Raw genomic sequence first — 55,222 nt, 5'->3', positions numbered from 1 at the left:
GCCGCAATTGCTCATGGCCACCGACATGACGCGCCCGCCCGGCGTGACCAGATGGCGGAACGGCGACTGGCGGGTGACATCGGCGACGGCCTTCAGCAGGTCTGCGCCCTCCTCGCGCGCAAAACCGCGCAGCAACACGGCACCGGGCGCCAGCGTTTCACGCGACACCGCCACGGGCAACTCGTCAAAAAGATCAGCGGTCAAGCTTTCTCCTGCGCAAATTCGGCGCTACTGAGCGTCATGAAAAATCACACCCAATGTGTGGCGATGGCCCGAGCGTACCGTGCTGACGCCGTGGCGCATGGTGACCCTGTAAAAACCCTTGCTGCCCTGCACCGGCCGGTGGTGCACGGCAAACACCACGGCATCACCCTGCGAAAGGGAAATCACCTCGGGACGGGACTGCATGCGCGGGCGCTGCTCGGTCAGCACAAACTCGCCGCCGGTGAAATCCTCCCCCGGCCGTGACAGCAACACCGCCACCTGCAACGGAAACACATGCTCACCGTACAAATCCTGGTGCAGGCAGTTGTAGTCGCCTTCGGCATACTGAAGCAGCAGCGGCGTCGGCCGCGTCTGGCCGGCGGCATGGCAGCGCGCCAGAAACTGCGCATGCTCCGGCGGGTAACGCACGGCGATGCCCATGGCTTCGTTCCAGCGGTTGGCCACGTCCACCAGACGGGGATACAGCGTGCTGCGCAACTGCTGCACCAGATCGGGCAGCGGGTCGCTGAAATACTGGTATTCGCCGCGGCCAAAACCGTGCCGCGCCATCACGACGCGGCTGCGAAAGCGGTCTGTCTGTGGGTAGAGTTTGGCGACAGCGTCGCATTCCGCGGTGTCGAGCAGCGCGGGCAGCACCACGCTGCCCTGTGTGAGCAGCGTTTCGGTATCGAGGTGGAGTTCAGCCAGCCGTTGGCTTGCGGGCAGTGCGTGGTTGGCACGGGTTGTTGAAGAAGGCATCGGGCGGAGCTTAGCCCGGCACGAAGCAGCAGGCACGCCGAAACCGGACACCTGCACACTCCCCGCTTCGTTCTGGAGCCTAAGCCAGGTGCGAGCGTGCCCAGCGCACGATGTCGGCCGCACCCATGGCGCCGGGCTGGCGCGCGACCTCGCGGCCGTTCACGAACAGCGCCAGCGTGGGGATGCTGCGGATGTTGAAGCGTGCGCCCAGGTTGCGGGCGGCCTCGGTGTCCACCTTCACCACGCGCACCGCGGGCTCGAGCTGCGCGGCGGCCTGCTCATAGGCTGGCGCCATCTGCAGGCAGGGGCCGCACCAGGGCGCCCAGAAATCGACGAGTACCGGAATCTGGTTGCGGGTGATGTGGCGGTCAAACGCCGCTTCGTCGAGGTTGACCGGGTGCCGGGTGAACAGCGCCTGGTGGCAACTGCCGCAGTCCGGCGCCTTGGCCAGATCCGCGCTGTTGACGCGGTTGGTCGTGTGGCAGTGCGGACACACGATGTGCAGCGAATCCGTCATCTGTACCCCGTCGGCGTTCTGAACCAGCTATTTCAGCTGTTGTTGATTTCGTCCAGCGCCTTGCACGACGGTGCGCACACGGCGTGGGACTTGCCCAGCACCTTGCGTGTGCCCATCTGCGAGCGGGGACGGTGTTTGCCGCACATGAAGCACGACATCGTGGCAGCACCGAAAGAAGCGGACGCGACAAACGGGGAGCCCGACACCTTGGATTTGTAACGCAGTCCGTCGGCAAGGACGGTGGTTTTGGCATCAGCTCTGGCCATGGGTGTTTCCTTGGTTGGGTTGGCGCATTGCGCGCTCTATGGCTTGCTTGGCCTGCCGTTCGGCAGCCAGCGCCGGATCCAGCGGCGAGCGGCACAGGCCCGCATGCTGATAGACCGTATTTTCGTACAATTCGGCCGCGGCCGGGTGGGTGTCCAGCAAAGCCCCCAGTTCAACCCCCGGCCTGACGCTGTCAAACGCCTCGACCAGGTGGGTCACCACAGAGAGGTATTGCTCCGGGCCGACCGGCACGGCACTGTGTTCCAGCCGCTCGAGCAGCTCAGCCAGCACGTGCGTCACGGTCAGGTCGGCACTGAAAGAAGGGGTTTGGGTCGTGTTCATGCCTCTGAAACTTGGGGCTTTTGGCCGAAAAACAAGCCGGAATGCCGCAACCCCGCGAGCCACTATGTTTTTAATAGCTGACAGCGCCCGTCCGACAAGGGCTGAAGGCTTGTTTGGCTTCAAAAACCCGCTCCTGTCCAGATTGCCTGTGACTGCTTGCGTGCCGGGCCGTCTTTGGGGGCCCGGTCAATGCAGGACGCAATGGCAATACACGAAATGCTGCAGGGCGCCGGAAGGCGTGCGGTGGTCTTCCTGCAAGTGCTCCAGCAGTTCAAAAGCGCCGCCAAACTCGGCATGCAGCGCATCGGGCGCATAGCGAACCACCGGCAAGCCGCTGCATTGCAGGGGCCCGTCCGGGGCAAAGGCCGCCACGATGACATGCCCGCCCGGGCGCACGGCGCGGCGCACCTGGGCGACATAAGCGGCGCGGTCCGCCGGTTCGGTGAGGAAATGGAAAACGGCCCGGTCGTGCCAGACATCGATGCTGGCTTTCTCCAGCGGCACGGTCGTGATGTCGCCCTCGATCCAGCGCACCTTCCCTGCCCGCTCACCGAGCCGGCGGCGCGCCACCTCCAGCGCCGCCCCGGAAATATCCAGCACGCTCACATCCGTCATGCCGTGGTCCAGCAGGTCGTCCACCAGGCGGGAAGCCCCGCCCCCCACATCGACAATACGCGCCGACTTGTCGGGGGCGACACGCAGGATCAGTTCCAGCGACAGGGTGGCGTGCGGCTGGTACCAGCTCACGGCTTCTGCAGCATGGGCGGTGTAGACCTGCTCCCAATGCGATTTGGGTTCCATGAAACGGCTCCGGGTGTGTCTTTGATCCGTTCATGATAGTCATGTCAGGGCAACCCGGGCTGACTTGCCGCAAACTCGCAGCGCCCCGGACCGGGGATTCTTACTTGCGGACGTAAATCTGGTCGAAGGAACCGCCGTCCGAAAAGTGTTCCTTGTCAGCCTTGGCCCAGCCGCCGAAAGCCTGGTCGATGGTGAACAGGTTCAGCTTGGGGAACTGCTTGGCGTATTTGGCGATGGCTTTTTGCGAAACCGCAGGGCGGTAAAAGTTCTTGCCGGCGATGTCCTGGCCTTCTTCGGAATACAGGTACTTCAGGTATTCCTCGGCCACGACGCGTGTGCCTTTCCTGTCGACGTTTTTGTCCACCACGGCGACGGCCGGCTCGGCCAGGATGCTGATCGATGGTGCAACCACGTCGAATTTGGCGCCGAATTCCTTTTCAAGCAGGTAGGCCTCGTTCTCCCACGCGATCAGCACATCGCCCTGGGCGCGCTGGGCAAAAGTGATGGTGGAGCCGCGCGCGCCGGTGTCGAGCACCGGCACGTTGCCGTAGAGCTTGGCGACAAATTCTTTCGCCTTGGCATCGCTGCCGTATTTGCGCTTGGCGAACTCCCAGGCCGCCAGGTAGTTCCAGCGCGCGCCACCCGAGGTTTTGGGGTTGGGCGTGATCACGCTGACACCGGGCTTGATCAGGTCGTCCCAGTCCTTGATGCCCTTGGGGTTGCCCTGGCGCACGGCCAGCACGATGGTCGAGGTGTAGGGCGACGAGTTGTGCGGCAGCTTTTTCTGCCAGTCGGGGGCGAGCCATGCACCGTTTTTGACTAGCGCATCGGTGTCGCCGGCCAGCGCCAGCGTGGCCACGTCGGCATCGAGCCCGTCGATGATGGAGCGCGCCTGTTTGCCCGAGCCGCCATGCGACTGCTTGATGGTCACGTCCTGGCCGGCCTTGGCCTTCCAGTATTTGGCAAAGGCGGCGTTGTATTCCACGTAGAACTCGCGAGTCGGATCGTAAGACACGTTGAGCAGGGTCACGGGGGGTTTGGCGGCCGGCGTTTGCGCCAGCGCGGCCCCGGCCGACCCTGCCAGTGCTACGGCTACTGCCAGGCGGGTGGAAACATTCATAAAATGGCGGCGTGTGGTCATGGTCTGCTTTCTGGTCCAGTGCATTTTTTCTATGCGGGTTTGAGTGAGAAGCTGGATTCTGGAAGCGGCAGACCAAAACAGGAACGAATAAGAATTCAGTTCTTAATACCCAAATCATCTATAACCAGATTCCACGAAAGAAGTCCCCATGGCACGTACCGTCAAATGCATCAAACTGGGCCGGGAAGCCGAAGGTCTGGACTTCCCCCCCTACCCCGGCCCACTGGGCAAACGCCTGTGGGAAGAAGTCAGCAAGGAAGCCTGGGCAGAGTGGATGAAGCAGCAGACCATGCTGGTCAATGAAAACCGCCTGAACCTCGCCGATGCCCGTGCCCGCCAGTACCTGGCGCGCCAGATGGAAAACCACTTTTTCGGCAGTGGTTCCGATAAGGTGCAGGGTTACGTCCCTCCTACGGAATAAGGCCCCCACGGTTGCTCACTGCGTGTAGCGCCCTGCCCCCCGAGGGGGCCGCTGCGTCTGCGGACCGGCAAAGCCAGATCCGCGGCCCCGGCTGGTCTGGATCTGGAGAACTCACGCTTGTAGCCTATGGCTGAAGTGATCGAGTGGCTGGCCGACGGCACGCCTTACAGCCCGCGTTTTGGCGACCGCTACCGCAGCGAACTCGGCGGGCTGGCGCAGTCGCGCGAGGTGTTCTTGCACGGCTGTGGCCTGCCTGCCGCCTGGGCAAGCCAGCCGCAGTGGTGCATCCTGGAAACCGGTTTTGGCCTCGGACTGAACTTTCTGGTGACCTGGCAGGCCTGGAAGGCCGACCCCGCGCGGCCGCGGCTGCTGCATTTTGTGGCCACCGAAGCGCACCCGGCCAGCGCCACCGACATCCTGCGTGCGGCCGAGGCGCATCCTGAACTGCTGCCTTTGGCCGAACAACTGCAGGCCCAATGCTGGGGCCTGCTGCCCGGTGCGCACCGGCTGGTGTTCGAGGGCGGCCAGGTGTTGCTCACGCTGTGCATTGGCGACACCAAAGCCGTGCTGCGCGAGCAGGCTTTGGCAGCTGACGCGGTTTACCTCGACGGCTTCAGCCCCGCGAAAAACCCCGGCATCTGGGACCTGCACACGCTGAAGGCGGTGGCGCGCTGCTGCCGCCGCGGCACCCGCATCGCCAGCTGGACGGTGGCGCGCAGCGTGCTCGACGGCCTGACCCAGTGCGGCTTCGTCGTGCAGAAAACCCCGGGCCTGCCGCCCAAACGCGACAACCTGCAGGGCGAATTCGCCCCGCGCTGGGTGCCGCGCAAGGCAGCCGGCGGTGCGCCCTTGGCGCCGGTCCTGCCATCAAGCTGTGTCGTCATCGGCGCCGGCCTGGCCGGTGCAGCCACGGCCGCCAGCCTGGCGCGGCGCGGCTGGCAAGTGCTGGTAATCGATGCGCATGAGACACCGGCCGGCGGTGCCTCGGGCCTGCCGGCCGGCGTGCTGGTGCCGCATGTCTCGCCCGATGACAGCCTGCTGTCGCGCCTGTCCCGCTGCGGCGTGCGCGCCACGCTGCAGCAGGCCCGGGCGCTGTTGCAGGAAGGCCGCGACTGGCAGGCCAGCGGCGTGCTGGAGCGGCGGCTGGAGGGCAGCGGTGGCCTGCCTGCCGACTGGCCCGACGCCGGCCACGACTGGAGTGAGCCGGCCAGCGCGGCGCAACTCGACCAGGCCGGGCTGGACACGGCCTCGGCGGCCACCTGGCACCGCCAGGCGGGCTGGATCAAGCCGGCCCGCTTGGTGCAGGCGCTGCTTGCACAACCCGGCATCACCTGGCGTGGCGGCGTGCAGGCAGCGCGGCTGGAACGCAACGCCGCGGGCCCATGGCAGGTGTTCGACGGCCGGGAGCAGATCATTGCGCAGGCCGATCTTGTGGTGCTGGCCGCGGCCCATGCCAGCGGGCTGCTGGTGGACGGCGGGCTGCCGCTGCAGGCGATTCGCGGCCAGGTCTCCTGGGGCCTGCGGCGCAGCGCCGACGACGCCGTCTTTCCCGCCTTCCCGGTCAACGGCCATGGCAGCTTGTTGCCTGCCGTACCCGTCGATGAGGGCATCGCATGGATGGCTGGCGCCGGTTTTCAGCGCGACCGGGACGACAGTCGGCCCGACCCGGCCGACCAGCTGGCCAACCTGGAGCGCCTGCAGACCCTGCTGCCGCACACGGCACGCCAACTGGCAGTGGCTTTTCGGGAAGGAACCGCCAGGGCCTGGGCCGGCGTGCGATGCGCCTCACCGGACCGCTTGCCGCTGGTGGGCCCGCTCCAGCCCTTGCGGCAGCCGGGGCTCTGGGTGAACACGGCCATGGGTTCGCGCGGGCTGACCTTTGCCGTGCTAGGCGGCGAACTGCTCGCCGCCCGGCTGCATGGCGAACCCCTGCCGGTGGACCAGCGGCTGGCGCAGGCACTGTCGCCGCAGCGTGCCAGCCTGCTCAAACAACGGGTGGCGCCGGTGGACCCGGTGATTTGAAGCCTTTTATGATCCCAGCCCTTGATGGGCGGGCACATACAGCTATATATTTCGTAGCATTTTCTTGAGCTGCCCGGGGTGCAGGGGTTTTCGCAGGTAGACCTGCGCACCGGAAAAACGGGCCCGCAGCCCCTGCTGCCAGGCCGGCGCCGTGCCGGTGACAAACAGGTGGGCAATGGCTGGCCGGGTGTTGTCCACCGCCTTGATCAGCAGCCAGGGGTCCATGTCGGTCAGCGCGAGGTCCGCCGTGACCAGCAGGTAGGCATGGGTGTTCAGCAGAATCAAGGCTTCCGTGCCGGTGGCCGCCTCGTCCACTTCATGCAGGCCGGCGGCGGCCAGCTTGGCACGCAGGTAGAGGCGGTCGTCGCGCCCGGGGTCCACCACCAGCACCCGCCGCCCCACCAGCGGCAGGGTGCCCGGCTCCAGCGGCAAGGGTTCGGTGGCGTCGCCGTCGTCGAGCACCACATCGAGATCCTCGTCATGCGCAAGGTCCAGATCGATCGGCAGCGCAGCCTGGGGTTCCGGCAAAGAAGGCTGTGACCGGGGCAGGAGCCCGAAGGCCTCGTCCATTGCTTCGAGCACGGCCGACCATTTGACCGGCGCCTCAAACACCCGCCAGGCCTGGGCAGGTGCGTCATCGCCGATCCAGATGAGTTTGAGGCCGTCGTGGGCGGGGTTGGCCAATGCCAGCACGGCCTCCCAGCTGTCACCGTCGATGATCAGGACATCGGGCGCTTCGATCGCCTCCGCGGTTTGAGCCGTCCAGCCCGAATAAACGACGTCGCGCGACTCGGACAGACGGAACACCAGATCCAGTGCCTGGCGCTCGGCGCTGCTGAAACCGAAAAACTTGACGAATATCCGCTTCACTCCCGCCCCCTTGTTGTTATTGGCGTGGATGATACGGGGCTTGTGTCCAAATGTTGCTGACGGCGTTGTCCCGATGACACGAAATTCAGTGCTCCAGCCCGGAGACCCGCATGAACACTCGCGAATAAGCTTATTCGCATAAGCGAACAACGAATCTGTAGTTTGTTTTCATAAGCCCTCGCCCTAAAGTCGGCGGCTTATGCATGATTTTGCTTTTGTTTTCGCGGGTTTTGCCGTCGGTCTCGTGGTGGGGCTGACGGGTGTGGGCGGCGGTTCGCTCATGACGCCCTTGCTGATCTTCTTTTTCGGCGTCAAACCGCACCTGGCCATCGGTACCGACCTGCTGTTTGCCGCCTTCACCAAGCTGGGCGGCACCATCGGCCTGGCCCGGTCCCGGCTGGTGGACTGGAAAATTGTCGGCCAGACGGCGGCCGGCAGCATTCCGGCCTCGCTGGCCACGCTGTATGTGCTGCATCTTGTCGGACCGGCCAACCCGGCGGCCCAGGCCGTGATGACCACCACGCTGGGCGTGGCGTTGCTGCTCACGGCGTGCGCCACCTTCTACAAAGCCGTTTATGGCAAGGCTGCGCCGCGCCACATTGAACCGGCCGCCCTGGCCGCGGCGACACAGGCGCGCCACTGGGCCCTGCCGATGCTGTTCGGCGCGGTGATCGGTGTGCTGGTGACGCTGACCTCGGTGGGCGCCGGCGCCATCGGGGTGATTGTGCTGATGCTGCTTTACCCGGCCCTGCCGCTACCGCGCATCGTGGCCGCCGACATCGCCCACGCCGTTCCGCTGACGCTGGTGGCCGGCTTCGGCCATGCATCCATCGGCTCGGTGGACTGGCTGCTGCTGGTCAAACTGCTGGCCGGCTCGCTGCCCGGCATCTGGCTCGGCTCGCGCCTGGTCAACAGCACGCCCGACCGCTGGATACGCTCCCTGCTTTCCGTGCTGCTGGCTTATGCCGGCGCCAAACTCATCGCCATCTGACCCCCTGAATCATCGGATCCCTGACCGCCATGTACCAATACACCGAATTTGACCGCCAGTTTGTGAAAGCCCGCGCCAGCCAGTACCGCGACCAGCTGACCCGCTGGCAGGCCGGCCAGCTGGCCGAAGACGACTTCCGCCCGCTGCGCCTGCAAAACGGCTGGTACGTCCAGCGTTACGCGCCCATGCTGCGCGTCGCCGTGCCTTACGGCGAACTCTCGAGCGCGCAAGTGCGTGTGCTGGCGAAAATCGCACGTGAATATGATCAACCGAATGCCGCGCTGTTCCATGATGCGCAGGCGGCCCAGGACAAGCTCGGCCCCGTCAACCTGAAAAACGGCCTGTCGGTGGCTTCCAAGCTGACTGCCGGTTATGCGCACTTCACGACGCGCCAGAACATCCAGTACAACTGGATTCCGCTGGACAAGTCGGCCGACGTGATGGACCTGCTGGCCAGCGTCAATATGCACGGCATTCAGACCAGCGGCAATTGCATCCGCAACATCACCAGCGACGAACGGGCCGGCATTGCGGTGGACGAAATCGCCGACCCGCGCCCCTTTGGCGAGATCCTGCGCCAGTGGAGCACGCTGCACCCCGAGTTCGCCTTCCTGCCGCGCAAGTTCAAGATCGCCATCAGCGGCGCCCGGGAAGACCGCGCCGCCACGGCATGGCACGACGTCGGCCTGCACCTGATCCGCAACGCCGAAGGCGAGCTGGGCTTCAAGGTGCTGGTCGGTGGCGGCATGGGTCGCACACCCATCATTGCCAGCGTGATCCGCGAGTTCCTGCCGTGGCACCAGGTCATGAATTACATCGAAGCCATCGTGCGCGTCTACAACCGCTACGGCCGGCGCGACAACATGTACAAGGCGCGCATCAAGATCCTGGTGAAAGCCGAAGGCCAGAAGTACATCGACGACGTCGAGGCCGAGTACCTGCAGATCATGGAACACGACGGCGGCCCCCACACCATCACACAGGCCGAGCTGGACCGCGTCACCGCGTCGTTTGTGCCGCCCACGCTCCAGTGCGACCGCAAAAGTGCCGACGCCAAGATCGCCAACATCCTGCGCGCTGCCGCCGAGGACGACATCGAGTTCGGCCGCTGGCTCAAGCAGAACGTGGCGCCGCACCAGAACCCGGATTTGCGCGCCGTGACGCTGTCATTCAAGCGCCTGGGCCAGGCGCCTGGCGACGCGACCGCCGACCAGCTCGACACGGCGGCCGACCTGGCCGACCGCTTCAGTGCCGGCGAAGTGCGTGTCACGCACGACCAGAACCTGCTGCTGCCCTGGGTGCGCTGCGACGAGCTGCCCGAACTGTGGCGCGCCGCGCGCAAGTCCGGTTTTGCGCGCCCCAACATCCGCCTGCTGACCGACATGATCGCCTGCCCCGGCGGCGACTTCTGCTCGCTGGCCAATGCGCGCTCCATCCCGATCGCCGAGGCCATCACCGAGCGTTACCAGGACATGGACGAGTTGCACGACCTCGGCGAGATCGACCTGCACATCAGCGGCTGCATCAACTCCTGCGGCCACCACCACAGCGGCCACATCGGCATCCTGGGCGTGGACAAGGACGGCAAGGAGTGGTACCAGGTCACGCTGGGCGGCTCCGACGGCTCCACGCTGAGCGGCGCGCCGGTGCCCGGCAAGGTCGTCGGCCCCTCGTTTTCCGCCGCCGAAGTGCCGGAAGTGATTGAAGCCGTGCTCGACACCTACCGCCGCGAGCGCGAGGCCGGCGAGACCTTTATCGCCACCTTGCGCCGTGTCGGCATGGATCCTTTCAAGGAGGCCGCCAAGGGTGCGCGTTTTGCCGCTGCTGCCTTGGCCGCCTGAGGAGAACCCCATGAAACTTTTTCCTTTTTCCGATCACGTTGCCGCCGAGAACACTTCCGTTCTGGTGCTCGCCAACGACGCCGACCCGCTGCAGGCCCCGCTGGAGGGCGTGACCCGCATCGACCTGCACTTCCCGAAGTTCACCGACGGCCGTGCCTTCAGCCAGGCCTTTCTGCTGCGCCGCCGGCGCGGCTTCGAGGGCGAGATACGCGCCACGGGCGACGTGCTGGCCGACCAGCTCGCGCAGATGGAGCGCAGCGGCTTTGACGTCGCCGTGCTGCGTGCCGACCAGGACCTGGCCACGGCCCAGCGTGTGCTGGCAAGTTACCCCGGCTACGGCGTGGGCCGCTACCAGGGCGACGCGGTGCATGTCGCGCCCCACTTTGCAGAGGCGGCCTGACCATGGGTGCCATATCGCTTTACGCCAAGGCCTCGCCCGACTTCGCGCAGAAACTCGCGCGCAGCATCGCGCTGCTTCAATCGTCGGCCCAAAAACACTCGCCGCTGACCCAGGCCTCCAGCCTGGGTGCCGAGGACATGGTGGTCACGCACCTGCTCGAGGAAGCCGGCATCAACAGCCGCATCTTTGTGCTCGAGACCGGCATGCTGCATGCCGAAACCGTCGCGCTGATCCCGCGCATCGAAGAACGCTACCTGCGCCATGTCGATGTGTACCGCCCTGACCCCGATACCGCCAGCGCGTTCGTGGAGGACAACGGCCCGAATGCCATGTACAAAAGCCTCGCGCTGCGCAAGGCCTGCTGCCACATCCGCAAGATGGAGCCGCTGGAGCGTGCCCTGGCCGGCAAAAAGGGCTGGATCACCGGCCTGCGCCGCGAACAGTCCAGCGCCCGCGCCGAAGTGCACGACATCGAGGAGCAGGATGGCCGCGTCAAGATCAACCCCCTGGCCGACTGGACCTGGGGCGACGTCTGGCATTACATCGCGCTGCACAACATTCCGTTCAACCCGCTGCACGACCAGTTTTTCCCCAGCATCGGCTGCGCGCCCTGCACCCGCGCCGTGACCCTGGGCGAAGACTTCCGCTCCGGCCGCTGGTGGTGGGAAAACGAAAGCGCCAAGGAATGCGGCTTGCACGTTACGGCCGACGGCACGCACGAAGCCGAAGAACCGGCTGCTTTTGAACCTTTGTCCAGCCCGCTTTCCGGTCGTACTTCCAGCATCATCCCCATCCGAGAGATCCCCGAATGAACGCACGCGCCGAACCCCAACTGCTCAGCAAGCTGAGCAACTCGCACCTCGACGCGCTCGAGGAAGAAACGATTTTCATCCTGCGCGAAGTAGCCGCGGCCTTCGAGCGCCCGGCCCTGCTGTTCTCGGGCGGCAAGGACTCGCTGGTCATGCTCAAGTGCGCCGAGAAGGCCTTTGGCGTGGGACGCATCCCCTACCCGCTGCTGATGATCGATACCGGCCACAACTTCCACGAGGTAACCGACTTCCGCGACCTGCGCGCGAAGGAACTCGGCGCCGAGCTGATCGTGCGCAACGTGGAAGACTCGATGAAACGCGGCACGGTGCGCCTGGCGCATCCCGGCGAGTCGCGCAATGTGCACCAGTCGGTGACCTTGCTCGAAGCCATCGACGAGTTCCGCTTCGACGCGCTGATCGGCGGCGCGCGCCGCGACGAGGAGAAAGCCCGCGCCAAGGAGCGCATCTTCTCGCACCGCGACAGTTTCGGCCAGTGGCAACCCAAGGCCCAGCGGCCCGAGCTCTGGACGCTGTTCAACACCCGGCTGCAGCCCGGAGAACACTTCCGCGTGTTCCCGATCTCCAACTGGACCGAACTCGACGTGTGGCAATACATCGAACGCGAAGCCATCGCCCTGCCCTCGCTCTATTACGCGCACCAGCGCAAGGTTGTCGAACGCAAGGGCCTCTTGGTCCCGGTGACCGAGCTGACACCGGCGCGCGAGGGCGAGGAAGTGGTCGAGAAAACCGTGCGTTTCCGCACCGTGGGCGACATCACCTGCACCTGCCCGGTGGACAGTCCGGCCGCCACCGCCGCCGAGATCGTGATCGAGACCCTGGCCGCCGACGTGAGCGAGCGCGGCGCCACACGCATGGACGACAAGACCTCCGATGCATCCATGGAAAAGCGCAAGAAAGACGGGTACTTCTGATGAGCACTACTGATTTGATAGCTGGCGGCGCACAACTGACGGGCGCTACAGGCCAAAATGACCTGAAATCCGCGCTAAAGTTCATCACCTGCGGTTCCGTCGATGACGGCAAAAGCACCTTGATCGGCCGCCTGCTGGTGGACAGCAAGGCCGTATTGCAGGACCACCTGGCCGGCGTGCAGCGCGGCGGCGAGACCGACCTGGCCCTGCTGACCGACGGCCTGTCGGCCGAACGCGAGCAGGGCATCACCATCGACGTGGCCTACCGCTACTTCGCCACCGAAAACCGCAAGTTCATCATTGGCGACGCGCCCGGCCACGAGCAGTACACCCGCAACATGGTCACGGCCGCGTCGAGCGCCGACGCCGCCGTGGTGCTGGTTGATGCGACCAAGCTGGACTGGAAAACCCCGTCCATGGAGCTGCTGCCACAGACCCGCCGCCACTCGCTGCTGGTCAACCTGCTGCGTGTGCCATCCATTGTGTTCACGGTCAACAAACTCGACGCGGTGGAAGATCCTGCGCTGGCCTTCAAAAACATCAGCACGGCGCTGAAGGCCTTCGCCGGGGCGGCCCGGATACCGGTCAGGGCCATCGTGCCAATCTCCGCACTCAAGGGCCACAACGTGGTGGACGCCCAGCCCGGCTGGTGCGGCTACGAAGGCCTGTCGCTGCTGCAATTGCTCGAACAGCTACCCGCCACCCCGGCCGAAAGCACCGAGGCTTTTGCCTTCCCGGTGCAATGGGTGGAAAAATTTTCGTCATCCTCGGACACCTCCCAGGGCCGCCGCGTGTTCTGGGGCCGTGTCGCCACCGGCGGTGTACAGCCTGGCCAGAGCGTCACCGTGCTGCCCAGCGGGCAGACAGCCGTCGTGGCACAGGTCCTCGACCACGCCCGCCAGCCCAAGTCCATTCTGGCCGGCCACAGCGCCGGCATCGTGCTGGACCGGGAAGTCGACGTGTCGCGCGGCGACTGGCTGCTGGCCACCGATACTTTTGAGCCGACGCGCGAACTGTCGGTCACCATTGCCTGGATGGACGACGAGCCGCTGGTCGCCGGACGTGTCTACTGGGCACTGCACGGCCACCGCTGGGTCAAGGCCAAGGTCAAACGCATCGTGCACAAGCTCGATGTCAACACCCTGGCCGAGGAAGACGCCAGCGAGCTGCCGCCCAACGCCATCGGCCACATCGAGCTGAGCCTGCAGGCCCCGCTCGCCACCCTGCCTTATGCCCGCTCGCGGGTGCTGGGTTCGCTGGTGCTGGTGGACACGGCATCGAACAAGACCTCGGGCGCCGCGCTGATCCTTTGATCAGGATCAGCCCCGATCTGGCACCCGACTTAACCCTGCTCACGGAATCCTCTTAAAATTGAGGGTTTCCACCGATCCCGCAAGAACAACATGACTCACATCGTTACCGAATCCTGCATCCGCTGCAAATACACCGACTGTGTGGATGTCTGTCCCGTGGACTGCTTCCGCGAAGGCCCCAACATGCTGGTGATCGATCCGGACGAGTGCATCGATTGCGCGGTCTGCATCCCCGAGTGTCCGGTCAATGCGATTTACGCCGAAGAAGACGTACCGGCCGACCAGGTCGCCTTCATCAAGCTCAATGTCGAGCTGAGTAACGCGCCGGGCTGGAAAAGCATCACCAAGCGCAAGGAAGCCTTGCCCGATGCCGAAGAGTGGAAAGACGTCACCAGCAAACTGGACCAGCTCGTTCGCTGAGGCGCTTCCGATCGCAGGGCTTTGCGTCTGCCCGCCCTCTCCAAACTGCAACCCGAAAAACCCCCATGGAACCTCAACTGAACCAGGAAGTGATCAACACGGCTGCCGCGCACGATGGCCCGATAGAGACCGATGCGGTCATCGTCGGCGCGGGCCCGGTCGGGCTGTTCCAGGTGTTTGAACTCGGCCTGCTGGAGATCAAGGCGCACGTGATTGACTCGCTGGCCTACCCCGGCGGCCAGTGCATCGAGCTCTACCCGGACAAGCCGATTTACGACATTCCCGCCGTGCCGATGTGCACCGGCAAGGAACTGACCGACTCCCTGCTCAAGCAGATCGAGCCCTTTGGCGCGACCTTCCACTTCGGCCAGGAAGTCAGCACTGTCGAAAAACAGGAGGACGGCCGCTTTTTCGTCCAGACCTCCAAAGGCACGCAGTTCCTGACCAAAACCATTTTCATTGCGGCCGGTGTGGGGGCTTTCCAGCCGCGCCTGCTGAAGGTCGACGGCCTCGAGAAGTTTGACAACACGCAGCTGTTTTACCGCGTCAAGTCGCCGGCTGACTTTGCCGGCAAAAACCTGGTGATCGTCGGCGGCGGCGACTCCGCACTCGACTGGGCGCTCAACTTCGCCAAGGAAGGCCCGAACAAGGCCGAAAGCGTGATCCTGATCCACCGCCGCGACGGCTTCAAGGCTGCCCCGGCCAGCGTCGCGAAGATGCGGGAGCTTTGTGACAACTACGAGATGCAGTTCATCGTCGGCCAGGTCACAGGTTACGAGGAAAAAGACGGCAAGCTCACCGGCGCCAAGGTCACCGGTGCCGACGGTGTCACCCGCGTGGTACCGCTCGACGTGATGCTGGTCTTTTTCGGCCTGTCGCCCAAGCTCGGTCCGATTGCCGAGTGGGGCCTGGACATCGAGCGCAAGCAGCTCAAGGTCGACACCGAAAAATTCTCGACCAACGTGCCCGGCATTTTTGCGGTCGGCGACATCAACACCTACCCCGGCAAGAAAAAGCTGATCCTCAGCGGTTTTCATGAATGCGCACTGGCCGCTTTCGGCGCGGCGCCATTCATCTTCCCCGACAAGAAGATCCACCTGCAATACACCACCACCAGCCCGAAACTGCACAAGGTGCTCGGGGTGGAGACGCCCGTTTTCGACTGAACACCGGGCTATACCCCCCTGCCCAGGCCCGCCATGTGCGGGCCTTTTCTTTGTCTGTCGTTTTTTCGGCTCAATTTCACCCGGGTAATATTGACATCTAATTTTTACCCGGGTAATATTCGGTCCATTGAAAAGGAAGACAGGCCGCGGACCACGGCAGGTCAGGCATCTCTTCCCTCTGGTCCTGTCAAGAAAGAACATCATGGGAACCCTGCATCTGGTCTTCGGACCACAAGGCGCCGGCAAGTCAAGTTATGCGCGCCAACTCGCAACGCGCTTCCAGGGCGTCCGCCTGTCAATCGACGACTGGATGGGCCAGCTGTATGGCCCCGACCTGCCGACACCCATGAACTTTGCGTGGATCATGGAACGCGTCCAAAGATGCGAGAAGCGCATCTGGGCCACCGCGGCAGAAATTGCCGGCACGGGCGGCCACGTGGTGCTGGACCTCGGATTCATGAAAGTCAGAAACCGCACCGAATTCCTGGCGCTGGCCAGCGCCGGCGAACATCCGGCGCAGCTTCACTTTGTCAATGCCCCGCTCGATGTCAGGCGCCAGCGCGTGCTCCAGAGGAACATCGACAAAGGCGACACCTATTCCTTTGAGGTCAGCGCGCCCATGTTCGATTTCATGGAACGCGAGTTCGAGCCGCCCACGGCGCTGGAGCTGGCGAGCGCTACCGTGTTCCATTCCCACTGAAAGAAAACCATGCCCCCATCGCCCGGCCCCACGGCCAGCACCTCCCCGCAGCGGCGTTGCACGGCCTTTGAGGAAAGCCGCCGCATCGCCACCGGCCCCTTGCGAGAGGTCGCCCTGAAGGTCAAGGCCGTCGCCGACCAGGGCCGGCAGAAAACCATTCTGGTGTTTGACGATCTGACGAGCGAGCTGGTCGAGCTGGACTTGCGCGGAAGCGACGCGGATGTGCTGGACCGCCTGCAAACGTCCGGGCGTGCCGAGGGAAGCGATGTCCCGGTCGCCCCGGAGCCGGAGGACGCACCGCGCGGCCCCGGACGGCCCAAGCTGGGCGTGATCGCACGCGAGGTGACCCTGCTGCCGCGGCACTGGGAGTGGCTGGGCAGCCAGCCCGGCGGCGCCTCGGTGGCCCTGCGCAAGCTGGTCGAGGAAGCACGCCGTACCCACGAGGGCAAGGACCGCGTGCGCCGGGCGCAGGAGGTGGCCTACCGTTTCATGTCGGCCATCGCCAGCAGTCTTCCGGGGTTTGAAGAGGCCAGCCGCGCGCTGTTCGCGGGTGACAGTGCCCGCTTCGATGAGCAGACACAGGCCTGGCCGGACGACCTGCGCAGCCATGCGCAAGGCCTGGCCCGGCAGGCGTTCGCTGCGCGTGAAGAAAAGGACGCGACGTGACCACACGACCTCCGCTGATGTGGAAGGCCTTCCTCGTTTTCCTCGGCCCCATGATGGCCAGCAACATCCTGCAGGGGCTGTCGGGCACGATCAACAACGTCTACCTCGGCCAGATGCTCGGTGTCGGCGCCATGGCGTCGGTGTCGGCGTTTTTTCCGGTGATGTTCTTTTTCATTTCCTTTGTCATCGGCCTCGGTGCCGGGGCCTCGGTGCTGATCGGCCAGGCCTGGGGCGCCCAAGAGCCCGACCGGGTCAAGGCCATTGCCGGCACCGCGCTGAGCGTGGGCCTGCTGGCCGGGCTCGTCGTCGCGGTGTTCGGCGGCACCTTCACCGGCCGGCTGCTCACCTTGCTCGGAACACCCGCCGATATCCTGCCCGGCTCCGTCGCCTATGCCCGCGTGATGCTGATCGCCATGCCCGGCCTGTTCGTGTTCCTGCTGGTCACCTCCATGATGCGCGGTGTCGGCGACACGCTGACGCCGTTGCTGGCACTGCTGCTGTCCACCGCGGTGGGCCTGGTCGTGACACCGGCGCTGATCCGCGGCTGGGGCGGACTGCCGCAAATGGGGGTTGCCAGCGGCGCCTGGGGCGCAGTGCTGTCCTTCACGGTGGCGCTGGCCTGGCTGGCCTGGTACCTGCGGCGCAAGGGCCACGCGCTGGCACCCGACGCCCGGTTTCTGCAGCACATGAAGATCGACCGTGCCATCCTCGCAAAAGTCCTGCGCATCGGCCTGCCCACCGGCATGCAGATGGTCATCGTCTCGCTCGCCGAGGTGGCGGTGCTGTTCCTGGTCAACCGCTTCGGCTCCGATGCCACCGCCGCCTACGGCGCCGTGAACCAGATCGTGGCCTATGTGCAGTTTCCGGCGATCTCGATTGCCATCACGGCCTCCATCCTCGGGGCGCATTCAATAGGCGCGGGCCACGCCGAGCGCCTGGGCGCCATCGCGCGCACGGCCATCATGCTCAATCTGGTGGTAACCGGCGGCCTGGTGTTGCTGGCCTACCTGTTCTCGCGCAGCATCATCGGCCTGTTCATCACGAGCGCACCGGTCATCGAAACGGCCCAGACCCTGCTGCACATCATGCTGTGGAGCACGGTCATTTTCGGCATGTCGGCGGCCATCTCGGGTGTGATGCGCGCCAGCGGCTCCGTGCTGGTGCCCACCGCGATTTCGATCACCGCCATCCTGGCGATCGAGGTGCCCGTCGCCTGGCTGCTGAGTCGCTACATCGGCCTCAACGGCATCTGGGTGGCCTACCCCGTGGCGTTCACCGCCATGCTGGCGATGCAGACCGCCTACTACCGGCTGGTGTGGCAACACAAGCCGATTCGCCGGCTGTGAGCCTGCGGAGCGTCATGCGGCTCCTGCCGTAGAATCCAGTTCGCGCTCCCTCAGGAGCGCATTCGCTGGGGGTGTTGCCGCGCAAGTGGCGACTGAGAAAGTCCCTTTGAACCTGACTGAGGTAATCCTCGCGCAGGGAAGCATGTCCAAGGCGCGGCACGGTTTTTTCGACCCTGTACGCGCCCTCGCAAGCCGCCCTGCCATTGACACAAGGAAAAGTTGATGGCCACCGTACCCGTTCCCTCCAACACCGCACTCACGCCCCTGGCCCAGGGAGACCGCCTGTTCGGCTGGCGCGAACACGCCGCGCTCTGGCTCAGCCTGGGCGTCGGCCTGCTGGTCATGCAGATCGGCGCCTACCTGGTCCCGGCGCTCGGCGCCAAGGCTGCCATGGCCGTCATCGTGGTCGGCTCCATCCTCGGCGCCGGCCTGCTGGCCTGGACCGCCAAGATCGGCTGCGACAGCGGCCTGTCAAGTGCTGGCCTGATGCACGCCACCTACGGCAGCAGCTTCGCGCGCCTGCCGGTGTTGCTCAACATCGTGCAGCTGATCGGCTGGACCACCTTTGAACTGGTGGTCATGCGCGACGGCACGGTGGCCATCGCACGGCAGTCGGGTTCGTTTGTCGCGTCCTTCTGGCCGGTACTGGCCACCCTGCTCTGGGGCGGCGTGCTGATTGCGCTGCTGTCGGGCTCCATGGTCAAGCTGGTGCGCAAGTTCATCGGTCGCTACGGCCTGCCGCTGGTGATCGCCTCGCTGCTGTGGCTGACCTGGCAATTCCTCGGGCGCGCCCACGCGCAGGGCTGGCAGGAAATCTGGAACCGTCCCGGCACCGGCGGCATGAGCACGCTGTCAGCCCTGGACCTGGTGATTGCCATGCCGGTGTCCTGGCTGCCGCTGGTGGCCGATTTCGCACGCCACGGCCGCGACGGCAAAAGCGCGCTGCGCGGCACCTGGCTGGGTTACGCGATTGCCAACACCTGGTGTTACGGCCTGGGCGTGCTGATCGCCCTCACCACACCAAGCACCGACCTGGTCGCCGCCCTGCTGCTGGCGCAAGGCGGGCTGATCGCCCTGGGCCTGATCCTGATCGACGAGGTGGACAACGCCTATGGCGACCTGTACTCCGGCTCGGTCGCCGGCCACAGCCTCAAGCCCGGCTGGAGCCTGCGTCGCTGGGGCATGGCCCTGGCGGTCCTGTGCACCGGCCTGGCGCTGGTGCTGCCCATGCACAGCCTGGAGCCTTTCCTGCTGATGCTCAGTTCGGTGTTTGTGCCGCTGTACGGCGTGATCCTGGCGCGCCTGGGCGGCGTGCCGAATGTGGCTTCGCTGGTGGGAACGAAAAAAGTCAATCTCAGCGCAGTCGTGATCTGGGTGCTGGGCGTGGCCACCTACCACCTGTGCGCCAAACTCGCGCCCGAGTGGGGCGCGGCGCTGCCCACACTGGCCCTGACCTTTATGCTCGCCCGTGTGACCCGTGCCCATTCCGGACCGGCCACCGGAGAACGCGCGCTCAGCCCCGCGGCTTGACCGGGTTCAAGGGCTTGAGCCGCATGGCCAGGGGCGCATGCCCGTGGTTCAGCGGCCCGCTGCCGGCGCCGATTTTCACTTTGGCGCCGGCCAGCAGTGCCGCACGCACATAGGCGCGCGCCATTTCCACCGCTTCCTGCAAGGGCTGCCCCAAAGCCAGCCCGGCCGCAATGGCGGACGACAGCGTACAGCCCGTGCCGTGCGTATTGGCACTGTGAATGCGCGGTGCATGCATCCAGTGTCTTTCGCCCGCAGCCGTCAGCAGCAGGTCCATCACCGTGTCGCCCGGCAAATGCCCGCCTTTGAGCAGCACCGCACGCGCTCCCTTGGCCAGCAGCTCGTGAGCCGCCGCCTCCATGTCATCTGCATTGTTCAGTGGCCTGCCCACCAGCAGGGCGGCTTCGTCGAGGTTGGGCGTGACCAGCACCGCGCGCGGAAACAGTTCCCGCACCAGCACGTTAATGGCCGGGTTGTCGATCAGCACCGCGCCGCTGGTGGCCACCATCACCGGGTCGAGCACGATTTTCTCTAGCGCATGGCGGTCAATCGCCTCGGCCACGGCCAGCACAATCTCGGGCGCATGCAGCATGCCGATCTTCACGGCGTCGACACCGATATCCTCGACCACCGCATCGATCTGGTCGCGCAGCATGGCGGGCGGCACGCCATGAATGGCCCGCACACCCTGGGTGTTCTGCGCCGTCAGCGCGGTGATGGCCGTCATGCCGTAACAGCCGAGCGCGGCAAAGGTCTTCAGGTCCGCCTGGATGCCCGCCCCGCCGCCGCTGTCCGAGCCCGCAATGGACAACACGCGCGGGTACTCGAATTCAAAAGTGTCGTTGCTCATGGAGAAAAGTGTTTCCCGGTGGTTCAGGCCCTGCGAAGGCGATGCCGGATTATCGGGGAAGCCGCTTTCGGACTGGCGCGCCGGGGGATCAGCGCCTGAATTCTTGGCCCTAAGTTCAATCCTGAGCCGGAAGTCCGAAAAAGTCAGGCTATAATTTAAGGCTGTATTCCTCAATAGCTCAGTTGGTAGAGCGCCGGACTGTTAATCCGTAGGTCCCTGGTTCGAGCCCAGGTTGAGGAGCCATATAAAACAAGGGCTTGCACGTAAGTGCAGGCCTTTCGTCTTTCTAAACGTGACGAAAACGTGAAAATTCCACCACGTTCGGGCCACTTCCCCCGCGCTCAATGCGGGACGCTGCGGATAACAGGTTCTCTGTTGCAAATTTGGCGTAGCGGTCCACCATCGTCCTCGACTTCCAGCCGCCCAGGTCCTTGAGTTCATCGCAGGATGTTCCCGCCTGGCGGTGCCAGGATGCCCAGGTGTGGCGCAAGTCGTGAAAACGGAAGTCCTCAATCCCCGCTTTTGCCAGCGCGTTGTGCCAGGCCGTGTTGGTCACGTCCGCCCGCAAGGGCTGGCCTTTGTACGCAAAGCAAAATTGCAGGTTTTGCCCGATCTGCTCTCTCAACACTTCAATCGCATCTTCATTTAACGGGACTCCCCGAGGCGTGCCATTTTTGGTCTTGTTCAGCCAAGCCGTATGCCTGTTCAGATCGACCCGGCTCCACTCCAGACCCGTTATCTCAGCCGCACGGCAGCCTGTTGCCAGGGCAAACCGTACCAGGGCCGCCAGGTGTGGCGCACAGAAGCGGATCAATCGATCAGCTTCTTCATGCGTCAACCAGCGATCCCGCTCGACTTCACCGCCCAGGAGCCGGATTTTCGGGAAGTTATCGATCCACTGCCATTCATCGCGAGCCATCCGGAGAAGGCTGCGCATCGTGGACAGGTAGCGATTCACCGTGGCAGGTTTGTTGCCTTTCTTGAGCTCCCCCTGGACAACGGTCCAAACCACATCACCATTGATCTGGTTCAGCATCATCGACCCCAGGTAAGGGTCCAAAAAGCGGCAAATCCGCTGCACATCCGAAAAACTTCTCAAGGTCCGTTTCAGTTCGAGATACCGGACAACGGCTTCTTGCCAGCTACGTTGGGGCTTGATGCCAAAGTGAGTCTCCCGGTACGCATCCAGCTTTAACTTGGCTAGATAGGCTTCGGCATCCTCCTTGACGTCAGTCCCAGCGCTTTGGCGTACTCTTTTGCCGTTGGGGAGCGTTGCATTGATCCACCAGAGGCTGGAATCCGGCCTCCGATAGATTCCTTCATTACGGGCCATAATTTTTCCTTTCCGGCCCGCCTTCGCTCGTCCTTATAGTCATCGAGCCAGGCATCGATGTCAAGTTTGTCGTAGACGCAGCGACGACCAAAGCGCACATGAGGGACAGAAAGCTCAGCCAGGAGGGTGAGCCCGATCCCGAGGTAGGCCGCCGCTTGTTCCTTGCTGAGACAACGCGCCACAGGAAGCGGCAAGCCCTCCTCAGCACGATCCAGAGCCTTGTCCATGGCCGCCCCTTATTAGCCATTGGAGGCTTTCCGGTAGGCCTTGACGCCTTCGGATTCCTCGGGCTCAGACGGCTCGTCTTGCCGGTTCACGCCGGTGTTAAACAGCCTGGAGCGTGCCGCCATGCGCTGAATCAGCAGGTCATCGACCAGCAGGCCCTGTTGAAACGCAATGTCCTGGTAATGCTGGTGCATCTTGCCGAGCAGACCATCCAGGGCCAGATACTTGTCTTCAATCTGATGAATAGCCATGTAGGAGGCCAGCGACCCGAAAACGGTGCTGTAAAGCCGCTTCTCGTCGGGCAGGCGGGCATTGGTGAAGCGCTTCAACAACACACCGCCCGAGGTCTCCCAATCGACGGAGGCAAGCGCCATCCACAGCGGATGCGTTGGCCAGCGCGCCCGGGTTGAGTCCTCGGGGTTTGGCTCCGTCAGACGCAGCCATTCGGTTGTGGCATAACTCCACAGGCCATTGAGGTTGACCAGGACGCTCTCCAGGGAGGACAACTGCCTTTCCTTGAGGTAGTCCCGCTTCAATTCAAATTCGAGCCGCCAGACCTGTTGCCCAGGCTCCCAGCCCGCAGGCCGCCACAGGTCCATGGCCCAGGTTTTGCCGCTGTGGACGATTTCCTGGGTCTTGTCGTACAGGCGAGCCGCGATCACGCCGCCCATACCGATGGTCCAGCCAGTGAACTGCTGATCCTTGGCATAGCTGTGTATCTGGACCGCACGTGTGACCCAGGCGGAACGGTGCCAGGAATCCATCACGCAGGGCGAACTGAAATCGGCAGCCAGATCGATGCGGCTGACCATATTCCGGCCACTGAGCAAGCCGAACTCCCCGAGAAGCTTCTCCAGCTCCTCCTGGACGGCTCTGGGGCCTTTGTGAGCCAGATATTCAGCCGAGACCTTGACGTAGGCCATGGGCAGCTTCTTGTTGGGCCGGGAGAACTGGAGGCGGTAGGCGTTGTCGTCCAGGACGAAGGGAAACATCCCCGCGCCCTTGTCTTTGACCTCGAAGATGTGGCCCCCAACAATAAACTGAGCCTGGGCCTGTTCCAGCGGATCGGCAGACTGGGCTTTGTTCTTGAGGTTTACCAGTTCGCGCAGAACCCCCGGATGCAAGTCGCCAGGGTAGGACAGGTACAGACTGTCCACAGCCAGGCGCAGCAGCTTGAAGCCGTCCGGCAGGGTGTTATTGCTGTTTAGGGGTGCTGTGTTACTAGGCGACGCACCCCGAATACCTTCCGACCCGGATTCGCTGGCCGGCGCTGCGCGCCCGTCCACGAATGCCGGGTCGGCTGGTTTGGGGCCATGAGAGCTGCCAGCAGGCTTGCCGGCTTGAGACTTGTCGGAGGACATGAAAACTTCCTTTTTCCATACCAGCGTGTCGTTTTGACTGCCTGGAGTGGATACCGAAGTTATGCATGTCGACCCGTTTGGGCGACCATCTCAAATAGCGATTTCAGATGGTTTTAATCTTGCGGGATTGGCGGTAATGAGCCCGCAAATTCTTCCGAGCATCCCCCTTGGGGGCCTTGTAGACCTGGAGCTTGTCCACCATCAACTCCTCAAGGGCGGCCTCGGAAAGATCGTTCAAACCCATTTCCCGAAGCATGACAAAGGCATAGCGCATCTGATCCAGACCGGCCCACTCCTTTTTCGAGGGACCAGCCAGGGCGCTACGCAAGCTCTTGAAGAATGCTTTGTTGCCTCGGATCTGGGCGCGGGCAATTGATTTCATCGCAGTAGGGCAACCAATGACAGCGCGATCCATCCGAATGGCCTTGAACAAGGAATCGTGATTGTTGTTTTCTCGTACATCCTGGAGCAGGCTGGAAATACTGCGTCCATAAGTCGCCATACTTTGGATTGTTCTTCCGAGGGAATACGCCAAAGTCACGATATCCTCGTCGTCGAAATCAGGATGTTGCTCCCTGTCATCGACCGCATCGCGATCTCTCATCAGGTTCAGAACAGCTTGTTGGGGGTCTGGCGAGGCCGCCATGGCTTTCACTTCGTCCATCCTGTTCAAACCGACCACGACAAAACTCAAGTGTTGAGCGAATGGCATCTCGTACACGTAGCTGTAAAGGCCGTAATCGCCAGGCATGACGCTATCGAACTTTACAGCGGACGTGCTGGCTAGCTGTTCATTCATTCCACGCAGCATTTCAAGCAGACCGGGGACTGCTCCGATGAACTCGTGGAACTGGCCCGCGGTTAGTTTTCCGTATTCCTTGATCATGCAATATAGTATCTGCGTAACAGCAGACGAGACCATGGGTTTCAGGGCAATAGGCCTAGATCAACGGCAGAAAAATATAATCAAAGGACACTCGATGGCTTATGTATCAGCAATCAAGATTGAGGGCCTTTTAGGTAGAAGTGAAACGATAGAGTTTCAACTTCAAAGGGACGTCAACATAATCTTCGGCGACAACGGGTGCGGAAAGACTACGTTACTTAAAATTATCGACGCAGCGTTATCACGTGACGCAGAAGCGATCCAAAGACTTCCTGTGACCAAGGCTGAGATTCACATCTATTCCGAGGATCACAAAAAATTGATCAAGCACAGCTGGGAACGGAAGAAGGGAAAAGACTCAACACTCGAACGCATTCACAACATGCGTTTTCAAGCCTATCTGGCCCAAGCAGAAATCATAGATGACCCTAGATCGCTAATGTTCGATAGTGTCGTCGAACCAAATCAGTGGAAGCTAACGCCGAGCCTAAAGGACAAGGAAACAAAACGATGGGCTCACACGTTTCTTCCGACCACTCGACTCTATCTAACCGACAGAAGCTCCAGAGCTGCCGCCTCTCGGTCTCAGCTATCGGAGGCTCAATTAGATGAACTTTTTGCCGAATCAGTCAACCGTGCATGGCTGGTCTACTACTCCAAAGCTTTGCAAGAGGTGCGGGGAATCCAAGAAGAAGGTCTACGCGCAGTTCTTCACAACGTGCTATTTACCGGCCTTAGAGAGCCCGCTGTTCCTAGTACAAATACAGCAGAAATATATGATCGTGTTGTGAATTTTCTGAATCGTCAACCCACCTCAGGCGCGATGGTGCTTGGAAGCCTGGAGCAATTCAACAAGCGGTATGAATCTGACGGGAACCTGCGTAGGTCGGTAGACAATATAAATGCAATTGAACGGCGCATCGAATCGACCATGCTACCTATCGACCGTTTTAAGGCGACGATAGAAAGTTTATTCTCGCGCGGAAAGAAAATTTCTATCCTTGCCAATCAGCTACAAGTCACTCTAATTACCGGGGAAACAGTGTCGGCGGCAAATCTATCTTCCGGTGAAAAACATATGCTAAAAATCCTTTTGTCAGCAATGACGGCTGCAGGCAACTCTGTCTTGATTGACGAGCCGGAACTTTCAATGCACATCGACTGGCAGAGGCTTTTTGTTCAAACAGTACAAGCACTCAATCCAGATTGCCAACTGATTTTAGCTTCACACTCTCCGGAGATCATGGCGGACATTAGCGACGAGAAGATTTTCAAAATATGACCCGCTTAGTTCATTCGCCGCAAGGCTTTGTTCGGGCGCTCGAAATCTCGAGGTGCAACTTTTTTGCTTTTGTTGAAGGAGGCTTGGACAGAGCTTTCTATGACCGATTGTTTTTTCGGATGTTTGGCGGCGGTGCTATTAACTATCGCATTATTGCCGCCAAAGAGCTTCCAGGCGCCACGGGCGGCAAGACGGCATTGCTAACATTTTTTCAAACTCTGAGGCGAAGCGGGAAGCTCGCTAGCGAGGCGTTTGGAAAAAAATCGGTCAACGCCTTCTTTGCTGACAAGGACATCGACGACGTTCTTCGGACACAGCTCCGCTCGAAGCATCTCATCTACACTGACACTTACGATCTTGAAGGATCTCTCTTCAAGAATGGCGATCTTCACAGAGCTGTAGCCGATGCGTGTGGGATGAGCCTCCAGCAAGCCGCGTTACTGATTGGTAACCAACAAGTTTGGGTCGAAGGGTGTGTAAAGAATTGGCGCGAGTGGACAGTACTTTGCATGGTAAGTCACGTAAAAAGCGTAAACAGTGGCTGCACCTTTGAGCGGTCGTCAGCCATAAACGAAAGGGCTACCGCCCCGACCAATTTGGCGGCATTCACCGAAGCGCGCGAAAAACTGCGTCTAACTTTGGGGATGAGCCTACCCGCTTTTGATGCTCTGTTTTCGGTGTATGAAAAAAAATTAATGACGAGTATCGTCTCTGGAACACCCTTAAGATTTTTTAAAGGCAAATGGCTTAAAACTATTCTAGAAAGTTTCTTGCGTCAAAAAGAGGAGGTTGCTGACGCGAACATGAACGGATCTTCGGAGCGCGTTGCGTCCACGTTAGTCGCACAGGTCGGTGTGAGCAATGAATGCGCATACTTCAAAAAACTCTCCCCGCCTTTATTCGAATTGGCGCGACTAGCTTCTTAGTAACTAAAAACAGGCAAACTGGCTTCAGTGCATCCCTTTGCCGTTGCGATACAGCGGGACAAGATTGTTTTACGAAGATCGTCCCCGCGCATATAACTTCTGTGCTTGGGCAGTAATTATTTCTCGTTAGGCATCTGCATATTCACCCTACCGAACTTAATCCGTACGTGAGCGACAGACCTCACGTGACAGACCTGGCGACGAATGACGAAACCTGGCGAGCGAAGGCGAGCATAAGTCATTGATAAATAAGGGTTTTATCCCCCTGTTAATCCGCTTCCTTCCCTCGACGCTATGACAAAACGTGACGAAACCGACCGCACTAGTCAATTGACCGAATCAGCCAACCTGACCGAACCGCCTCATGCGTCAACGCAGAGAGAGGTGCAGCGCAAACTTGGGCGATGCCTTTTCCGCCTACAGCATTACGAAATACGCCTGAAAGCGCTACTTTCCCTTCGAGAATTGTCCGGGCCACCGGGACAGATACAAAGCATCGTCGCCCAAAATTTTGTTGATAATGCGAAAAAGACTCTGGGCCAACTGAGGGGCGAGTTCATGCAAGACTACCTTCAGCCAAGTCTCTTGCCAAATGGCGAGATAGACCGAAACGTCCAAGGCTCAGCTCAACACCTCGACCCGACTTGGTTCAGTTTTAAGTTCAGTGTCGCGATTTCACCAGAGCATCATGCGGATATTCGAGAGCAGCTGAACGAGTTGGTGGATTTAAGAAACATTTTGGCTCACCATTTTGTCGAGCGCTTCGATGTGATGACTGAAGATGGTTGCCATAGTGCAGACTTGTATCTTCAAGACTGCTATGAAAAGATTGATGGTCACTATCTGACCTTAGGCAAATGGATGGAAACATTACATGCTGCCTATGAGCATGTGGCGAGTCCAGAATTCCGAGATCACCTTAAGCGGACGTTGCTACCGTGACGATCTTGGCGAGTCTCTACGAAACGTGACGAGCGAAGGCGAGCATAAGTCGTTGATAAATAAGGGTTTTATCCCCCTGTTAATCCGGTACTTTTACCAATGAAAGCTGATGCCAACGTGACGTAGATCGGCGAAGTTTGTTTTCAGGTGATCAATAAAAATGGCAAAAAAATCATTCGCTGTAGCGCTGCTAGGTAGCTTTCTGCTTCATGGCTGCGGCGTCATCATCCCAGGCACTCCCTGGGAAGAGCGCCCAGCGTTCAAAGGGCCAATGCTCCTCAACGGTGTCCGCGCCCAGGTACTCTGGCGGTGCGCTGCTGTGAGCCACGTTATGGCCAGCGGCCCATGTGAAATTGGCTATCGTAATCAGCAAGGTGAAGTCGTTACCCTGGAACAAATCAAAGCGGAGCTTCATGATTTTTTGCCGAAGGTGCAACTGAAAAAGCCTGTTCGGCTCTATCTTCTGACAATTTCTCCCACGGTTATTCTGGCGGTCCCCGGAAGAAAGAAAACGCCGCTTGAATGTGGTGGTACCTCATATCAAATAGGGTGTCAGGAGTACGAAACACACGTGTTCCAATTCGGGCCTGCGCCCGAAATCGGAGAGAACTCATTTTGGTTCTCACCCACTCTGAAAATCGGCCCTGTGCCTGTCCCTGTGAAGGATGAAGTAGACATTCCACTTCCTGGTTCTGTCATTCATTTGAAGGCAGCTGGGCCCTATTGGAGTTATTTGCGGAAATAGAAACGAGCTTGCGCAAACCGTTCGCATGTTCGCCTCTAGCTGAACCGGGCCGTGACAATCTCCACGAGTTTTGACGAGGCATGACGAGCAAAGGCGAGCATAAGTCGTTGATAAATAAGGGTTTTATCCCCCTGTTAATCCGTAGGTCCCTGGTTCGAGCCCAGGTTGAGGAGCCACAATTTGAAGCCTGGACGTGAACAACGTCCAGGCTTTTTTCGTTGACGGGGTTACCATTTGCGGATGCTGTCCTTGCGCCGCCGGCGCGGGCAACCAGCACGCCAGCCCACACCCTCGCCTCACTCACCTGCCATGCGCAAGTCACCCCACCCCCTGCCCTGGCTGGATGCGGACGAACCCTTTCCACCGGTGGAAACGGCTTGGGGCGAGGGCGACCCGGCGCCTGGCCTGCTGGCAGCGGGGCGCTCTCTCGATGTGGCGAGCTTGCGGCAAGCGTATGCGCTGGGCATCTTTCCGTGGTTCGGGGTCGGCCAGCCCATTCTGTGGTGGAGCCCTGACCCGCGCATGGTGCTGCGTACCGATAATTTCAAGCTGCACCGCTCATTGCGCAAGAGCCTGCTGCGTTTCATCGGCGCAGCCGGCCATGAGATCCGTTTTGACACGGCTTTTCCGGAGGTGATCCACGCCTGTGCCAGCACGCCGCGTGACGACCAGCCGGGCACCTGGATCGTGCCGGACATGGTCAAGGCCTACACCGCCCTGCACCGCGCCGGCCACGCCCACAGCGTGGAAACCTGGGTGAACGGCCAGCTCGTCGGCGGGCTGTATTGCGTCAACCTGGGCGGCATGGTGTTTGGCGAGTCGATGTTCGCGCACCAGACCGACGCGTCCAAGATGGCGCTGGCGGCGCTGGTGGCGTTCTGCCGCGCCAAGGGCCTGCCCCTGATCGACTGTCAGCAAAATACGCGGCACCTGGCCTCGCTCGGCGCGGCGGAAATTCCCCGCGCGGAATTTGTCGCACAGGTGGCCACGCTTGTGGCCCAGGCCCCGCCCCGCTGGGAATTTGACGCCCTATACTGGCAGCAGCTATTGACGGCCAGACCGCAGAACGACCTGATGACGTGACGCACCTCAAAGACCTGCCCCTGCAGACGCTGCAGTTTTATGCGACAGCGCCCTACCCCTGCAGCTACCTGCCGGGCAGGCAGGCCCGCTCGCAGGTCGCCACCCCCAGCCACCTGATTCACAACGCTGCCTACTCGGAGCTGGTGACCAGCGGCTTTCGCCGCAGCGGCATGTTCACTTACCGTCCCTATTGCGACGGCTGCCAGGCCTGCGTTCCCCTGCGCGTGCCGGTGGCGACATTCCGGCCGGACCGCAGCCAGCGCCGTGCCCGCAAGCAGCACCAGGGACTGCAGGTTCGCGTGCTCAAGCTGTGCTTCATGCCCGAGCACTACCAGCTTTATCTGCGCTACCAGAATGGCCGCCACGCGGGCGGCGGCATGGACCACGACAGCATTGACCAGTACACGCAGTTCCTGCTGCAAAGCCGCGTCAACTCGCGCCTGGTGGAGTTTCGCGACACCCTGCCCAATGGCGAGGCCGGGGCGCTGAAAATGGTGTCCATCCTCGACGTGCTGGAAGACGGCGTGTCGGCGGTGTACACGTTTTACGAGCCCGACGCGCATGCCAGTTATGGCACTTACAGCGTGCTCTGGCAAATTGACCAGGCCCGGCAACTGGGCCTGCCGCATGTGTACCTCGGCTACTGGATCGCCGAAAGCCCGAAGATGAGCTACAAGGCCCGGTTTGTACCCAACCAGATCCTGGTCGATGGGCAGTGGGTGGACGTTGCCAACCCGGCGCCAGCCAGCGCCGCCTGAATAGGCCGCCTGACCATGCCGTCCGTGCGGCAGATCAAGCCGAAACGGCGGCCCGCCGCGGCGTGCTGATTTCACCAGCTAAAATCTGATGAAGGTCGCACCCATGAAAAAGCAAGATTCCCTCGCCACGCCCGCCAAACCCACGGTTCAGGTCATCGAGCGCATGTTCACCCTGCTGGAAATTCTGGCGGGTCGGGAGGAAGCCGTCTCGCTCAAGGAAATCAGCGAAAAATCAGGCCTGCACCCGTCAACAGCACACCGTATCCTGAACGACCTGGCCACAGGCCGGTTTGTCGACCGGCCTGTGGCGGGCAGCTACCGGCTGGGCATGCGCCTGCTGGAGCTTGGCAACCTGGTGAAGGCGCGCCTGAGCGTCCGGGACGCGGCGCTGACGCCGATGCGCGAGCTCCACCGGCTGATCCAGCAACCCGTCAACCTGAGCATGCGCCAGGGCGATGAAATCATTTATGTCGAACGCGCCTTCAGCGAACGCTCGGGCATGCAGGTGGTGCGTGCCATCGGCGGGCGCGCGCCGCTGCACCTGACCTCGGTGGGCAAACTGTTCCTTGCGTTTGACGATCCCCAGCGCCTGCGCAGTTATGCCACCCGCACCGGTTTGCCGGGCCAGACCAAAAACAGCATCACCCAGCTGGCGGTTCTGGAGCGCGAACTCTCCAAGGCACGCCAGTACGGCATTGCCCGCGACAACGAGGAACTGGAACTGGGGGTGCGCTGCATGGCCGCAGGCATTTACGACGACCAGAGCAAGCTGGTGGCGGGACTGTCGATTTCTGCGCCGGCCGACCGGCTCGATGAAAACTGGCTGCCCAAGCTGCAGTCCACCGCGAGCGAGATCTCGGCGGCGCTGGGCTACAAACCCAACAACTTCAAGTAAAAACGGGCCTAGTCCTTATACGCCGTGCGTTGGTAGCTACTTTTTTGATAGCATTCCAGCGGCCCCGGCCTGCCTCGATGATCAGTGGAAAAAGCGAGCCTCAGCCGTTGTTCGGCTGGGTGCTTGCACTGATTCTGGGAGCGTGGACCGGTTGCGACTCCACCCAGCGGCGGACCCGTTCTGCATCACCGAGGCGGCTCAATTTGCCAGCAGAATCAAGAAAAACCATGATCAGCTTGCGCCCGGCGATTTTTGTCTGCATGACCAGGCACTGGCCGGCTTCGGAGATGTAGCCGGTTTTTTGCAGGCCGATTTCCCACTCGGGATTCTTCACGAGGCGGTTGGTGTTGTTGTACTGCAGGGTCTGGCGGCCGACCGCAACCTGGTAGCCGGTCGAGGTGGACAACTCGCGCAGGACAGGGTCCCCATGGGCCGCATTGACCAGTGTCGCCAGGTCCTGTGCGCTGGACTGGTTCTGGCTGGACAAGCCGGTCGGCTCCACATAACGGGTGTCTTTCATGCCCAGCATTCTGGCCTTGGCGTTCATCAGGCTCACGAAGGTGGCCATGCCGCCCGGGTAAGTGCGGCCAAGCGCATGCGCGGCGCGGTTTTCGCTGGACATCAAGGCCAGATGCAGCAGTTCGCCACGTGTCAGGCTGGCGCCCACGCGCAGGCGTGAGCTGCTGCCCTTTTCGGTGTCAACGTCGTCCTGAGTGATGGTGATGGTCTCGTCCATCGGCAGGTGCGCGCCGCTGACGATCACGCCCGTCATCAGTTTGGTCAGCGAAGCAATGGGAAGCACCGCATGGTCGTTCTTGCTGAACAGCACTTCCCGGGTGTCCTGGTCGATCACCAAGGCCACGCTGGATTTCAGGTCAAGCGGATCCTGCGCGCCGTGCAGGCCGGCCAGCTGGCCAAATGACAGACGGGGCGGCGAGGCCACGATCACCACGGACTTGCGCGCGGATTTGGTGACAAAACGGGCGCTTTTCCTGCTGGAAACCACCGTTTTCGACACAGTCTTGGCAGCGTGTGACTTTTTAACGATCTGGCGCTTCGCCGTCGCGGCGTCAGCCGCAGGCGAAATCAGGGCCGCCGAAAAGGTAAGAATTCCAACGACCTGTAAGGTCTGTTTGAAAACCGAATTCAGCGTGATGGACATTGATTCGTCTCCAGATGCGATTAATACGAAACCGCAGTGTATACAAATAGAAAAAGTCACGCAATATCAAATGCTTGCGTGACTTTCCTAAACGCAACAGTGAAGACATCCGCGATATGGCTTTTGAACCCCTCAAAAACCACAAAAACTTACTAAACTGTTGAATATAAAAGGTTTTTTCAAACCTTCAGACATCAACCCTGGGCCGCAACCCGGTCCGCTTTACTTTGTAACTTGCTCAAGGCGCTCAAATAAGCCTTGGCGGAAGCGACCACGATGTCCGGATCGGCGCCGACACCGTTGACCACACGGCCGCTGTTTTGCAGACGCACCGTGACTTCGCCCTGGCTTTCCGTGGATCCGCTGATGGCGTTCACGGAATAAAGCACCATCTCTGCCCCGCTTTTGACGTGGGTTTCAATGGCTTTGAGGGAGGCGTCCACCGGGCCGTTGCCGTCCGATTCGCCGCGGACTTCCTTGCCGTCAACGGTGAAAACCACCGTCGCCTGCGGGCGCTCGCCGGTTTCGCTGTGCTGGGACAACGAGACAAAGCCGTATTGCTCTTTCTCGTGGGTCACGCTTTCGTCGCTGACCAGCGCCAGGATGTCCTCGTCGAAAATCTCGCTCTTGCCGTCGGCGAGTTCCTTGAACCGGGCAAAGGCAGCGTTGGTGTCGGCTTCACTTTCCATCTGGATGCCCAGGTCCTGCAGGCGCTGCTTGAAAGCATTGCGGCCGCTGAGCTTGCCCAACACCATCTTGTTGGAGCTCCAGCCCACATCTTCGGCACGCATGATCTCGTAGGTCTCGCGTGCCTTGAGCATGCCGTCCTGATGGATGCCCGAGGCATGGGCAAAGGCGTTCGCCCCGACCACGGCCTTGTTCGGTTGCACCACAAACCCGGTGGTCTGGCTCACCATGCGGCTGGCCGCAACGATATGCACCGGATCGATGTTCATCTCGAGGTTGAAATAGTCCTTGCGCGTCCGCACCGCCATGACGATTTCCTCGAGCGAGCAGTTGCCGGCACGTTCGCCCAGGCCGTTGATCGTGCACTCGACCTGGCGCGCGCCGCCAATTTTCACGCCCGCCAGCGAATTGGCCACCGCCATGCCGAGGTCGTTGTGGCAATGCACCGACCAGATGGCCTTGTCACTGTTGGGCACGCGTTCGCGCAGTGTCTTGATGAAGTTGCCGTAGAGCTCGGGAACGGCGTAGCCGACCGTGTCGGGCACGTTGATCGTGGTGGCGCCTTCGGCGATCACGGCCTCGATGACGCGGCAAAGGAAGTCGACATCGCTGCGGTAGCCGTCTTCCGGGCTGAACTCGACATCAGCCACCAGGTTGCGCGCAAAACGCACCGAGAGTTTGGCCTGCTCCAGCACCTGCTCGGGGCTCATGCGCAGCTTTTTCTCCATGTGCAGGGCGCTGGTGGCAATGAAGGTGTGGATGCGGGCATTGTTGGCCCCCTTGAGCGCTTCGGCCGCGCGGGAAATGTCCCGGTCGTTGGCGCGCGAGAGCGAACAGATGGTGGAGTCCTTGATGGCATTGGCAATTGCCTGCACCGCCTCGAAGTCACCATTGGAGCTGGCAGCAAAACCGGCTTCGATCACATCGACCCGCAGGCGTTCGAGCTGGCGGGCAATACGCAGCTTTTCATCGCGCGTCATCGAGGCACCGGGCGACTGCTCACCATCACGCAAGGTGGTGTCGAAAATGATCAATTTATCTGCCATGCTTGTTCTCCTGAGAGGTCGATCTGATAGTCCAAAAACGCAGCCCAAAACAAAACGGCCCGCTGCGTTTGCATACGGGCCGTTTGGAATCGCGCGCGTGCGCTATCGCCTGTGCCCGTGTCGGTCCAGTAGCGATAGTGCAAGCGAAATTCGTTTCATGGAAATCAATGTACCACAAATTGTGACCGGGCCTTGGCCAGCGGGGATGGGGGGCCTACTTGTGCAGGCCGCGTTCATCTGGCTCATCGGTCGAGGTCGAGATCACGCTGGTCTGCTGCCCCTTGGCCTTGCGCCAACCATACAGCGCGTAGCCGGAAAAACCGTAGATGACAAACAGGCCGAACATGACGGTGGGCGGATCGATGTTGATCACGGCGATGCCCAGGGCAATCAGCACGATGACCACAAACGGAACACTGCGCTTAAGACTCACGTCCTTGAAGCTGTAAAACGGCACGTTGGTGACCATGGTCAGGCCCGAGTACAGGGTCAACGCAAACATGAGCCAGCGAACTTCCTCGCCGCGCACGCCGGCCTCGGTCATCAGCCAGATGAAGCCCGCGACCAGCGCGGCTGCCGCCGGTGAAGGCAGGCCCTGGAAGAACCGCTTGTCGACCACCGCCGTGTTGACATTGAAGCGGGCCAGCCGCAGCGCAGCGCAAGCGCAATACACAAACGCTGCAATCCAGCCCCAGCGGCCCAGACTGGTCAAGGCCCACACATAGGCGATCAATGCGGGCGCCGCGCCGAAGGACACCATGTCGGACAGCGAGTCCATCTGTTCGCCGAACGCGCTCTGGGTGTTGGTCATGCGCGCCACGCGGCCGTCCAGGCTGTCGAGCACCATCGCGCAGAAGACACCGATCGCCGCCTGGTCGAAGCGGCCATTCATGGCCATCACGATGGCGTAAAACCCGCCAAACAGCGCCGCCAGGGTGAACAGGTTGGGCAGGATGTAAATGCCCTTGCGCCGCTTGCGCGGGACGAGCTCGTCGGACTCCTGCATGGCCTCGTGACCGTCATGCATGCTGTGAGCTCCCGGTGTCAGGACCGTTTTCGCGCCAACCATGCTGCGCCGATAGTGAATGATTCATGCTCCGAGGATACCAAACGAAGACCACCACAAATGAAAAAAAGCCGCGCAAATGTCTTGCGCGGCTTGAGGACTGGACCAAGCGGAGCCGGTAAGCCCCGCTGGATATCAGTTGCGGGTCTGGTCGACCAGCTTGTTCTTGGCAATCCAGGGCATCATGGCGCGCAGTTTTTCGCCCACGATTTCGATCTGGTGCTCCGAATTCAGGCGACGGCGGCTCAACAGGGTTGGCGCACCGGCCTGGTTTTCCAGCAGGAAGCTCTTGGCGTATTCGCCGGTCTGGATGTCCTTCAGACACTTGCGCATGGCTTCTTTCGTGGCCGAGGTCACGATGTTCGGGCCGGTTACGTACTCGCCGTATTCGGCGTTGTTGGAGATCGAGTAATTCATGTTGGCGATACCGCCTTCATAAATCAGGTCAACGATCAGCTTGAGCTCGTGCAGGCATTCGAAGTAGGCCATTTCCGGCGCATAGCCGGCTTCCACCAGCGTCTCGAAACCGGCCTTGATCAGCTCGACCGTGCCGCCGCACAGGACGGCCTGCTCGCCGAACAGGTCGGTCTCGGTTTCTTCACGGAAGTTGGTTTCGATGATGCCGGCCTTGCCGCCGCCGTTGGCCATGGCGTAGCTCAGAGCCAGGTCACGGGCCTTGCCGCTCTTGTCCTGGTGGACAGCCACCAGGTGAGGCACGCCGCCGCCCTGGGTGTAGGTATTGCGCACGGTGTGGCCGGGGGCCTTGGGCGCGACCATCCAGACGTCGAGGTCGGCGCGCGGGATCACGGCACCGTAATGCACGTTGAAGCCGTGGGCGAATACGAGGGAAGCGCCCTGCTTGATGTTGGGGGCCACGTCGTTCTTGTAGACCGCGCCGATCTGCTCATCAGGCAGGAGGATCATCACGACATCGGCCGCCTTGACGGCATCGGCCACTTCAGCGACCTTGAGGCCGGCTTTTTCGACCTTGGGCCAGGAAGCGCCACCCTTGCGCAGGCCGACCACGACCTTGACGCCGCTGTCGTTCAGGTTCTGCGCGTGGGCGTGACCCTGGCTGCCGTAACCGATGATGGCGACGGTCTTGCCCTTGATCAGGCTCAGGTCGCAGTCTTTGTCGTAATAAACTTTCATTTTTCTCTCCGAAGAAATTATCTGCAGGTTCTGGCGAAAATGCCCATCGACAGGCTCAGGGCGAACGGTCAGCACACATCGCCACTGTCAAAATCCGTTCGCGTTGAGCCTGTCGAAACGCGCGCACGGACCACTGAAAATCAGACTCTCAGAATTCTCTCGCCGCGCCCTATGCCGCTGGAACCGGTACGCACGGTTTCCAGGATCGCGCTGCGGTCAATCGCTTCCAGGAAGGCGTCGTTCTTGGACTGGTCACCGGTCAGCTCGATCGTGTAGCTCTTTTCGGTGACATCGATGATCCGACCGCGGAATATATCAGCCATGCGCTTCATCTCCTCGCGCTCCTTGCCAACGGCGCGGACCTTGACCATCATGAGCTCGCGCTCGGTGTAGGAGCCTTCGGTCAGGTCCACCACCTTGACGACCTCGATGAGCCGGTTCAGGTGTTTGGTGATCTGTTCGATCACGTCGTCGGAGCCGGTGGTCTGGATAGTCATGCGCGACAGGCTGGCGTCTTCGGTCGGTGCCACCGTCAGGCTTTCGATGTTGTAGCCGCGCGCCGAAAACAGGCCGACCACGCGGGAAAGAGCGCCCGGCTCGTTTTCCAGCAAAACTGCAATGATGTGTTTCATGTGAAGATTCCTCTTTTCGCTGCCCTCCCCGGCGCACGGTAATGCGCTGGCTCGGCAGACAATAGATTCGTCAGGTGACGGTTGAAAAAATGGCGTGTACCGCTTACAGGTCTTCGGACCCGAGCAGCATTTCAGTGATGCCCTTGCCGGCCTGCACCATCGGGAACACGTTCTCGGTGGGGTCGGTGCGGAAGTCCATGAACACGGTACGGTCCTTGAGCTTGCGCGCCTCACGCAACGCAGGCTCGACGTCCTGCGGTTTCTCGATCAGCATGCCGACGTGGCCATAGGCCTCGGCCAGCTTGACGAAATTCGGCAAGGCATCCATGTAGCTGCTGCTGTAACGGCCGGCGTATTCGACTTCCTGCCACTGGCGCACCATGCCCAGGTAGCGGTTGTTCAGAGACACGATCTTGATCGGCGTGTTGTATTGCAGGCAGGTCGAGAGCTCCTGGATGCACATCTGCACCGAGCCTTCGCCGGTGATGCAATACACCTCGCTGTCAGGCCTGGCCAGCTTGATGCCCATGGCGTAAGGGATACCTACACCCATGGTGCCCAGACCACCGGAGTTGATCCAGCGGCGCGGCTCGTCAAATTTGTAGTACTGCGCCGCCCACATCTGGTGCTGGCCGACATCGGACGTGATGTAGGTGTCGGCGTCCTTGGTCATGTTCCACAACGTCTCCACCACGTACTGCGGCTTGATCACGTCGCCCTTGCCCAGGCTGTATTTCATGCAATCGCGCTTGCGCCAGCCTTCAATGGTTTCCCACCAGCCGCCCAGCGCGTCGCCGTCAGGCTTGAGGCCGGACTCCCTGATCATCGCGATCAGCTCGGTCAGCACATCCTTGACATCGCCAACGATGGGGATGTCCACCCTCACGCGTTTGGAGATGCTCGACGGGTCGATGTCGATGTGGATGATCTTGCGTTCGTTCTGCGCAAAGTGTTTCGGGTTGCCGATCACGCGGTCGTCAAAACGCGCGCCGACGGCCAGCAGCACATCACAGTGCTGCATGGCGTTGTTGGCTTCGATGGTGCCGTGCATGCCCAGCATGCCGAGGAATTTTTTGTCACTGGCCGGGTAGGCGCCCAGGCCCATCAGCGTATTGGTGCAGGGGTAACCCAGCATGTCCACCAGCGTGCGCAACTCCTGCGAGGCATTGCTCAGCAACACGCCGCCACCGGTGTAGATGTAGGGCCGCTTGGCCGTCATCAGCAACTGCAGCGCCTTGCGGATCTGCCCGCCATGGCCCTTGCGCACCGGGTTGTAGGAACGCATTTCGACGGTTTGCGGGTAACCGCTGTAGGGCGTCTTGTTGAACGAGACGTCCTTGGGGATGTCCACCACCACGGGGCCAGGCCGGCCGCTGCGTGCGATGTGGAAGGCCTTTTTCAGGGTCTCGGCCATCTGCCGCACGTCCTTGACCAGGAAGTTGTGCTTGACGATGGGGCGTGTGATGCCGACGGTGTCGCACTCCTGGAAGGCATCCAGGCCAATGGCGTGCGTGGGCACCTGGCCGGTGATGATCACCATCGGGATGCTGTCCATGTAGGCCGTCGCAATTCCGGTGACGGCATTGGTCACGCCGGGGCCGGAAGTGACCAAGGCCACGCCGACTTCGCCGGTGGCGCGGGCATAACCGTCAGCCGCATGAACGGCCGCCTGTTCGTGGCGCACCAGGACGTGCTGAATCGTGTCCTGCTTGTAAAAAGCGTCGTAGATATGCAGGACGGCGCCGCCGGGATAACCCCAGACGTGTTTGACGCCTTCGGCCTGCAGGGCCTTGATGAGGATTTCCGCGCCGCGGAGGTCTTGCGGAGTTGAGGGGGCAGAAGCTGCCGCCGCTGATGCCGACGCGAGTTCGGCCTTTGAGATTTCCATGATGAACCTTTGTGAATTTCTCTAACGAAATACCTTGGGTGCCTCTTCGCCCACTCTTGTGGAGTAGCGTCGAGACTTGAGGCCAAAACCATGGACGGAAACATATCCCGCCGGGTCATGACCCGTTTGCTGTTTGAATTGCAGGACGTATTATGGCATCAGGTGGCCCACGGCCAGCGGGGAATGCAAAAAAGTCCGGCCGGCGCCATGCCTGATGCGATAATTTTGCAGCTTTGGACGCTTCACCGCGCCCGAAAAACACAACAATGACGACGCTGGGACAAATCGGGATGCATCCCCTTGGCAACTGAACAAGAACTCTCCGATTTCCTGAAAAACGTTGAAAAGCGCGCTTTCAAGCGCAGCGTCTACCATGTCCGCGACGACGAAGCGGCGCTTGACATCGTTCAGGACAGCATGATGAAGCTGGCCCAGCACTACGGCGACAAACCCGCGGCCGAACTGCCCATGCTGTTCCAGCGCATCCTGTCCAACACCACGCTGGACTGGTTCCGGCGCCGCAAGACACGCAACGCCCTGTTTTCCAACATGAGCGACTTTGAATCTGCCGGGGACGATGGCGATTTCGATCTGCTTGAAACTTTGGAGACCTCGACCAACTCAGAGGGAACAGAAAGCGCCCAGGATGCGACCGAGCGGGCGCAGATCTTGCGGCAGATCGAAGTCGAGATCAAGGAACTGCCGGGTCGTCAACGAGAAGCCTTTCTGATGCGTTATTGGGAGGAAATGGATGTTGCTGAAACAGCTGCCGCCATGGGTTGCTCCGAGGGCAGTGTGAAAACGCATTGTTCGAGGGCCGTCCACGCACTCAGCAAGGCTTTGGCCGCCAAGGGAATCAAACTATGAACCATTCACCGCAAAAACGCACCGAGATCCTGCAGGACCGTTATGGCCTGAAAACCGCTTCCTACCTGTCCGCAGGGGCGGCGGACCTGCCTTACGATATTTCCGAGCGCCTGCGTGCGGCGCGCGTGCAGGCCGTGGCTGCCCGCAAGGTGGCCAGGGTTCAGACGTCCACCGTCACGGCCTCAAGCGGCACCGGCTCGGTGTTGACCTGGGGCTCCGGCGAGAGGTTCGGCCTGTGGTACCGGATCGGATCGGTGGTGCCCCTGATCGCCTTGGTTGTCGGCCTGCTGACGATCAACTCCCTGCAAACCGACAGCTTCGTCGAGGAACTGGCCGAGGTCGACTCCGCCTTGCTGACCGACGACTTGCCGCCCGACGCCTTTTCCGACCCCGGATTTGTGCAGTTCCTCAAGGTCAGCCGCTAAGGGCCGGGTTGACTCTCGCGCAGAAAGACGTTTACATCGATGCCTCGAACCCTGTCCCGCCATCCTGCGCGTCTGTCACACGCAGGTGACACCCTGATTCCTGCCCGGCCGACCTGGGCGTTGCCGGGATGGGTGGGGCTGCTCTGCCTGTTCCTGGGTGTCTGGGCGACCGACGCCCGCGCCCAGACGCCTGTCCCCGCCGCAGCGCCAGCGTTGCCGGCCAAAACCGTGGTCGCGCAGGCCGCTTTTTCCAGTCCGCTCTGGACCGAATTGAGCCCGGTGGAACGCGAGATTCTCAAGCCGCTGGCGCCCACCTGGAACACGCTGAGCCAGACGCACAAGCGCAAATGGCTGCAAATGACCAAAAGTTATCCGGCCCTTTCCACCGAAGAGCAGGTCAAGATGCAGGGGCGCATGAAGGAGTGGGTGGCGCTCACCCCGCAGCAACGCGCCCAAGCGCGGTTGAATTTTGCAAAGACCAAAGAGCTGTCCAAAGAGCTCACGCCTGAAGAAAAACAGGCCAAGTGGCAGGCCTACCAGGCCCTCAGCGACGAGGAAAAGCGCAAACTGGCTGCCAAGGCCCCCCCCAAGCCGGCGGGCGCGGCCCCTGCCGCCAAACCGGTTGCGGCACAAAAGCTGGCGACGGTGCCTTCGCGTGCCGACAAGCCAAAGGGCAAACCAGCGACTAAAATCGCGGTGACGCCACCCCCGGCCGGACAGCCGGACGTGCTGTCAGCCACCGCGCCGGCGGCCACACCCGGCGTGGCACCGGCAAAACCGTAGGCAGCAAGGCCCGGCCCCGTGCCGGCCTGACACGATCCGCATGAGGGTCTGGCTGCGGTTCCTCCGGGCGCACTTAACCGACCTGACCTGAACGCGACCAAATTGACAGCCCTGCAAGCCAACCGCCTCCCCACCCCCTCCCTGCGCCGTCGCATGGCCTGCTGGCTGTATGAGGGCATGCTGATGTTCGGCGTGGTGTTCATCGCCGACTACCTGTTCAGCACCCTGAGCCAGACGCGCAACGCCATGGACAACCGCAACGCCCAGCAGGCCTTCCTGTTTGTCGTGTTCGGCATCTATTTCGTCTGGTTCTGGGCCAAAGGCCAGACCCTGGCCATGAAGACCTGGAACATCCGCCTGACCGACCTTCAGGGGCAGGCCGTCAGCCAGAAGCGCGCCTTTGTGCGCTACACCCTGAGCTGGCTCTGGTTTTTGCCGCCGCTGGCCCTGAGCTGGCTGCTGGGACTGGATGTGCGGCAGGCGCTCGTGCTGGCCGGCGGATGGATCGCCATCTGGGCGATCCTGTCGCGCTTTCACCCGGACCGGCAGTTCTGGCACGATGCGCTGGCCGGCACCCGGCTGGTGTCCAGCCTCCCCGCCGGTGCGCCAGCCCGCGCCGCCTGAGGCCTCGCGGCGTTTCCGCCATGCCTGAGCCGCATCACACCGTCACACAGCTGCGCGAGAATCGGCCCATGCCTGAACATGCCTCCACCGTCTCCCCCCCTGCGCTCCAGGGCCATCCGGCGGCCGCGCCTACCGCCAATCCCCAGAAAGACCGCAAAGGCCTGAACCGCATCCGGCATGCGCTCGGCTACTCGGTGGCGGGTTTGCGCGCCGGATGGCAGGAAACGGCGTTTCGCCAGGAAGCCATTGCCTCGCTGGTGCTGCTTCCCGCCGCCGTCTGGCTGGGCCGTAGCTGGGTGGAAACCGCCCTGCTGGCCGGTTCGGTGATCCTGGTGATGATCATCGAACTGCTCAACACCGGGATAGAAACCGCGATTGACCGCATCGGCCCGGAATGGCACGACCTGTCCAAACGCGCCAAGGACATGGGCAGCGCCGCCGTGCTGCTGAGCCTGCTGCTGTGCGCAGGCATCTGGGTCACGGCGCTGTTCCAGAGGTTTGTCGCATGAAGCCGGCTTTTTCCATCTGCGTTTATTGCGGCTCACGACCGGGCACAGAGCCCGGATTTTCCGACACCGCACGCCAGGTCGGCCAGTGGATCGGCCAGCATGGCGGCCAGCTGGTCTATGGCGGCGGACGCAACGGGCTGATGGGCATCGTCGCCGACGCCACGCTCGCCGCCGGCGGCCGCGTCGTCGGCGTCATTCCGAAGGCGCTGGTGGAAAAGGAATGGGCCCACACCGGCTGCACCGAGCTGCACATCGTGGACACCATGCACGAACGCAAGCGCATCATGGCCGAACACGCCGACGCCTTCCTGTCGCTGCCCGGTGGCATCGGCACGCTGGAAGAGTTTTTTGAAGTCTGGACCTGGCGTCAGCTGGGCTACCATGCCAAACCGGTCGGCCTGCTGAACCTGAACGGTTATTACGACCACCTGCTGGCTTTTCTGGCCACTTCGGTGACCAGCGGTTTCATGAACGACTGGCAGATGGACCTGATTCATGTCGCCAGCGATGCTGAACCGTTGCTGCAGCAGCTGGTGCAGTCAGCGGGCGTGGCGCCCGACGTGCTGCGGCTTGACCAGATTTAAGCTGAGCGCTTCGAGCTAGCCGCTGAAATCTCTTGACCAGCCGGGGCCGCGGGTCCGGCTTTGCCAGTCCGCAGGCGCAGCGGCCCCCTCGGGGGGCAGGGAGCTACGCGCAGTGAGCGACCGTGGGGGCCTACTCAGACCGCCGCTTCGTCCTCTTCCCCGGTACGGATGCGCACCACACGCTCGACGCTGGTGATGAAAATCTTGCCGTCACCGATCTTGCCGGTGCGGGCGGCGCGCACGATGGCGTCCACGCAACGATCCACATCCTCCGTTTTCACCACTACCTCGACCTTCACCTTGGGCAGGAAGTCGACCACATACTCGGCGCCGCGGTAGAGCTCGGTATGGCCCTTCTGGCGACCGAACCCCTTGACTTCCGTGACGGTGAGACCGGTCACGCCGCATTCGGCCAGGGCTTCACGGACTTCTTCGAGCTTGAAGGGTTTGAGGACGGCGGTAATTTGTTTCACTGAATATCTCCGTTGGTTTTAAATATCGTCAAAAGCGCGAGGCCATGTCCCCTCTCAAGTCCGGCAGGGACCGCGGGTCCGGCTCCGCCGGCCCGCAGGCGCAGCGCCCCCTCAGGGGGCAGCGACCACACGCAGTGGGGAGCGTGGGGGCTAACAAGTTCAGGCATGAAATTTATTGGTGACAGGATAGCGCCAATCCTTGCCGAAGCTCCGGTGGGTAACCCGGATGCCGATTGGTGCCTGGCGGCGCTTGTACTCGTTGATCTTGATGAGCCGGGTCACACGTTCGACCACGGCACGGTCAAAACCCTCCGCCACGATGGCCTCTACGCTTTCGTCGTTTTCCATGTAGCGCTGCAGGATCGCATCGAGCACCTCGTACGGCGGCAGGCTGTCCTGGTCAGTCTGGTCGGCGCGCAGTTCGGCGCTGGGCGGGCGCGTGATGATGCGCTCGGGAATCGGGTTGCTGCCGGTGCCGTAGGGGTCGTTCTCGTTGCGCCACTGCGCGAGCCGGAACACCGTGGTTTTCAGCAGGTCCTTGATGACGGCAAAGCCGCCGGCCATGTCGCCGTACAGCGTGCAGTAGCCGGTCGCCATTTCGCTCTTGTTCCCGGTGGTCAGCACAATGGCGCCGAACTTGTTGGACAGCGCCATCAGGAACACGCCGCGGATGCGCGCCTGGATGTTTTCCTCGGTGGTGTCTTCCGGCAGGCCTTTGAACTCGCCGGCCAGCGAGGCCTTGAAGGCTTCGAACTCCGGAACAATCGAAATCTCGTCGTAACGCACCTTCAAACGCGCGGCCATCTCGCGAGCGTCTATCCAGGAGATGTCGGCGGTATAAGGCGACGGCATCATCACCGTGCGCACCTTGTCGGCGCCCAGCGCATCCACCGCAATCGCCAGCACCAGCGCCGAGTCGATGCCGCCGGACAGGCCGAGGATGGCGCCGGGAAAGCCGTTTTTGCCGAGGTAATCGCGCACACCGAGCACCAGCGCGTCCCACAGATCGGCTTCGGCGCTGCGCAGCGGCACCTCGTCTGCTACCAAATGAATAGCGCCTGGCGCACGTTCCGCCTGGATCTGGAACAGATTTTCCCTGAAACTTTCGGCCCGACCGGCCAATGCACCGTCGGCCTGCAGGGCAAAGGAATGGCCCTCGAAAACAATTTCGTCCTGCCCGCCCACCAGGTGGGCGTACACCATGGGCAGGCCGGTGGCCAGCACGCGCTCGCGCATCATGCGTTCGCGTTCACCGCCCTTGCCCACATGGAAAGGCGAGGCGTTGATGACGGCCAGCAGCTCGGCGCCCGCCTCTTTGGCCAGCCGCGCGGGTTCCTCGAACCAGGCGTCCTCGCAGATCAGCAGGCCGACCTTGACCGCGTCGGCACCCTCGCCGGCTTCGAACACGCAGACGCCCTGCCCCGGCGTGAAATAGCGGCGCTCGTCGAACACCTGGTAGTTGGGCAGCTCGCGCTTGGCATAGGTGGCGATCACCGCGCCTTCACGCAGAACGCGGGCGGCGTTGTGGCGCTGGTGCACTTCGACACTTTTGGTGCGCAAGCCTCGGCCGCTGTCGCCGTGGGTCGGCGTGCCGACCACCACCGTCAGGCCTTTTAACCCGGCCAGCTCCCTGGCCACCAGATTCACGGCATCATCACAGGCTGCGATGAAGGAGCGGCGCAAAAACAGGTCTTCGGCGGCATAACCGCAGATCGCCATCTCGGGCGTGAGCAACAGGCGCACACCGTCGGCATAGGCCAGACGCGCGGCATCAATGATTTTTTGCGCGTTGCCCGGCATGTCGCCAACGCAGTAGTTCAATTGGGCGACACAGATTTTGAGCGGCATGAGTGAAATTGAACCCTGAAAAACACGTGAAAAACAACTCGAACGATTATGTCATCCGCGTGCTGGATTCGCCGCTGCAGGTCCCGGCCGCCGACTGGAACGCCCTGCTTGCGGCGCAGCCAGGCGACGGCAGCCTGAACCCCTTCATGCGCCATGAGTACCTCGCCGCCATGCTGGTAAGCGGCAGTGCCACCCCGCAGACCGGCTGGACCGCGCGTTTTGTCACGCTGTCCGTGGGCTCACAGCTGGTCGGCGCCTGCGCGCTGTACCTGAAGGACCACTCCTACGGCGAATACGTGTTCGACCACGCCTGGGCCAATGCCTACCACCAGCATGGCCTGCCCTACTACCCCAAGGCCCTGGTGGCGCCGCCCTTCACGCCGGTGCCCGGCCCCCGGCTGCTGGCGCGTGATGCCGCCACCCGCACGCTGCTGGTGCAGGCGCTGCTGGCCTGGTGCGCCGAAGAAGGGCTGTCCTCGCTGCACCTGCTGTTTGCCAGTGACGCGGATGTCGCCGCCTGCGAGGAAGCCGGGCTCATGCTGCGGCACAACGTGCAATTCCATTGGACGAATAGAGCCCCCACGCTAGGCACTGTCGTGTCCTCGCTGCCCCCCGGGGGGGCGCTGCGCCTGCGGACCGGCGAAGCCGGCTCCGCGGCCCCGGCTGGTGAAGAAGGGAAGGACCGTCCTTTTCGCGACTTCGACGACTTCCTGATGTCGCTGAGCCAGGAAAAACGCAAGAAAATCCGCCAGGAGCGGCGCAAGGTGCTGGAGGCCGGCGTCCAATTTCGCTGGTCGCTGGGCAAAGACATCAGCACTGCCGACTGGGACTTTTTCTACCGCTGTTACGAACGCACCTACTACGAACACGGCAACGCGCCCTACCTGAGTCGTGACTTCTTCCAGCGCATGGCCGACACCATGCCGGAGAACTGGCTGCTGTTTGTGGCAGAGCGGGACGGGCGGCCGATTGCTACGAGTTTGATAGCTGTCAGCGCAGGTGGAACAAGGGCGGAAGGTCGATTGGATTCCATAATCCAAACCCGGGTTGCCTATGGCCGCTACTGGGGTGCGCTGGAACGGGTTGACTGCCTGCACTTCGAGGCCTGTTATTACCAGCCGCTGCAATGGTGCATCGCCCACGGCTACAAGCGCTTCGAAGGCGGGGCCCAGGGCGAGCACAAAATGGCGCGCGCCCTGCTGCCTGTCAAGACCACCAGCGCCCACTGGCTGGCGCACCCGGCCTTTGCCGACGCGGTAGAGCGCTTCCTGGAGCGCGAGGGCGAAGGCATGGCCGGCTACATGGAAGAACTGGAGCGGCGCAACCCGTTCCGGCAGGTCGATCCCGGCGGCAATGCCCCCTCGTGACGCTACAGTATTCATAGCTGCCAGCGCTTGCCCTCATTGGGCTGGGGGCCGATTTGGCGTATAAGGACGGTTGATTCAAGCTTTTTCCGGAACCCTGCTCCACACCCTTTTTTTGACGTTTTTTTCATGCTCGACGCCACCACCGACGCCCCCGGCCCCGCCACGCCGGCCGACCCGCCCGCCACGCTGGGCCGCGCCCATGCGCGGCGCCTGCGCGAGATCTACCGCTCCGCCGGCTGGCCCTGCCAGGACCTGCTGGAAATCGAGTTGCTGGCCGCTGGCCTGCTGCAGCGGGTCGCCGGCCCGTCAGGCCACGAAACCCTGCGTGTCACCGATGCCGGCGTCAGCTACCTGGCCGCCGCGCTGGTGCGCAACCGCGCGGCCCTGTCGGCGCACGAGGCGCTGGTCGAACGCGTGGCCTGCGACATGGTGCGCGCCGGCCGCATCACCTGGCGGGCCTTGAGCCTGCGCGCGCAGTTGCCGCCACTGGCCGACGGCGCCGCCGCACGCTGGTGTCTGGTGCGGCCCGACGTGTTTTCGATCCGCAATACCTCGGTGGAAACCTACGTCGAACCCGTTGTCCACGAGATCAAGGTGCGGCGCTCCGACTTGCTGGGTGACCTGCGCCGCCCTGAAAAACGCGGCGCCTACCTCGATTTGGGCGGCGAGTGCTGGTACGTCCTGGGCTGCGACGCCAAAGGCCGACCCATCGCCGCTGCCGACGAAGTGCCGCCGGAATGCGGCGTGATGCAGGTCGAAGGACAGCGGCTGGTGGTGGCCCGCGCCGCGCCGCGGCGGCCCCGGCAGACCCTGCCTTTCGGCGTGTGGGTCGCGCTGGCCAAGGCCACACCCGTCGCCGGTCTGCGCGATGACGAACAGGGCCTGCTGGGCGATGCCAACGTCAACCCCGGGAAGAAAGAACCATCATGAACAAACAACCCGCCGGCCATTACCAGGTCAAGCTCGTCGAGTGCCCCAGCCTCAGCCCTGACGAACGCGCCGCGGCGGAGCTGCGTTTTCGCATGTCGCTTGAATTTTCCCTGGGCGGCCCCGACCAGGTGCTGCCTTCCCTGCAAGCCTACCTGCTGGTGCAATCGCTCAACGAGGACTTGCCTCTGGACGCGCAGGCGTCGGAAGCGGAGGAACAGGTCATCGCGCTGTGGGAGAACGCCGAAGAAGACGCCATCCTCGCGGCATTTCGCCCCTTGAACCGCGACATGGGAGATGCCCGCTTTGAAATCGTTCCGCTGTAGGTCCATTGCCCTCAGCGCGCAAGCAGCAGGACCAGACTGGCCAGCGCCGCCATACCGACCAGAGCCAGAGCGCCCGCCAGCCAGGCCATGCGGCGCCGCTGCGTCTCGATGCGAAAAATCAGCTGCGTGTTCTGCTCGGCCAGCGCCTTGATCAGCTCCGAGGAAGCGAGCATCTGTTCCTGCAGTTCTTTCACCGCCGTTTCCAGCTCACTGACATGCGCAGTCAGGGCGGTGATGGCCCGCGCCTCTGGCGAGAGCGACGCCTGCGTGGCATCGGCGACCTGCGCGCCGGCGTGAGGTTTCCGGCCCACCGCGGCCCACAGCTTCTTCGCGCCAGCAGCAACCTTGGGGGCGTTGCTCACCACCTCGGCCCACGGGACACTTTGCAAAACAGTCCACCAGCCTATCGCCATAAAGCCACCTTTCGGGAATTTTTCACACTGATTGTCTGCACCGGGATGCGCCGGCGTGCGAACATCAGACGGCCACCCTACCATGGCGGCAAGGTCCCTCGGGCGCCCATGTGAATAAGGCCCACCGCCAGCCCGTCCAAAGGCCAACCCGACCGGTGCACAAGCTTATAACCCCCTACACTAACGCAACACCCTTGATGCAAGGTCTGTTCTCGCGACAGCCGCAAGGCCGCTGTCCAGGAAAGGAGACATGATCAATTTCACGCCGCAACAATGGCAGATGCTGGTGGAAGCCGGCGCCCAGGAGCCCCAGCCGCTCCACCTTGCCGACCTGAGCCTGCCTTTTGTGTACGACCGGATGATTGGCGTGTTTCACTGCGCCGCTGGCCGCCATCGCCTGGCCATGTCACTGCTGCTGGCCTTCAGGCACGGCTGCGACAGCGGTATCGAAGTTGGCGAAAAGCTCGGGCTGGAATTTCCGGACGACACGGCCGACCGGTGGCTGGAAGAAACGACAGGCGCCGCGTTTCGCAGTTCCGTGGGGCGCAAGGTGCAGGCCGGCAAGCGGGCCAGCCTGAGCCTCATTGAAAAACGCTGGCTGGGCGAGGTCGAGTACCTGTTCGAAGACTGAGGGCGACAGAGGACGCTTGCCCAGGCAAGCTGTACCGGGTGCGCCGCCTCAATGCGGCACCTGGCCCAACGTGAAGCGATAGATGGCGCCCCGCCCTGGCGTGGACTCACGCCACACCCGTCCGCCGTGCCGGGCAATGACCAATCGCATGTTGTCAAGAACGATGTCGCTGCGCGTCGACTCCCCGGAGGTCCGCAGCGAGGGGAAAGCTTCGAGCGCCTGATCGACGGCCGCCGCATCGGTTTCCGTGCCGTTGTACCTGACAAAACAGACGCTCTCACCTGCGGGCCCTGATTCAGCACCCACCACAATTTCGGCATTTTGATTGCGTGCCGTGTTCTTCCACGCGACCCCGATCAGGGTCTCCATGACCAGGGTGATCATGCGCAGGTCGCCTTCCAGATTCACCGGCCTCTGCACCACGGCCTTGACCACGCGCTGCGGATCACGTTTCTGGCAGGACCAAAGCGCCTTGTCAGCCATTGCGGCGATGTCCAGCGTCTGCATCTTCAGCGTCGAACGGGACACATCCGCAAATTCAAGCAGCGCATCAATCATGTCAGCCATGCGTGTCGCAGCCGCACGGATCCTGTCCAGATGGCCTTTCTGCCGCTCATCGAGCAAGGGGCTCGCATCGCGCATGAGCAGGCCGGCAAAACCTTCGATGGCCAGCAGCGGGGACCGCAGGTCATGCGCCATCACCTGGGAGAGGCGCTCCAGATCCTCGTAGGCCGCCCGCAACTCCGCGGTGCGATCACGCACACGCTGCTCCAGCGTCGCATTGAGCCTGAGGACTTCCTCTTCTGCCTGCCGCTTGCCCGTGATGTCGCGAACAAAGGTACTGCTCATCTGCCGGCCCCGGCTGTCCGTGTAAGTGGTGGAAGACACCTCAGCCAGAAAAGTGCTTCCGTCGCCGCGCCGCAGCATCAACTCCCCCCGCGCAAAACCGGTCCTGCTGCGCTCCTCCAGAAAGCCTGCCAGCCGCGGGTCGCTGGTCACATCGTTGCGCCCGATCCGCCACAGGTCCTGGCGCGCAATGCCGAACATGGCGGAAGCCGCCGGGTTGGCCGCGTGGAAGGAACCGTCGGCATTGGCCATCAGGTAGGCATCCGGTGCCTTTTCAAACAGCAGCCTGTACTTTTCCTCGCTTTCCACCAGATCAGCACGTGCGCTTTCCAGTTGGCGGTAAGGCCCTTCGAGGAACTCGATGAAGATGGCCCGGAAAACAAAAAGATAGGCCTCCACCTTGATGACATGGCCCACGATCGAGTACTGGTCATGGAAGGTCGCATACAGGGTGAAACACAGCTCCGACAGGGCCATCAGGCAGGCAGCGGCAAAAAGCGGCACCAGCGGATAGGGCTGCGGCGCGCGCATGCGCAGGTAAAAACCGACGGCCGCCGCGAGATTGAGCACGATGACCAGGTACTCCACCGCAATCTTGGTGGTCGTCAGCCCCGCACCCGGAACATAAAACCAGGTCATGATGGCCGGCTCGGCCAGCCCGTAAACCGAAACCCCCAGCGCAAACACGAGGCTCAGGCCGAGCAGCCAGTGACGCTCCTTGTCTCCGATGCGGCGGTTCCAGGGCTGGAACGCAATCGCCAGCAACGCGCCCGCCACCAGCAGGCGTGCCGCCAGGAAAAACGAAATGGACTTGCCGTCTTTGGCCGGGATGAAAAACGCCGGCATGCCGTCGTAGGACAGCAGGTGGACAAAATCCAGAATGGCCACGCCCAGGAAGATGCTGCACAGCAACGCCACATTGCTGCGGCCCTCCCGCGAGAAGGTGAACCAGCCGGCGGAGAACACCAGCATCGACACGATGATGGACACCGTTTCGAACAGCGTGTGCAGATTCGTGTGGACGGCCGCGGGCAGCTCAAAATGCAGCGAGGGAACCAGCACAAAGGCAAGAAGCACGGCCGCGTTGACCAGCCACACGCCGGAAACCAGCATCAATGGCCGCCGGTATGAAGCGTGGGGAATCATCACGAAGCAGCTTCCATGCAAGCGCACCTTTTTACAATTTGTAGCACCAGTTTAAGGCACGGTTGACCCTCAGCAAGCGGTCTGCCCGGGCTAACTGGACGCCGAGCCCTCAAAGCTGGTTGCCCTGGGCGGGCGAACTGGCTGGCGGCCTTGCCCGCAGCACTTCCCCGGGGAACAACACCTCCACGGTGTAGCCCGGCTCGCGCGACCACTTCTGCTCCTTGATCAGCCACTGCATGACAAACTCCCGCACCGTCTGGCGCGCCGGCTCGACCACCAATTGCTGGTAACCGGCAGACAGCGCGCGTTTTTCCAGCTCGGGCGTGATCGACTGCGCCAGCGCCGCCAGATTGTCCTGCTTGTTCAGGCGCGCCCAGCCGTTGTGGGTGTACATCTGCATGGCCGCGGTGTCGAAGGCCACGGGCAGGCTGGGCTTGATGGGGGGCGCCTGGACAATGCAGGTCTTGCCGCGAATCACCACATGCCACTCTTTGGCCAGGGCGATGTGATAACGGTAATGCACGGGCGCCTGGATGTGCGAAACCGTCGTGCCAAGGTGAATGCCCCAGAACTCCCGGGTGTCCGAGCGTGTGAAGCGCTCCTGCGCGATCACGGTGGCCACCTCCAGCAAACCGCCCTCGGTGCGGATGACGACCGGAACCTCGGGCGCCATCACCGTGGTCTCGATGCGGGTCGTTGATGCAGGATAGAAGTGCCAGCCGGCCCAGGCCATCAGCGCCGCCACACCCACGATGAGCAAGGCGGCAGCAGGGAGGCGGATGTGGGTTGGCATGGTTTCGGACTTTCTTGCGGACGCTGCGAATGAATTCAATTATGGGCCGCATCCGACAGTCCACGCGCCGCGGGCGCCCGGACCCGACACGATGACGGGCACGCGCAAGCAGGCTACAGAGCAGCCCCAAGGCCTGCCGCGCCGGTGAAAAGCCAAGCCCCACCACGCCTGTTTCTCTTTGCCCCCTTGTCACGCAGGAGACGACTTTAGGGAAGTCTCCCTCTGTGAAGGTGTCCTGCCGCCCCAATACTGGAGCATTCAGGAACAACTCCAAAAAAAAAAACCAAAAAAGCCGATAACCCTCCCCATGGCACCACCCTCACCCCGCTCTCCCGTGCGAAAACGCCAACCCAAGCAAGCGCAGCAACTCCCGCATGACGGCCCGGCGCCCAGCGCCTGGCTGCTGGCGCTGGAGTTGCGCGCCCTGTGGGAGTTTGGCGCGCTGCTGCCCGCCTGGCCGCTGCTGGCTCGGGCCCCCAAAGGCGACCAGCACAGCGTGGTGGTGTTTCCCGGCCTGTCGGCCAGCGACGGCTCGACCATGCCGCTGCGCCGCTACCTCGACTCGCTGGGCTACCAGACCAGCGGCTGGGAACAGGGCTTCAACTTCGGTCCGCGCGCCGGCGTGCTGGAGGCGGCACGCGCCCAGGTGCGGCGCGCGTTCGAAGGCAGCAACGGCAAGGTCAGCCTGATCGGCTGGAGCCTGGGCGGCGTGTACGCACGCGAACTGGCCAAGGAGTTGCCGCACATGGTGCGCAGTGTGATCACGCTGGGCACGCCGTTTGCAGGCTCGCACCGTTCCACCAACGCCTGGCGCATCTACGAGCTGGCCAGCGGGCGCAAGGTGGCACGTGAAACTGAAAACTACGACCTGCCCGCCGCGCCGCCGGTGCCCACCACCAGCATTTATTCACGCAGCGACGGCATCGTGGCCTGGCAAGGCAGCATCCAGAAACCGTCGCCGGACAACCTGCAGACAGAAAACGTCGAAGTGGTGGCCAGCCATGTCGGCCTGGGCCTGAACCCGAGCGCCTGGTGGGCCGTGGCCGACCGGCTGGCGCAACCCGAAGGGCGCTGGCAGGCGTTCGAGCGCAAGGGCACGTTCTGGCACGGGCTGATTTTCCCGGACCCGACCCGCGCAGCCTGAACGCCGCCCGTCAAAAAGAAAGAGCGCCTGCAGCATGAACTGCAGGCGCTCTAATTTTGATAGCTATCTGCGCTTGACTGGCAAGGGCTGCAGACCTGAAACGCTTGAAAATCAGGCGGCGCTGGCTTGCTCTTTCAGGTAGTTGGCAATGCCGTCGGTGATTTCCTTGCGCGCCGCGTCCGGACCTTCCCAGCCCTGGATCTTGACCCACTTGCCGTCTTCCAGGTCCTTGTAGTGCTCGAAGAAGTGGGCGATGGTTTTCAGGCGCAGCGGGTTCATGTCTTCGGGCTTTTGCCACTGGGTGTACAGCGAGCATTTCTTGTCCACAGGCACGGCCAGCACCTTGCCGTCTTCGCCGGCCTCGTCGGTCATCTTCAGGATGCCAATCGCGCGGCAGGTCACCACCACACCGGGGATCAGCGGCACCGGCGTGATCACCAGCACATCGACCGGATCGCCGTCGCCGCTGAGGGTCTTGGGCACATAACCGTAGTTGGTCGGGTAGTGCATGGACGTGCTCATGAAGCGGTCCACAAAAATCGCGCCGGACTCCTTGTCCACCTCGTACTTGACCGGGTCGGCGTTCATCGGGATTTCGATGATCACGTTGAAAGCGTCGGGAGCGTTTTTACCGGGGGTAACTTTATCGAGGGACATGGTCTCTTTGTGTTGAAGTAATGAAAAGGTGGAAGGCTCAGTCAGTATTTACCCTCATTTTACTGATTCGGGCCTGACGCTTCGCGAACTTGTCACGATTTGGCGTTAAATTTCAAAGGTTGGCCAATCGTCTTGTCTCTACGTAGGACACGAGCAACGAGGAAGCAACGCAGCGGAGGCACCGCTAGCGTGGCGCCTCCTCCAAGCGAAAAACAACGTAGGAGATTCTCTATGACAGGCAACTCAGCGCTCATTCTTGCGCTCGTCTGCGGACTGGCCGCCGTGGCTTACGGCTTCTGGGCCCGCAGCTGGATTCTTTCCCAGGACGCCGGTAACGCGCGCATGCAGGAAATTGCTGCCGCGATCCAGACCGGTGCCGCCGCCTACCTTGCGCGCCAATACAAGACCATTGCCGTCGTCGGCGTCGTGCTGGCGATCCTGATCGGCATCTTCCTCGATGTGCCCAGCGCCATTGGTTTTGTCGTCGGCGCCGTGCTTTCGGGCGCCTGCGGCTTCATCGGCATGAACGTCTCGGTGCGTGCCAATGTGCGCACCGCACAGGCGGCCACCCGCGGCATTGGCCCCGCTCTGGATGTCGCCTTCCGCGGCGGCGCCATCACCGGCATGCTGGTGGTGGGCCTGGGCCTGCTGGGCGTCACGGCCTTTTACTGGTTTCTGGTGGGAAACGGCAACTACACGCCCAATGCCAACCTGGCCAACCTGCTCAACCCGCTGATCGGTTTTGCCTTCGGCTCCTCGCTGATTTCCATCTTCGCGCGCCTGGGCGGCGGCATTTTCACCAAGGGCGCTGACGTCGGCGCCGACCTGGTGGGCAAGGTCGAGGCCGGCATTCCGGAAGACGACCCGCGCAACCCGGCCGTGATCGCCGACAACGTCGGCGACAACGTGGGCGACTGCGCCGGCATGGCCGCCGACCTGTTCGAAACCTACGCGGTGACGCTGATCGCCACCATGGTGCTGGGCGCCCTGCTCGTCACCAACGCCGGCACCAGCGCGGTGGTGTATCCGCTGGCGCTCGGCGCGGTGTCCATCATCGCGTCCATCATCGGCTGCTTCTTCGTCAAGGCTTCGCCCGGCATGACCAACGTGATGCCGGCGCTGTACAAGGGCCTGGCGGTGGCCGGCGGCCTGTCGCTGATCGCCTTCTACTTTGTGACCACCTGGCTGATGCCCGACAACGCCATCAAGGCGGCAGGCACGCAGATGGCCCTGTTCGGCGCCTGCGCCGTGGGCCTGGTGCTGACCGGCGCGCTGGTCTGGATCACCGAGTACTACACCGGCACGCAGTACGCCCCGGTGCGCCATATCGCGCAAGCCTCCACCACCGGCCACGGCACCAACATCATTGCCGGCCTTGGCGTGTCCATGCGTTCAACCGCCTGGCCCGTGATCTGTGTCTGCATCGCGATTTGGGTCTCTTACACGCTGGCCGGCCTGTATGGCATTGCGATTGCCGCAACCTCCATGCTGAGCATGGCCGGCATCGTGGTGGCACTCGACGCCTACGGCCCGATCACCGACAACGCTGGCGGCATCGCCGAGATGGCGGACATGCCCCCCGAAGTGCGTGCCGTGACCGACCCGCTGGACGCGGTGGGCAACACCACCAAGGCCGTGACCAAGGGTTATGCCATCGGCTCGGCCGGCCTGGCTGCACTGGTGCTGTTTGCCGACTACACGCACAAACTCGAAGCCTACGGCAAGGCCATCAGCTTTGATTTGAGCGACCCGATGGTGATCATCGGCCTGTTCATCGGCGGGCTGATTCCCTACCTGTTCGGCGCCATGGCCATGGAAGCCGTGGGCCGCGCCGCCGGTGCCGTGGTGGTGGAGGTACGCCGCCAGTTCCGCGAGATCAAGGGCATCATGGAAGGCACGGCCAAGCCCGAATACGGCCGGGCGGTGGACATGCTGACCACGGCCGCCATCAAGGAAATGATGATCCCCTCGCTGCTGCCGGTGGTGGTGCCGATCCTGGTCGGCCTGCTGCTGGGCCCCGCCGCGCTGGGCGGCCTGCTGATGGGCACCATCGTGACCGGCCTGTTCGTGGCAATCTCCATGTGCACCGGCGGCGGCGCCTGGGACAACGCCAAGAAATACATTGAGGACGGCAACCATGGCGGCAAAGGCTCCGAGACGCACAAGGCCGCCGTGACCGGCGACACCGTGGGTGACCCCTACAAGGACACCGCCGGCCCGGCTGTCAACCCGCTGATCAAGATCATCAACATCGTGGCGCTGCTGATCGTGCCGCTGATGATGAAGTTCCATGGCGGCAATGCCAATGCAGCGCCGGCCACGCCGGTGGCAGCCCCCGCTGCGATGAGCGCGCCGGCTGCACCTGTGGCAACGCCGGTGGCACCAGCCATGCCCGCACCGGCGCCCACCCAGGCGCCGGGTGCAGCGGCCACGCCCACGCCCGCGAAATAAAAGAAGAACAAGCCACGCTTTACTTCGGCCCGCTTCG

At 62.3% G+C, this 55,222-nt stretch carries 58 protein-coding genes, 1 tRNA gene and 1 riboswitch (1 of these 60 cut by a window edge); of the genes, 35 read left to right on the top strand and 24 right to left on the bottom strand.

What is annotated here, in order from left to right; translation table 11 throughout:
* The 7 genes from alkB to AAG813_RS12425 form a co-directional block, all read right to left on the bottom strand.
* Positions 1–204 carry the 5' end (the start) of a DNA oxidative demethylase AlkB gene (gene alkB / locus AAG813_RS12455; protein ID WP_341915589.1) on the bottom strand. Its footprint begins 447 nt before the window's first position, so the window shows 204 of its 651 coding nt (coding positions 1–204); the start codon lies at positions 202–204; its stop codon lies off the left edge, out of view.
* A 24-nt stretch (positions 205–228) separates the two neighbouring features.
* Positions 229–963 (bottom strand): 2OG-Fe(II) oxygenase, encoded by a 735-nt coding sequence (locus tag AAG813_RS12450; RefSeq protein ID WP_341915586.1) that lies wholly within the window; start codon positions 961–963, stop codon positions 229–231.
* Between the two features lie 79 nt (positions 964–1,042).
* On the bottom strand, positions 1,043–1,480 hold the full coding sequence (trxC, locus tag AAG813_RS12445; protein ID WP_341915583.1) for a thioredoxin TrxC: 438 nt from the start codon (positions 1,478–1,480) through the stop codon (positions 1,043–1,045).
* A 32-nt stretch (positions 1,481–1,512) separates the two neighbouring features.
* A complete protein-coding gene (locus AAG813_RS12440; protein WP_341915579.1) occupies positions 1,513–1,746 on the bottom strand; it encodes a hypothetical protein in 234 nt (77 codons plus the stop codon).
* Positions 1,733–2,086 (bottom strand): hypothetical protein, encoded by a 354-nt coding sequence (locus AAG813_RS12435; RefSeq protein ID WP_341915576.1) that lies wholly within the window; start codon positions 2,084–2,086, stop codon positions 1,733–1,735. The genes AAG813_RS12440 and AAG813_RS12435 overlap by 14 nt, the downstream gene beginning before the upstream one ends.
* 186 nt (positions 2,087–2,272) lie before the next feature.
* Entirely contained in the window at positions 2,273–2,887 is a 615-nt protein-coding gene (locus AAG813_RS12430; RefSeq protein WP_341915574.1) for a class I SAM-dependent methyltransferase, read from the bottom strand.
* Positions 2,888–2,987: 100 nt separating this feature from the next.
* Positions 2,988–4,028, bottom strand: coding sequence for a sulfate ABC transporter substrate-binding protein (locus AAG813_RS12425; protein ID WP_341915571.1), 1,041 nt, complete (start codon positions 4,026–4,028; stop codon positions 2,988–2,990).
* A 148-nt stretch (positions 4,029–4,176) separates the two neighbouring features.
* Here AAG813_RS12425 and AAG813_RS12420 point away from each other — a divergent pair, with 148 nt between their 5' ends.
* Positions 4,177–4,449 carry an oxidative damage protection protein gene (locus tag AAG813_RS12420; RefSeq protein ID WP_341915567.1) on the top strand — a complete coding sequence of 91 codons (273 nt, stop codon included), beginning with the start codon at positions 4,177–4,179 and terminating at the stop codon, positions 4,447–4,449.
* Between the two features lie 126 nt (positions 4,450–4,575).
* On the top strand, positions 4,576–6,471 hold the full coding sequence (gene mnmC / locus AAG813_RS12415; RefSeq protein WP_341915564.1) for an FAD-dependent 5-carboxymethylaminomethyl-2-thiouridine(34) oxidoreductase MnmC: 1,896 nt from the start codon (positions 4,576–4,578) through the stop codon (positions 6,469–6,471).
* Positions 6,472–6,513: 42 nt separating this feature from the next.
* Here mnmC and AAG813_RS12410 read toward each other — a convergent pair whose 3' ends face one another.
* Positions 6,514–7,341, bottom strand: coding sequence for a response regulator (locus AAG813_RS12410; protein ID WP_341915561.1), 828 nt, complete (start codon positions 7,339–7,341; stop codon positions 6,514–6,516).
* A 199-nt stretch (positions 7,342–7,540) separates the two neighbouring features.
* Here AAG813_RS12410 and AAG813_RS12405 point away from each other — a divergent pair, with 199 nt between their 5' ends.
* The 12 genes from AAG813_RS12405 (at position 7,541) to AAG813_RS12350 (ending at position 19,455) form a co-directional block, all read left to right on the top strand.
* A complete protein-coding gene (locus AAG813_RS12405; protein WP_341915557.1) occupies positions 7,541–8,332 on the top strand; it encodes a sulfite exporter TauE/SafE family protein in 792 nt (263 codons plus the stop codon).
* A 29-nt stretch (positions 8,333–8,361) separates the two neighbouring features.
* Positions 8,362–10,173 (top strand): nitrite/sulfite reductase, encoded by a 1,812-nt coding sequence (locus tag AAG813_RS12400; protein ID WP_341915555.1) that lies wholly within the window; start codon positions 8,362–8,364, stop codon positions 10,171–10,173.
* 10 nt (positions 10,174–10,183) lie between these two features.
* Complete coding sequence (locus AAG813_RS12395; protein ID WP_341915551.1) at positions 10,184–10,573, top strand: DUF934 domain-containing protein; 390 nt, start codon at positions 10,184–10,186, stop codon at positions 10,571–10,573.
* 2 nt (positions 10,574–10,575) lie between these two features.
* Positions 10,576–11,385, top strand: coding sequence for a phosphoadenylyl-sulfate reductase (locus tag AAG813_RS12390; protein ID WP_341915550.1), 810 nt, complete (start codon positions 10,576–10,578; stop codon positions 11,383–11,385).
* The gene (gene cysD, locus AAG813_RS12385; protein WP_096695752.1) at positions 11,382–12,314 is read left to right on the top strand and encodes a sulfate adenylyltransferase subunit CysD; all 933 of its coding nucleotides are present in this window, start codon (positions 11,382–11,384) and stop codon (positions 12,312–12,314) included. The genes AAG813_RS12390 and cysD overlap by 4 nt, the downstream gene beginning before the upstream one ends.
* Positions 12,314–13,627, top strand: a complete 1,314-nt coding sequence (locus tag AAG813_RS12380; RefSeq protein WP_341915543.1) for a GTP-binding protein — start codon at positions 12,314–12,316, stop codon at positions 13,625–13,627. Before cysD ends, AAG813_RS12380 begins: the two co-directional genes overlap by 1 nt.
* Positions 13,628–13,717: 90 nt before the next feature.
* The gene (gene fdxA, locus AAG813_RS12375) at positions 13,718–14,047 is read left to right on the top strand and encodes a ferredoxin FdxA (protein ID WP_341915541.1); all 330 of its coding nucleotides are present in this window, start codon (positions 13,718–13,720) and stop codon (positions 14,045–14,047) included.
* Between the two features lie 65 nt (positions 14,048–14,112).
* Positions 14,113–15,213 carry an NAD(P)/FAD-dependent oxidoreductase gene (locus AAG813_RS12370; RefSeq protein ID WP_341915538.1) on the top strand — a complete coding sequence of 367 codons (1,101 nt, stop codon included), beginning with the start codon at positions 14,113–14,115 and terminating at the stop codon, positions 15,211–15,213.
* 202 nt (positions 15,214–15,415) lie between these two features.
* Positions 15,416–15,913: an ATP-binding protein gene (locus tag AAG813_RS12365; protein WP_341915535.1), complete on the top strand. Its 498-nt coding sequence runs from the start codon at positions 15,416–15,418 to the stop codon at positions 15,911–15,913.
* Positions 15,914–15,922: 9 nt separating this feature from the next.
* Positions 15,923–16,579, top strand: coding sequence for a DUF2239 family protein (locus AAG813_RS12360; RefSeq protein ID WP_341915531.1), 657 nt, complete (start codon positions 15,923–15,925; stop codon positions 16,577–16,579).
* Positions 16,580–16,596: 17 nt separating this feature from the next.
* On the top strand, positions 16,597–17,925 hold the full coding sequence (locus AAG813_RS12355; protein WP_341915712.1) for an MATE family efflux transporter: 1,329 nt from the start codon (positions 16,597–16,599) through the stop codon (positions 17,923–17,925).
* Between the two features lie 57 nt (positions 17,926–17,982).
* Positions 17,983–18,081: riboswitch (TPP riboswitch) on the top strand.
* A 66-nt stretch (positions 18,082–18,147) separates the two neighbouring features.
* On the top strand, positions 18,148–19,455 hold the full coding sequence (locus AAG813_RS12350; RefSeq protein WP_341915528.1) for a cytosine permease: 1,308 nt from the start codon (positions 18,148–18,150) through the stop codon (positions 19,453–19,455).
* Here AAG813_RS12350 and thiD read toward each other — a convergent pair.
* On the bottom strand, positions 19,439–20,302 hold the full coding sequence (thiD, locus tag AAG813_RS12345; protein WP_341915524.1) for a bifunctional hydroxymethylpyrimidine kinase/phosphomethylpyrimidine kinase: 864 nt from the start codon (positions 20,300–20,302) through the stop codon (positions 19,439–19,441). The two genes, AAG813_RS12350 and thiD, sit on opposite strands and share 17 nt — an antisense overlap.
* Before the next feature lie 167 nt (positions 20,303–20,469).
* Between thiD and AAG813_RS12340 the strand changes: the two genes are divergently transcribed.
* Positions 20,470–20,545: transfer RNA gene (locus AAG813_RS12340), tRNA-Asn, on the top strand.
* A gap of 43 nt (positions 20,546–20,588) precedes the next feature.
* On the opposite strand, the gene AAG813_RS12335 is transcribed toward AAG813_RS12340, so the two are convergent.
* From AAG813_RS12335 to AAG813_RS12325, 3 genes are all read right to left on the bottom strand, one after another.
* Positions 20,589–21,635, bottom strand: a complete 1,047-nt coding sequence (locus tag AAG813_RS12335) for a site-specific integrase (protein WP_341915521.1) — start codon at positions 21,633–21,635, stop codon at positions 20,589–20,591.
* Positions 21,636–21,874: 239 nt separating this feature from the next.
* A complete protein-coding gene (locus AAG813_RS12330; RefSeq protein WP_341915518.1) occupies positions 21,875–23,221 on the bottom strand; it encodes a hypothetical protein in 1,347 nt (448 codons plus the stop codon).
* A 103-nt stretch (positions 23,222–23,324) separates the two neighbouring features.
* On the bottom strand, positions 23,325–24,107 hold the full coding sequence (locus tag AAG813_RS12325; RefSeq protein ID WP_341915516.1) for a hypothetical protein: 783 nt from the start codon (positions 24,105–24,107) through the stop codon (positions 23,325–23,327).
* A 94-nt stretch (positions 24,108–24,201) separates the two neighbouring features.
* Between AAG813_RS12325 and AAG813_RS12320 the strand changes: the two genes are divergently transcribed.
* The 7 genes from AAG813_RS12320 (at position 24,202) to AAG813_RS12290 (ending at position 30,738) form a co-directional block, all read left to right on the top strand.
* Positions 24,202–25,389 (top strand): ATP-binding protein, encoded by a 1,188-nt coding sequence (locus AAG813_RS12320; RefSeq protein WP_341915513.1) that lies wholly within the window; start codon positions 24,202–24,204, stop codon positions 25,387–25,389.
* A complete protein-coding gene (locus AAG813_RS12315; RefSeq protein WP_341915510.1) occupies positions 25,386–26,315 on the top strand; it encodes a DUF4435 domain-containing protein in 930 nt (309 codons plus the stop codon). The genes AAG813_RS12320 and AAG813_RS12315 overlap by 4 nt, the downstream gene beginning before the upstream one ends.
* 294 nt (positions 26,316–26,609) lie before the next feature.
* On the top strand, positions 26,610–27,257 hold the full coding sequence (locus AAG813_RS12310; RefSeq protein ID WP_341915506.1) for a hypothetical protein: 648 nt from the start codon (positions 26,610–26,612) through the stop codon (positions 27,255–27,257).
* 160 nt (positions 27,258–27,417) lie between these two features.
* Positions 27,418–28,002: a hypothetical protein gene (locus AAG813_RS12305; protein WP_341915502.1), complete on the top strand. Its 585-nt coding sequence runs from the start codon at positions 27,418–27,420 to the stop codon at positions 28,000–28,002.
* Positions 28,003–28,311: 309 nt separating this feature from the next.
* The gene (gene aat / locus AAG813_RS12300) at positions 28,312–29,085 is read left to right on the top strand and encodes a leucyl/phenylalanyl-tRNA--protein transferase (RefSeq protein ID WP_341915498.1); all 774 of its coding nucleotides are present in this window, start codon (positions 28,312–28,314) and stop codon (positions 29,083–29,085) included.
* Positions 29,082–29,843 carry an arginyltransferase gene (locus AAG813_RS12295; protein ID WP_341915494.1) on the top strand — a complete coding sequence of 254 codons (762 nt, stop codon included), beginning with the start codon at positions 29,082–29,084 and terminating at the stop codon, positions 29,841–29,843. Before aat ends, AAG813_RS12295 begins: the two co-directional genes overlap by 4 nt.
* A gap of 103 nt (positions 29,844–29,946) precedes the next feature.
* Complete coding sequence (locus AAG813_RS12290) at positions 29,947–30,738, top strand: IclR family transcriptional regulator (RefSeq protein ID WP_341915491.1); 792 nt, start codon at positions 29,947–29,949, stop codon at positions 30,736–30,738.
* Between the two features lie 100 nt (positions 30,739–30,838).
* Here AAG813_RS12290 and pbpG read toward each other — a convergent pair whose 3' ends face one another.
* From pbpG to AAG813_RS12260, 6 genes are all read right to left on the bottom strand, one after another.
* Positions 30,839–31,900 carry a D-alanyl-D-alanine endopeptidase gene (gene pbpG / locus AAG813_RS12285; RefSeq protein ID WP_341915487.1) on the bottom strand — a complete coding sequence of 354 codons (1,062 nt, stop codon included), beginning with the start codon at positions 31,898–31,900 and terminating at the stop codon, positions 30,839–30,841.
* Between the two features lie 194 nt (positions 31,901–32,094).
* On the bottom strand, positions 32,095–33,633 hold the full coding sequence (locus AAG813_RS12280) for a 2-isopropylmalate synthase (protein ID WP_341915483.1): 1,539 nt from the start codon (positions 33,631–33,633) through the stop codon (positions 32,095–32,097).
* A gap of 214 nt (positions 33,634–33,847) precedes the next feature.
* Entirely contained in the window at positions 33,848–34,660 is an 813-nt protein-coding gene (gene pssA, locus AAG813_RS12275; RefSeq protein WP_341915480.1) for a CDP-diacylglycerol--serine O-phosphatidyltransferase, read from the bottom strand.
* Positions 34,661–34,834: 174 nt separating this feature from the next.
* On the bottom strand, positions 34,835–35,851 hold the full coding sequence (gene ilvC / locus AAG813_RS12270; protein ID WP_300520291.1) for a ketol-acid reductoisomerase: 1,017 nt from the start codon (positions 35,849–35,851) through the stop codon (positions 34,835–34,837).
* Positions 35,852–35,991: 140 nt separating this feature from the next.
* Positions 35,992–36,483, bottom strand: a complete 492-nt coding sequence (gene ilvN, locus AAG813_RS12265; RefSeq protein ID WP_096665291.1) for an acetolactate synthase small subunit — start codon at positions 36,481–36,483, stop codon at positions 35,992–35,994.
* A 103-nt stretch (positions 36,484–36,586) separates the two neighbouring features.
* On the bottom strand, positions 36,587–38,371 hold the full coding sequence (locus AAG813_RS12260; RefSeq protein WP_341915471.1) for an acetolactate synthase 3 catalytic subunit: 1,785 nt from the start codon (positions 38,369–38,371) through the stop codon (positions 36,587–36,589).
* 90 nt (positions 38,372–38,461) lie between these two features.
* On the opposite strand from AAG813_RS12260, the gene AAG813_RS12255 reads away from it, so the two are divergent.
* The 7 genes from AAG813_RS12255 (at position 38,462) to AAG813_RS12225 (ending at position 42,163) form a co-directional block, all read left to right on the top strand.
* Positions 38,462–38,641: a hypothetical protein gene (locus AAG813_RS12255; protein WP_341915467.1), complete on the top strand. Its 180-nt coding sequence runs from the start codon at positions 38,462–38,464 to the stop codon at positions 38,639–38,641.
* 30 nt (positions 38,642–38,671) lie between these two features.
* Positions 38,672–39,238, top strand: coding sequence for an RNA polymerase sigma factor (locus AAG813_RS12250; protein WP_096665297.1), 567 nt, complete (start codon positions 38,672–38,674; stop codon positions 39,236–39,238).
* A complete protein-coding gene (locus AAG813_RS12245; RefSeq protein ID WP_341915463.1) occupies positions 39,235–39,663 on the top strand; it encodes a DUF3619 family protein in 429 nt (142 codons plus the stop codon). The genes AAG813_RS12250 and AAG813_RS12245 overlap by 4 nt, the downstream gene beginning before the upstream one ends.
* Positions 39,664–39,702: 39 nt before the next feature.
* Positions 39,703–40,446, top strand: a complete 744-nt coding sequence (locus tag AAG813_RS12240) for a DUF3106 domain-containing protein (protein ID WP_341915460.1) — start codon at positions 39,703–39,705, stop codon at positions 40,444–40,446.
* A 102-nt stretch (positions 40,447–40,548) separates the two neighbouring features.
* Positions 40,549–41,070, top strand: coding sequence for an RDD family protein (locus AAG813_RS12235; RefSeq protein WP_341915457.1), 522 nt, complete (start codon positions 40,549–40,551; stop codon positions 41,068–41,070).
* A 68-nt stretch (positions 41,071–41,138) separates the two neighbouring features.
* Positions 41,139–41,579, top strand: a complete 441-nt coding sequence (locus AAG813_RS12230) for a diacylglycerol kinase (RefSeq protein WP_341915455.1) — start codon at positions 41,139–41,141, stop codon at positions 41,577–41,579.
* A complete protein-coding gene (locus AAG813_RS12225; protein WP_341915451.1) occupies positions 41,576–42,163 on the top strand; it encodes a TIGR00730 family Rossman fold protein in 588 nt (195 codons plus the stop codon). The genes AAG813_RS12230 and AAG813_RS12225 overlap by 4 nt, the downstream gene beginning before the upstream one ends.
* A 134-nt stretch (positions 42,164–42,297) precedes the next feature.
* Here the strand turns inward: AAG813_RS12225 and AAG813_RS12220 are convergent, their stop codons facing one another.
* The gene (locus tag AAG813_RS12220; RefSeq protein WP_096665314.1) at positions 42,298–42,636 is read right to left on the bottom strand and encodes a P-II family nitrogen regulator; all 339 of its coding nucleotides are present in this window, start codon (positions 42,634–42,636) and stop codon (positions 42,298–42,300) included.
* Between the two features lie 159 nt (positions 42,637–42,795).
* Positions 42,796–44,484, bottom strand: a complete 1,689-nt coding sequence (locus AAG813_RS12215; RefSeq protein WP_341915445.1) for an NAD+ synthase — start codon at positions 44,482–44,484, stop codon at positions 42,796–42,798.
* Positions 44,485–44,486: 2 nt separating this feature from the next.
* Here AAG813_RS12215 and AAG813_RS12210 point away from each other — a divergent pair, with 2 nt between their 5' ends.
* The 3 genes from AAG813_RS12210 (at position 44,487) to AAG813_RS12200 (ending at position 47,104) form a co-directional block, all read left to right on the top strand.
* Entirely contained in the window at positions 44,487–45,851 is a 1,365-nt protein-coding gene (locus AAG813_RS12210; protein ID WP_341915441.1) for a GNAT family N-acetyltransferase, read from the top strand.
* 126 nt (positions 45,852–45,977) lie between these two features.
* Positions 45,978–46,781, top strand: a complete 804-nt coding sequence (locus AAG813_RS12205; RefSeq protein WP_341915438.1) for a hypothetical protein — start codon at positions 45,978–45,980, stop codon at positions 46,779–46,781.
* Complete coding sequence (locus AAG813_RS12200) at positions 46,778–47,104, top strand: hypothetical protein (RefSeq protein WP_341915435.1); 327 nt, start codon at positions 46,778–46,780, stop codon at positions 47,102–47,104. The genes AAG813_RS12205 and AAG813_RS12200 overlap by 4 nt, the downstream gene beginning before the upstream one ends.
* 11 nt (positions 47,105–47,115) lie before the next feature.
* Here the strand turns inward: AAG813_RS12200 and AAG813_RS12195 are convergent, their stop codons facing one another.
* Entirely contained in the window at positions 47,116–47,493 is a 378-nt protein-coding gene (locus AAG813_RS12195) for a hypothetical protein (protein WP_341915432.1), read from the bottom strand.
* Between the two features lie 274 nt (positions 47,494–47,767).
* Between AAG813_RS12195 and AAG813_RS12190 the strand changes: the two genes are divergently transcribed.
* On the top strand, positions 47,768–48,148 hold the full coding sequence (locus AAG813_RS12190) for a hypothetical protein (RefSeq protein ID WP_341915429.1): 381 nt from the start codon (positions 47,768–47,770) through the stop codon (positions 48,146–48,148).
* A 48-nt stretch (positions 48,149–48,196) separates the two neighbouring features.
* Here the strand turns inward: AAG813_RS12190 and AAG813_RS12185 are convergent, their stop codons facing one another.
* Together AAG813_RS12185 and AAG813_RS12180 are read right to left on the bottom strand one after the other, a co-directional pair.
* A complete protein-coding gene (locus AAG813_RS12185) occupies positions 48,197–50,107 on the bottom strand; it encodes an MASE3 domain-containing protein (RefSeq protein WP_341915425.1) in 1,911 nt (636 codons plus the stop codon).
* A 142-nt stretch (positions 50,108–50,249) separates the two neighbouring features.
* Positions 50,250–50,933, bottom strand: coding sequence for a hypothetical protein (locus AAG813_RS12180; RefSeq protein WP_341915422.1), 684 nt, complete (start codon positions 50,931–50,933; stop codon positions 50,250–50,252).
* Positions 50,934–51,267: 334 nt separating this feature from the next.
* Between AAG813_RS12180 and AAG813_RS12175 the strand changes: the two genes are divergently transcribed.
* Positions 51,268–52,077, top strand: a complete 810-nt coding sequence (locus tag AAG813_RS12175) for an alpha/beta hydrolase (RefSeq protein ID WP_341915418.1) — start codon at positions 51,268–51,270, stop codon at positions 52,075–52,077.
* Positions 52,078–52,188: 111 nt separating this feature from the next.
* Here the strand turns inward: AAG813_RS12175 and ppa are convergent, their stop codons facing one another.
* On the bottom strand, positions 52,189–52,734 hold the full coding sequence (gene ppa, locus AAG813_RS12170) for an inorganic diphosphatase (protein WP_341915414.1): 546 nt from the start codon (positions 52,732–52,734) through the stop codon (positions 52,189–52,191).
* 231 nt (positions 52,735–52,965) lie between these two features.
* On the opposite strand from ppa, the gene AAG813_RS12165 reads away from it, so the two are divergent.
* Positions 52,966–55,185: a sodium-translocating pyrophosphatase gene (locus tag AAG813_RS12165; protein ID WP_341915411.1), complete on the top strand. Its 2,220-nt coding sequence runs from the start codon at positions 52,966–52,968 to the stop codon at positions 55,183–55,185.
* Positions 55,186–55,222: the final 37 nt, after the last annotated feature.

This window comes from Polaromonas sp. YR568, assembly GCF_943371715.1.
Lineage (GTDB): Bacteria > Pseudomonadota > Gammaproteobacteria > Burkholderiales > Burkholderiaceae_C > Polaromonas.
Note: the sequence above shows the minus strand (reverse complement) of the source record. Positions and strands in the feature narration are given on the sequence as shown.

Excerpts from the sequence above, each read along its gene's own strand:
- thiD (WP_341915524.1), bottom strand. The coding sequence starts at position 20,302 with ATGAGCAACGACACTTTTGAATTCGAGTACCCGCGCGTGTTGTCCATT.
- AAG813_RS12365 (WP_341915535.1), top strand. The coding sequence starts at position 15,416 with ATGGGAACCCTGCATCTGGTCTTCGGACCACAAGGCGCCGGCAAGTCA.
- AAG813_RS12420 (WP_341915567.1), top strand. The coding sequence starts at position 4,177 with ATGGCACGTACCGTCAAATGCATCAAACTGGGCCGGGAAGCCGAAGGT.
- AAG813_RS12215 (WP_341915445.1), bottom strand. The coding sequence starts at position 44,484 with ATGCCGCTCAAAATCTGTGTCGCCCAATTGAACTACTGCGTTGGCGAC.
- AAG813_RS12310 (WP_341915506.1), top strand. The coding sequence starts at position 26,610 with ATGACAAAACGTGACGAAACCGACCGCACTAGTCAATTGACCGAATCA.
- AAG813_RS12305 (WP_341915502.1), top strand. The coding sequence starts at position 27,418 with ATGGCAAAAAAATCATTCGCTGTAGCGCTGCTAGGTAGCTTTCTGCTT.
- AAG813_RS12240 (WP_341915460.1), top strand. The coding sequence starts at position 39,703 with ATGCCTCGAACCCTGTCCCGCCATCCTGCGCGTCTGTCACACGCAGGT.
- AAG813_RS12245 (WP_341915463.1), top strand. The coding sequence starts at position 39,235 with ATGAACCATTCACCGCAAAAACGCACCGAGATCCTGCAGGACCGTTAT.
- AAG813_RS12325 (WP_341915516.1), bottom strand. The coding sequence starts at position 24,107 with ATGATCAAGGAATACGGAAAACTAACCGCGGGCCAGTTCCACGAGTTC.
- trxC (WP_341915583.1), bottom strand. The coding sequence starts at position 1,480 with ATGACGGATTCGCTGCACATCGTGTGTCCGCACTGCCACACGACCAAC.
- AAG813_RS12395 (WP_341915551.1), top strand. The coding sequence starts at position 10,184 with ATGAAACTTTTTCCTTTTTCCGATCACGTTGCCGCCGAGAACACTTCC.
- AAG813_RS12355 (WP_341915712.1), top strand. The coding sequence starts at position 16,597 with ATGTGGAAGGCCTTCCTCGTTTTCCTCGGCCCCATGATGGCCAGCAAC.
- AAG813_RS12430 (WP_341915574.1), bottom strand. The coding sequence starts at position 2,887 with ATGGAACCCAAATCGCATTGGGAGCAGGTCTACACCGCCCATGCTGCA.
- AAG813_RS12320 (WP_341915513.1), top strand. The coding sequence starts at position 24,202 with ATGGCTTATGTATCAGCAATCAAGATTGAGGGCCTTTTAGGTAGAAGT.
- fdxA (WP_341915541.1), top strand. The coding sequence starts at position 13,718 with ATGACTCACATCGTTACCGAATCCTGCATCCGCTGCAAATACACCGAC.
- ilvC (WP_300520291.1), bottom strand. The coding sequence starts at position 35,851 with ATGAAAGTTTATTACGACAAAGACTGCGACCTGAGCCTGATCAAGGGC.
- AAG813_RS12360 (WP_341915531.1), top strand. The coding sequence starts at position 15,923 with ATGCCCCCATCGCCCGGCCCCACGGCCAGCACCTCCCCGCAGCGGCGT.
- AAG813_RS12450 (WP_341915586.1), bottom strand. The coding sequence starts at position 963 with ATGCCTTCTTCAACAACCCGTGCCAACCACGCACTGCCCGCAAGCCAA.
- AAG813_RS12165 (WP_341915411.1), top strand. The coding sequence starts at position 52,966 with ATGACAGGCAACTCAGCGCTCATTCTTGCGCTCGTCTGCGGACTGGCC.
- AAG813_RS12335 (WP_341915521.1), bottom strand. The coding sequence starts at position 21,635 with ATGGCCCGTAATGAAGGAATCTATCGGAGGCCGGATTCCAGCCTCTGG.
- aat (WP_341915498.1), top strand. The coding sequence starts at position 28,312 with ATGCGCAAGTCACCCCACCCCCTGCCCTGGCTGGATGCGGACGAACCC.
- AAG813_RS12260 (WP_341915471.1), bottom strand. The coding sequence starts at position 38,371 with ATGGAAATCTCAAAGGCCGAACTCGCGTCGGCATCAGCGGCGGCAGCT.
- pbpG (WP_341915487.1), bottom strand. The coding sequence starts at position 31,900 with ATGTCCATCACGCTGAATTCGGTTTTCAAACAGACCTTACAGGTCGTT.
- AAG813_RS12330 (WP_341915518.1), bottom strand. The coding sequence starts at position 23,221 with ATGTCCTCCGACAAGTCTCAAGCCGGCAAGCCTGCTGGCAGCTCTCAT.
- AAG813_RS12390 (WP_341915550.1), top strand. The coding sequence starts at position 10,576 with ATGGGTGCCATATCGCTTTACGCCAAGGCCTCGCCCGACTTCGCGCAG.
- AAG813_RS12350 (WP_341915528.1), top strand. The coding sequence starts at position 18,148 with ATGGCCACCGTACCCGTTCCCTCCAACACCGCACTCACGCCCCTGGCC.
- AAG813_RS12405 (WP_341915557.1), top strand. The coding sequence starts at position 7,541 with ATGCATGATTTTGCTTTTGTTTTCGCGGGTTTTGCCGTCGGTCTCGTG.
- AAG813_RS12315 (WP_341915510.1), top strand. The coding sequence starts at position 25,386 with ATGACCCGCTTAGTTCATTCGCCGCAAGGCTTTGTTCGGGCGCTCGAA.
- pssA (WP_341915480.1), bottom strand. The coding sequence starts at position 34,660 with ATGCATGACGGTCACGAGGCCATGCAGGAGTCCGACGAGCTCGTCCCG.
- AAG813_RS12180 (WP_341915422.1), bottom strand. The coding sequence starts at position 50,933 with ATGCCAACCCACATCCGCCTCCCTGCTGCCGCCTTGCTCATCGTGGGT.
- AAG813_RS12380 (WP_341915543.1), top strand. The coding sequence starts at position 12,314 with ATGAGCACTACTGATTTGATAGCTGGCGGCGCACAACTGACGGGCGCT.
- cysD (WP_096695752.1), top strand. The coding sequence starts at position 11,382 with ATGAACGCACGCGCCGAACCCCAACTGCTCAGCAAGCTGAGCAACTCG.
- AAG813_RS12400 (WP_341915555.1), top strand. The coding sequence starts at position 8,362 with ATGTACCAATACACCGAATTTGACCGCCAGTTTGTGAAAGCCCGCGCC.
- ppa (WP_341915414.1), bottom strand. The coding sequence starts at position 52,734 with ATGTCCCTCGATAAAGTTACCCCCGGTAAAAACGCTCCCGACGCTTTC.
- AAG813_RS12435 (WP_341915576.1), bottom strand. The coding sequence starts at position 2,086 with ATGAACACGACCCAAACCCCTTCTTTCAGTGCCGACCTGACCGTGACG.
- AAG813_RS12205 (WP_341915438.1), top strand. The coding sequence starts at position 45,978 with ATGCTCGACGCCACCACCGACGCCCCCGGCCCCGCCACGCCGGCCGAC.
- AAG813_RS12230 (WP_341915455.1), top strand. The coding sequence starts at position 41,139 with ATGCCTGAACATGCCTCCACCGTCTCCCCCCCTGCGCTCCAGGGCCAT.
- AAG813_RS12425 (WP_341915571.1), bottom strand. The coding sequence starts at position 4,028 with ATGACCACACGCCGCCATTTTATGAATGTTTCCACCCGCCTGGCAGTA.
- AAG813_RS12200 (WP_341915435.1), top strand. The coding sequence starts at position 46,778 with ATGAACAAACAACCCGCCGGCCATTACCAGGTCAAGCTCGTCGAGTGC.
- AAG813_RS12255 (WP_341915467.1), top strand. The coding sequence starts at position 38,462 with ATGGACGGAAACATATCCCGCCGGGTCATGACCCGTTTGCTGTTTGAA.
- AAG813_RS12280 (WP_341915483.1), bottom strand. The coding sequence starts at position 33,633 with ATGGCAGATAAATTGATCATTTTCGACACCACCTTGCGTGATGGTGAG.
- AAG813_RS12225 (WP_341915451.1), top strand. The coding sequence starts at position 41,576 with ATGAAGCCGGCTTTTTCCATCTGCGTTTATTGCGGCTCACGACCGGGC.
- AAG813_RS12290 (WP_341915491.1), top strand. The coding sequence starts at position 29,947 with ATGAAAAAGCAAGATTCCCTCGCCACGCCCGCCAAACCCACGGTTCAG.
- AAG813_RS12190 (WP_341915429.1), top strand. The coding sequence starts at position 47,768 with ATGATCAATTTCACGCCGCAACAATGGCAGATGCTGGTGGAAGCCGGC.
- AAG813_RS12185 (WP_341915425.1), bottom strand. The coding sequence starts at position 50,107 with ATGCTGGTTTCCGGCGTGTGGCTGGTCAACGCGGCCGTGCTTCTTGCC.
- AAG813_RS12370 (WP_341915538.1), top strand. The coding sequence starts at position 14,113 with ATGGAACCTCAACTGAACCAGGAAGTGATCAACACGGCTGCCGCGCAC.
- AAG813_RS12440 (WP_341915579.1), bottom strand. The coding sequence starts at position 1,746 with ATGGCCAGAGCTGATGCCAAAACCACCGTCCTTGCCGACGGACTGCGT.
- mnmC (WP_341915564.1), top strand. The coding sequence starts at position 4,576 with ATGGCTGAAGTGATCGAGTGGCTGGCCGACGGCACGCCTTACAGCCCG.
- ilvN (WP_096665291.1), bottom strand. The coding sequence starts at position 36,483 with ATGAAACACATCATTGCAGTTTTGCTGGAAAACGAGCCGGGCGCTCTT.